This is a genomic window from Stenotrophomonas sp. STEN063 (assembly GCF_056854515.1).
The window spans coordinates 1-48,685 of sequence record NZ_JBXFWF010000031.1 but is presented as its reverse complement, the minus strand read 5'-3'; the positions used below and the strand labels follow the sequence as shown (position 1 = coordinate 48,685).

45 protein-coding genes are annotated in these 48,685 nt (G+C 65.3%); 10 read left to right on the top strand and 35 right to left on the bottom strand.

The features are described from left to right. Positions 1-143: 143 nt before the first annotated feature. Positions 144-443 carry an ArsR/SmtB family transcription factor gene (locus AC1VWL_RS10320; protein WP_482986611.1) on the bottom strand — a complete coding sequence of 100 codons (300 nt, stop codon included), beginning with the start codon at positions 441-443 and terminating at the stop codon, positions 144-146. A 111-nt stretch (positions 444-554) separates the two neighbouring features. On the opposite strand from AC1VWL_RS10320, the gene AC1VWL_RS10315 reads away from it, so the two are divergent. The 3 genes from AC1VWL_RS10315 to AC1VWL_RS10305 are packed head-to-tail and all read left to right on the top strand — an operon-like array spanning position 555 to position 2,325. Next, positions 555-1,445 carry an MBL fold metallo-hydrolase gene (locus AC1VWL_RS10315; protein WP_482986610.1) on the top strand — a complete coding sequence of 297 codons (891 nt, stop codon included), beginning with the start codon at positions 555-557 and terminating at the stop codon, positions 1,443-1,445. Next, positions 1,442-1,855, top strand: coding sequence for a YeeE/YedE family protein (locus AC1VWL_RS10310; protein ID WP_481615276.1), 414 nt, complete (start codon positions 1,442-1,444; stop codon positions 1,853-1,855). The genes AC1VWL_RS10315 and AC1VWL_RS10310 overlap by 4 nt, the downstream gene beginning before the upstream one ends. Continuing rightward, positions 1,852-2,325: a DUF6691 family protein gene (locus tag AC1VWL_RS10305; protein ID WP_482986609.1), complete on the top strand. Its 474-nt coding sequence runs from the start codon at positions 1,852-1,854 to the stop codon at positions 2,323-2,325. Before AC1VWL_RS10310 ends, AC1VWL_RS10305 begins: the two co-directional genes overlap by 4 nt. A 94-nt stretch (positions 2,326-2,419) precedes the next feature. Here the strand turns inward: AC1VWL_RS10305 and AC1VWL_RS10300 are convergent, their stop codons facing one another. Both AC1VWL_RS10300 and AC1VWL_RS10295 read right to left on the bottom strand, forming a co-directional pair. Continuing rightward, complete coding sequence (locus tag AC1VWL_RS10300; RefSeq protein ID WP_296250722.1) at positions 2,420-3,082, bottom strand: response regulator transcription factor; 663 nt, start codon at positions 3,080-3,082, stop codon at positions 2,420-2,422. A gap of 111 nt (positions 3,083-3,193) precedes the next feature. After that, a complete protein-coding gene (locus tag AC1VWL_RS10295; protein WP_482986608.1) occupies positions 3,194-3,991 on the bottom strand; it encodes a 3-hydroxybutyrate dehydrogenase in 798 nt (265 codons plus the stop codon). A 116-nt stretch (positions 3,992-4,107) separates the two neighbouring features. On the opposite strand from AC1VWL_RS10295, the gene AC1VWL_RS10290 reads away from it, so the two are divergent. Together AC1VWL_RS10290 and AC1VWL_RS10285 are read left to right on the top strand one after the other, a co-directional pair. Further along, positions 4,108-5,940, top strand: a complete 1,833-nt coding sequence (locus AC1VWL_RS10290) for a 3-hydroxybutyrate oligomer hydrolase family protein (RefSeq protein WP_482986607.1) — start codon at positions 4,108-4,110, stop codon at positions 5,938-5,940. A 258-nt stretch (positions 5,941-6,198) separates the two neighbouring features. Continuing rightward, complete coding sequence (locus tag AC1VWL_RS10285; RefSeq protein WP_481615273.1) at positions 6,199-6,792, top strand: HutD/Ves family protein; 594 nt, start codon at positions 6,199-6,201, stop codon at positions 6,790-6,792. A gap of 177 nt (positions 6,793-6,969) precedes the next feature. On the opposite strand, the gene AC1VWL_RS10280 is transcribed toward AC1VWL_RS10285, so the two are convergent. The 24 genes from AC1VWL_RS10280 to AC1VWL_RS10165 all read right to left on the bottom strand — a co-directional run bounded on the left by AC1VWL_RS10280 (position 6,970) and on the right by AC1VWL_RS10165 (position 33,059). Then, on the bottom strand, positions 6,970-8,580 hold the full coding sequence (locus AC1VWL_RS10280) for a sulfite reductase subunit alpha (RefSeq protein WP_482986606.1): 1,611 nt from the start codon (positions 8,578-8,580) through the stop codon (positions 6,970-6,972). Next, a complete protein-coding gene (locus tag AC1VWL_RS10275) occupies positions 8,577-9,557 on the bottom strand; it encodes an FAD:protein FMN transferase (protein WP_482986612.1) in 981 nt (326 codons plus the stop codon). The genes AC1VWL_RS10280 and AC1VWL_RS10275 overlap by 4 nt, the downstream gene beginning before the upstream one ends. A gap of 176 nt (positions 9,558-9,733) precedes the next feature. After that, complete coding sequence (locus tag AC1VWL_RS10270; protein ID WP_481615271.1) at positions 9,734-10,540, bottom strand: DUF4198 domain-containing protein; 807 nt, start codon at positions 10,538-10,540, stop codon at positions 9,734-9,736. A gap of 25 nt (positions 10,541-10,565) precedes the next feature. After that, the gene (locus AC1VWL_RS10265) at positions 10,566-11,087 is read right to left on the bottom strand and encodes a DUF2271 domain-containing protein (RefSeq protein WP_282272916.1); all 522 of its coding nucleotides are present in this window, start codon (positions 11,085-11,087) and stop codon (positions 10,566-10,568) included. A 25-nt stretch (positions 11,088-11,112) separates the two neighbouring features. Further along, the gene (locus AC1VWL_RS10260) at positions 11,113-11,757 is read right to left on the bottom strand and encodes a PepSY-associated TM helix domain-containing protein (protein WP_481615269.1); all 645 of its coding nucleotides are present in this window, start codon (positions 11,755-11,757) and stop codon (positions 11,113-11,115) included. Positions 11,758-12,079: 322 nt separating this feature from the next. Next, positions 12,080-14,500: a TonB-dependent receptor domain-containing protein gene (locus tag AC1VWL_RS10255; RefSeq protein WP_481615268.1), complete on the bottom strand. Its 2,421-nt coding sequence runs from the start codon at positions 14,498-14,500 to the stop codon at positions 12,080-12,082. Positions 14,501-14,617: 117 nt separating this feature from the next. Beyond that, the gene (locus tag AC1VWL_RS10250; RefSeq protein WP_482986605.1) at positions 14,618-15,043 is read right to left on the bottom strand and encodes a hypothetical protein; all 426 of its coding nucleotides are present in this window, start codon (positions 15,041-15,043) and stop codon (positions 14,618-14,620) included. 111 nt (positions 15,044-15,154) lie between these two features. Then, positions 15,155-15,868, bottom strand: coding sequence for a tetratricopeptide repeat protein (locus AC1VWL_RS10245; protein ID WP_482986604.1), 714 nt, complete (start codon positions 15,866-15,868; stop codon positions 15,155-15,157). Then, complete coding sequence (locus tag AC1VWL_RS10240; RefSeq protein ID WP_482986603.1) at positions 15,865-16,557, bottom strand: Fe2+-dependent dioxygenase; 693 nt, start codon at positions 16,555-16,557, stop codon at positions 15,865-15,867. The genes AC1VWL_RS10245 and AC1VWL_RS10240 overlap by 4 nt, the downstream gene beginning before the upstream one ends. A gap of 75 nt (positions 16,558-16,632) precedes the next feature. Further along, positions 16,633-18,936, bottom strand: coding sequence for a TonB-dependent receptor (locus tag AC1VWL_RS10235; RefSeq protein ID WP_482986602.1), 2,304 nt, complete (start codon positions 18,934-18,936; stop codon positions 16,633-16,635). Positions 18,937-19,055: 119 nt separating this feature from the next. Then, on the bottom strand, positions 19,056-19,487 hold the full coding sequence (locus tag AC1VWL_RS10230) for a hypothetical protein (protein WP_482986601.1): 432 nt from the start codon (positions 19,485-19,487) through the stop codon (positions 19,056-19,058). Between the two features lie 290 nt (positions 19,488-19,777). Next, positions 19,778-20,110 (bottom strand): non-heme iron oxygenase ferredoxin subunit, encoded by a 333-nt coding sequence (locus tag AC1VWL_RS10225; protein WP_282272227.1) that lies wholly within the window; start codon positions 20,108-20,110, stop codon positions 19,778-19,780. Beyond that, positions 20,107-20,643, bottom strand: a complete 537-nt coding sequence (locus tag AC1VWL_RS10220) for a GNAT family N-acetyltransferase (protein WP_482986600.1) — start codon at positions 20,641-20,643, stop codon at positions 20,107-20,109. The genes AC1VWL_RS10225 and AC1VWL_RS10220 overlap by 4 nt, the downstream gene beginning before the upstream one ends. A 345-nt stretch (positions 20,644-20,988) precedes the next feature. Next, positions 20,989-22,116: a TonB family protein gene (locus tag AC1VWL_RS10215; protein ID WP_482986599.1), complete on the bottom strand. Its 1,128-nt coding sequence runs from the start codon at positions 22,114-22,116 to the stop codon at positions 20,989-20,991. A gap of 1 nt (position 22,117) precedes the next feature. Further along, positions 22,118-22,711 (bottom strand): biliverdin-producing heme oxygenase, encoded by a 594-nt coding sequence (locus tag AC1VWL_RS10210; RefSeq protein WP_482986598.1) that lies wholly within the window; start codon positions 22,709-22,711, stop codon positions 22,118-22,120. A 10-nt stretch (positions 22,712-22,721) separates the two neighbouring features. Beyond that, positions 22,722-25,424 carry a TonB-dependent receptor gene (locus AC1VWL_RS10205; RefSeq protein ID WP_482986597.1) on the bottom strand — a complete coding sequence of 901 codons (2,703 nt, stop codon included), beginning with the start codon at positions 25,422-25,424 and terminating at the stop codon, positions 22,722-22,724. A gap of 70 nt (positions 25,425-25,494) precedes the next feature. After that, the gene (locus AC1VWL_RS10200; RefSeq protein WP_482986596.1) at positions 25,495-26,442 is read right to left on the bottom strand and encodes a FecR family protein; all 948 of its coding nucleotides are present in this window, start codon (positions 26,440-26,442) and stop codon (positions 25,495-25,497) included. After that, positions 26,439-26,957: a sigma-70 family RNA polymerase sigma factor gene (locus AC1VWL_RS10195; protein ID WP_481614964.1), complete on the bottom strand. Its 519-nt coding sequence runs from the start codon at positions 26,955-26,957 to the stop codon at positions 26,439-26,441. Before AC1VWL_RS10195 ends, AC1VWL_RS10200 begins: the two co-directional genes overlap by 4 nt. A 437-nt stretch (positions 26,958-27,394) precedes the next feature. Then, a complete protein-coding gene (locus tag AC1VWL_RS10190; protein WP_482986595.1) occupies positions 27,395-28,651 on the bottom strand; it encodes a cysteine desulfurase in 1,257 nt (418 codons plus the stop codon). Further along, complete coding sequence (gene sufD, locus AC1VWL_RS10185; RefSeq protein ID WP_481614962.1) at positions 28,648-29,910, bottom strand: Fe-S cluster assembly protein SufD; 1,263 nt, start codon at positions 29,908-29,910, stop codon at positions 28,648-28,650. Before sufD ends, AC1VWL_RS10190 begins: the two co-directional genes overlap by 4 nt. Next, positions 29,910-30,674: a Fe-S cluster assembly ATPase SufC gene (sufC, locus tag AC1VWL_RS10180; protein ID WP_282271346.1), complete on the bottom strand. Its 765-nt coding sequence runs from the start codon at positions 30,672-30,674 to the stop codon at positions 29,910-29,912. The genes sufD and sufC overlap by 1 nt, the downstream gene beginning before the upstream one ends. Before the next feature lie 36 nt (positions 30,675-30,710). After that, on the bottom strand, positions 30,711-31,121 hold the full coding sequence (locus AC1VWL_RS10175; protein WP_482986594.1) for a lysozyme inhibitor LprI family protein: 411 nt from the start codon (positions 31,119-31,121) through the stop codon (positions 30,711-30,713). Then, a complete protein-coding gene (sufB, locus tag AC1VWL_RS10170; protein ID WP_282271342.1) occupies positions 31,118-32,593 on the bottom strand; it encodes a Fe-S cluster assembly protein SufB in 1,476 nt (491 codons plus the stop codon). Before sufB ends, AC1VWL_RS10175 begins: the two co-directional genes overlap by 4 nt. Positions 32,594-32,612: 19 nt before the next feature. Then, positions 32,613-33,059, bottom strand: coding sequence for an SUF system Fe-S cluster assembly regulator (locus AC1VWL_RS10165; protein ID WP_057627263.1), 447 nt, complete (start codon positions 33,057-33,059; stop codon positions 32,613-32,615). Positions 33,060-33,390: 331 nt separating this feature from the next. Between AC1VWL_RS10165 and AC1VWL_RS10160 the strand changes: the two genes are divergently transcribed. Continuing rightward, on the top strand, positions 33,391-33,858 hold the full coding sequence (locus AC1VWL_RS10160) for an SET domain-containing protein (protein ID WP_282272704.1): 468 nt from the start codon (positions 33,391-33,393) through the stop codon (positions 33,856-33,858). A gap of 211 nt (positions 33,859-34,069) precedes the next feature. Here AC1VWL_RS10160 and AC1VWL_RS10155 read toward each other — a convergent pair whose 3' ends face one another. From AC1VWL_RS10155 to AC1VWL_RS10145, 3 genes are all read right to left on the bottom strand, one after another. Continuing rightward, entirely contained in the window at positions 34,070-34,654 is a 585-nt protein-coding gene (locus AC1VWL_RS10155) for a YceB family lipoprotein (protein WP_282272706.1), read from the bottom strand. 246 nt (positions 34,655-34,900) lie between these two features. Then, on the bottom strand, positions 34,901-35,284 hold the full coding sequence (locus tag AC1VWL_RS10150) for a DUF3861 family protein (RefSeq protein WP_481614959.1): 384 nt from the start codon (positions 35,282-35,284) through the stop codon (positions 34,901-34,903). Between the two features lie 138 nt (positions 35,285-35,422). After that, positions 35,423-35,833 carry an HU family DNA-binding protein gene (locus AC1VWL_RS10145; protein ID WP_282272710.1) on the bottom strand — a complete coding sequence of 137 codons (411 nt, stop codon included), beginning with the start codon at positions 35,831-35,833 and terminating at the stop codon, positions 35,423-35,425. Positions 35,834-36,135: 302 nt separating this feature from the next. Here AC1VWL_RS10145 and AC1VWL_RS10140 point away from each other — a divergent pair, with 302 nt between their 5' ends. The 3 genes from AC1VWL_RS10140 (at position 36,136) to AC1VWL_RS10130 (ending at position 39,214) form a co-directional block, all read left to right on the top strand. After that, positions 36,136-36,570: an OsmC family protein gene (locus AC1VWL_RS10140; protein ID WP_282272712.1), complete on the top strand. Its 435-nt coding sequence runs from the start codon at positions 36,136-36,138 to the stop codon at positions 36,568-36,570. 118 nt (positions 36,571-36,688) lie between these two features. Next, on the top strand, positions 36,689-37,432 hold the full coding sequence (locus tag AC1VWL_RS10135; RefSeq protein WP_482986593.1) for a glycine zipper 2TM domain-containing protein: 744 nt from the start codon (positions 36,689-36,691) through the stop codon (positions 37,430-37,432). Between the two features lie 99 nt (positions 37,433-37,531). After that, a complete protein-coding gene (locus AC1VWL_RS10130; RefSeq protein ID WP_482986592.1) occupies positions 37,532-39,214 on the top strand; it encodes an amidohydrolase in 1,683 nt (560 codons plus the stop codon). Positions 39,215-39,600: 386 nt separating this feature from the next. On the opposite strand, the gene AC1VWL_RS10125 is transcribed toward AC1VWL_RS10130, so the two are convergent. Both AC1VWL_RS10125 and AC1VWL_RS10120 read right to left on the bottom strand, forming a co-directional pair. Beyond that, positions 39,601-41,262, bottom strand: a complete 1,662-nt coding sequence (locus tag AC1VWL_RS10125) for a fatty acid--CoA ligase (RefSeq protein ID WP_482986591.1) — start codon at positions 41,260-41,262, stop codon at positions 39,601-39,603. 24 nt (positions 41,263-41,286) lie between these two features. After that, on the bottom strand, positions 41,287-43,128 hold the full coding sequence (locus AC1VWL_RS10120; RefSeq protein ID WP_482986590.1) for a 3-hydroxybutyrate oligomer hydrolase family protein: 1,842 nt from the start codon (positions 43,126-43,128) through the stop codon (positions 41,287-41,289). Positions 43,129-43,217: 89 nt separating this feature from the next. Between AC1VWL_RS10120 and AC1VWL_RS10115 the strand changes: the two genes are divergently transcribed. Next, entirely contained in the window at positions 43,218-43,892 is a 675-nt protein-coding gene (locus AC1VWL_RS10115) for a response regulator transcription factor (RefSeq protein WP_296251694.1), read from the top strand. A gap of 51 nt (positions 43,893-43,943) precedes the next feature. Here AC1VWL_RS10115 and AC1VWL_RS10110 read toward each other — a convergent pair whose 3' ends face one another. The 3 genes from AC1VWL_RS10110 to AC1VWL_RS10100 form a co-directional block, all read right to left on the bottom strand. Continuing rightward, positions 43,944-47,285, bottom strand: a complete 3,342-nt coding sequence (locus AC1VWL_RS10110; RefSeq protein ID WP_482986589.1) for a hybrid sensor histidine kinase/response regulator — start codon at positions 47,283-47,285, stop codon at positions 43,944-43,946. 70 nt (positions 47,286-47,355) lie between these two features. Continuing rightward, the gene (locus AC1VWL_RS10105) at positions 47,356-47,841 is read right to left on the bottom strand and encodes a MaoC family dehydratase (RefSeq protein ID WP_482986588.1); all 486 of its coding nucleotides are present in this window, start codon (positions 47,839-47,841) and stop codon (positions 47,356-47,358) included. Further along, positions 47,838-48,685: alpha/beta fold hydrolase (locus tag AC1VWL_RS10100; protein WP_482986587.1), on the bottom strand; the 848-nt coding region annotated here is incomplete at its 5' end. The genes AC1VWL_RS10105 and AC1VWL_RS10100, both read right to left, overlap by 4 nt.

Below are 48,685 nucleotides of genomic sequence, written 5' to 3'. Positions count from 1 at the left end.
CGGGGGCGGGGGGGCCGTTAATGGGCACCGTTTTTGGGGGGGGTGTTTGGCCCCGGGCCCCGCGCCGCCCCCCGGGGGTTTCCGCCTGGGCCCCCGGGGGGGGCGGCGCTTACCCGGGCTACGGCGTTCGGCGAATTGGGTGGTCAGGAACTCCGGATCTCGGTATTTCCGCAATACGCCGCATGCAATGCCTGCATCACGCCCAGCGCCGGGCTGTCAGCCAGCGTGTAGTAAATGGTCTGGGCTTCACGGCGGGTACTGACCAGTGCCGCTTCACGCATCACCGCCAGGTGCTGTGACAGTGCGGACATCGACAGGCCAACCTGCGCCTGCAATTCGCCCACCGAGGCTTCACCTTCCACCAGGCGGCACAGCACGCGCAGGCGGGCCGGATGGGCCAGCGACTTCAGCAGCTGCGCTGCCTGCTCTGCGTGCAGCTGCATCTGCTCCATATCCATGTCTGAAGCGCGCATCATGAGCGTTGAGGTTCGGGCTTGTACTTTGGAAGGTACTAGCCTAATTTAGAAAAAGCTAAATTAAAAGCGAGGCACCCCATGAGCCAGCCGCAGCCTTCATCAACCCTGGTCGAACCGTTCTACGACAAGGACACTGGTACCTTCAGTTACGTGGCCTATGACCAGGTCGGCGGCATGGCCGTCATCATCGATCCGGTGCTGGATTACGAGCCCGCCGGTGCACGCATCAGCACCGCTTCGGCCGATGCGCTGCTGGAGTTCGTGCGCGGCAAGCTGCTGACGGTGGCGTGGATACTGGAAACCCATGCGCATGCCGATCATCTCAGTGCTGCCGGCTATCTTGCTGATCAGCTGCAGGCGCCGGTGGCCATCGGTCGCGGCATCGTGCAGGTGCAGCAGCACTTCAAGACGGTGTTTGGCCTGGGCGATGAGTTCATCGCCGACGGCAGCCAGTTCGACCGGCTGTTCGACGACGGCGATACCTTCAACGTTGGAGCCTTGGGCGCGCGGGTGATCGCTACGCCGGGGCATACCGATGACAGCCTGACCTATGTGATCGGTGATGCCGCGTTCGTCGGCGACACGGTGTTTGCAAGCGACACCGGTACCGCGCGCTGTGACTTTCCCGGCGGCGACGCGCATCGCCTGTATGCATCGATCCAGCGCATCCTGTCGTTGCCTGCCGATACCCGCATCTGCCTGTGCCACGACTATCCGGGCAACCGGCGCGAGGCACAGGCGCAGACCTCGATCGATGAGCAACGCCAGAACAACGTGCATCTGAAGGGCGGCACCGACGAGGCAGCGTTCGTGCAGATGCGCCAGCAGCGTGATGCGACCCTGCCGGTGCCGAAGCTGATCCTGCCCGCGCTGCAGGTGAACATCCGTGGTGGTCGCCTGCCGGAAGCGGATGCCCATGGTGTGCGCTATCTGCGCTTGCCGTTGGATCAGATCGGAAAGCCGCAATGAACAGCTGGATGATGGCGCTGGCCGGTGGCGTGCTGATTGGTATCGCTGCCACCTTGCTGCTGTGGCTGACCGGGCGTATCGCCGGCATCAGCGGCATTCTTGGTGGTGTGTTGATGCCGCGCAGCGGCGAGCTGGCTTGGCGCGTGGCTTTCCTGGTTGGCCTGATCGGCGCCGGCGCCGCGTATCTGTGGCTGGTACCGGGTGCGTATTCGCCGCGACAGGGATTCTCGCCGTTGTTGTTGGTAGTGGCCGGCGTGTTGGTGGGTTTCGGTACGCGCATGGGCAACGGCTGTACCAGCGGCCACGGTGTCTGCGGTCTGGGACGCTTGTCGATGCGTTCGTTTGCCGCGGTGTTGACCTTCATGGCAACTGCGATAGCAACTACCTACGTCGTGAGGCACCTGGCATGAGTACGTCACGCATCAGCTTGGCTGCCTTGGTTTCCGGAGCGCTGTTCGGGCTGGGGCTGGCAATGTCGGGCATGACCGATCCGCAGCGCATCCTGGGTTTTCTGGATGTGTTTGGTGACTTCAATCCGGCGCTGCTGTTTGTGCTGGGCGGCGCGGTTGGGACGACGATGCTGTTGTTCCGTTTTGTGCTGCGACGTCCGGCGCCGGTGTTTGCCGAACGTTTCCAGATATCGGATCTGCGCAGCATTGATCGGCCGTTGCTGATCGGTGCGGGTTTGTTTGGTATTGGCTGGGGATTGGCTGGCTATTGCCCGGGCCCGGCGCTGGTTGGCCTGGGTGTGTTGTCACCGGAGGCGTTATGGTTTGTGCCGGCGATGGTGGTGGGCATGTTGCTGCACAAGCTGACCAACAGAAGCAATGTGGGAGCGGTGTCAGCCGCGAAGCTGACATCGGTTCCGACGTCGGAATAATTGCAATCAGGAATGCGTGGGGTTGATCCGGCCGCGGGCGGCCAGTTCGATAGCTTCGCGGCTACGCCGCTCCCACAAGAATCAGAAGCCTTGACTACAGCGCCTGCCGCGCCGGGTCGCTCAATTCCAGCTCACGCAACACCACGCTGGCCTGGGTGCGATTGCGCACCCCCAGCCGCTCGAAGATGGCGGAGAGATGGGCCTTGACCGTGCGCTCCTGCACATCAAGGCGGTCGGCGATCTGCTTGTTGAGCAGGCCTTCGGCGACCAGCGCCAATACGCGGAACTGCTGCGGTGACAGGCTTGCCAGCCGCGCTGCCAGTTCGCTGTCATGCGTGGACGATTGCGCGCGCGAAACCGAGGCGCGCAGCGCGGCCGGCAACCATTGCTCGCAGGCCATCACGCAGCGGATCGCTTCGCGCAGCTCGTTCAAGCCAGAACTCTTGGGCAGGTAGCCCGCAGCGCCATGATCAAGCGCACGCCGTACGACGCGCGGATCGTCGTTTGCCGAGACCACGATCACCGCCACGCCAGGATGCTGGGCACGGATCGCCGCCAGACCTGCCAGACCATGATTGCCCGGCATATGCAGGTCGAGCAGGATCAGGTCGGTATCCGGCGCGGCATCCAGTGCGGCCAACACGCCTTCCAGTGACTCGGCTTCACGCACCGATAGATCGCTGACCGCCTCGCTGGCAGCCTGCCGCAGGGCGGCACGGAACAGGGGATGGTCATCGGCAATCAACAGGCTGGGCATGGCAGTGCTAACTGGCTGGAAGGAAGCGGGTGCCGGCTGCTCGGCAGCGTGCACCCGGGGCAGTATGCCGTGGATTTCAGCCATTGCCCGCTTCCTCCTGCATTTCCAGACTTACTGTGCGGTCCAGCCGCCGTCCATCGGCATCGCCGCGCCGGTCAGGTTGTGCGCCTCACGGCGGCACAGCCACACCACCATCGCGCCGATGTCTTCCGGCAGCGACATACGCAGGCTGGGCTGCTTTTCTTCCAGCAGGGCGCGCACGCCGTCGTCGCGGCTGCCGCCATTGCGGTGGGCCTGGATCTGCGGCTCGATCAACGGGGTTTCCACCCAGCCCGGGCACACGCAGTTGACGGTGACGCCACCGCTGTCACGGCTGCCGGCAGCGGCATATTCCAACGCTGCGACCTTGCTCAGGCCGACGATGCCGAACTTGCTGGCCACATAAGGAGCCTTGTTTTTGGAGGCGACCAGGCCGTGCACCGAGGCGATGTTGACCACCCGGCCATAGCCGCGCTCGGCCATGCCAGGCAGCGCCTGCTGCATGGTGTGGAAGGCGGCGCTGAGGTTGATAGCGATGATGTCGTCCCACTTCTGTGGCGGCTGTTCGGCCAGCGGTGCGGCGTGCTGGATGCCGGCGCAGTTCACCAGGATGTCGATGTTGCCCCAGGCCTGCACGGCTTCGAGCATGTGCGCGATCTGGTCGGGCTTGCGCAGGTCGGCATCGAAGTGCTGCGACTCGCTGCCTGCATCGGTGACGCTCTGCAGCGCCGCCTCGATCTGCTCGGCGCTGCCGAGGCCATTGATGGCCACGCGCGCGCCGGCGCTGGCCAGGGCCTGGGCGATGGCCAGGCCGATGCCGGAGGTACTGCCGGTCACCAGTGCGGTGCGGCCTTGCAGGAAGCGGTCCATGGGGAACTCCGATTGTTGCTTTGGGGGATAGTAGGAAACCTAGCAGCCGTGGCGCTAAAAGCGTGTGGTACTTAAGTACGATGAGCCGGGTACTGCGGCTCTGCTAGGGTGCGTCCATGAGCCAATCCTTACTGCGCGCCGCCTGCGGCCTATTCGTCGGACTGAGCCTGGCCTCCTGTGCCAGCGGCCCAGCATCCAAGTCCGTGGAGCCTTCCATGTTCAGCAACGAACTCCGCAGCGAACACCGCGGCAGTGACGACTTGCTTACCGCCGGGCTCGGCCTGGCCGGCCTGCGCAGCATGGCGCCGCCGGCATTCACCGACGCCAGTGCGCCGACCGTCGATGACCTGCGCCGCCGGGCGATGTGGGGCAGTTGGCGCGGTATTGCCGACCTCGCTCCCGGCGGTGGCTACGGCGAATTGTTCGGCAGCCTGCAGAGCGTGCCCGGCCGGGAGTATTCGGCATTCGCGCGCCTGCCCGGTGCCAAGCAGCCGCACCGCGTGCTGGCGCAGATTCCGGACAACTTCGATACCGGCAAGCGCTGCGTGCTGGTCGCACCGGCGTCGGGCTCGCGCGGTATCTATGGCGCCGTGTCGGTCGCCGCTGCCTGGGGCCTGCCCAAGGGCTGTGCCGTGGTCTATACCGACAAGGGCGCGGGCAGCGATTATTACGATCTGAACGCGCAGGTGGGCGTGCGTGCCAATGGCACGGTCGGTGCCTTGGGTGAAGTGAGTGACCTTGCCTTCGTGCCGGACGCGCCGATCAACGCCTCGGGCGTGGCGTTCAAGCATGCGCACTCCAAGGACAACCCGGAGGCCGATTGGGGCCGCCACGTAAAGCAGGCCGCCGAGTTCGCATTGCTGGCGTTGGCAGAAGCCTATCCGCAGGCTGCGCCTTTCACGTTTGAGAACACCCGCATCATCGCCGTCGGCATTTCCAACGGTGGCGGCGCGGTGCTGCGTGCGGCCGAGCTGGAGGGCGACTGGCTGGATGCCGTGGTGGCCGGTGAACCCAGCATCTATTCCAGCGGCCCGGGCGCACGTGCGCTGTACGACTACAGCACCGAAGCGGCGCTGCTGATGCCGTGCGCGCAGCTGCACATGAGCAACCTGCCGCAGCCGCCGCTGACGGCTGCGTTGCAGGCCGGCGCGGCTGTGCGCTGCGCGACGCTGGCGGCGGAAGGTTTCATCAGCGGCGCGACCCCGGCTGCGCAGGCCAAATCGGCTTACGACCTGATGCTGAGCAAGGGCTGGACCGACGCATCGCTGCGTGCGGGTGCCTTGTCCACCGGCTTCGATCTGTGGCGTGCGATCGCCGCGACCTATGCCTCGGCTTACGGCCGTTATGGCGTGGGCGAGCACCCCTGCGGTTTCAACTTTGCGGCACAGAACCCGGACTTCTCGCCGCGCGCCGCGACCGCCGTCGAACGTGCGGCGTGGATCTCTGATGGCAGCGGTATTCCGCCGGGCGCAGGTGTTGGCCTGCTCGACAGCAAGGTCGCCTTGCCGGACCTGACCTACGTCGGCCTGAAGTGCCTGCGCGGTCTGTGGGACGGCCAGGGCGAAGACGCCAAGCGTGTGCAGGCGGGTATCCAGGCTACCCATGCTGATTTGCCGCGCAAGGGCCTGCCGGTGATGGTGGTGCATGGCGCTGACGATGGTCTGATTCCGCCGGCTTTCAGCAGTGCGCCGTATGCGGCTGCAGCGAAGGCTGCCGGGCGCGAGGTGAGCTATTGGAAGGTGCAGAACGTACAGCATTTCGATGGTTTCCTCGGCCTGCCGGATTACGGTTCGCGTTACCTGCCGTTGTTGCCGTACGTGTACGAAGCGCTGGATCGGGTGCAGGCGCGTCTGGACAAGGGCACGGCATTGCCGGCCGATGCCGTGATCGCGACCACCCCACGTGCGGGCAAGCCGCTGACGGCAGAGAACCTGGCGATGCCGAAGTAAGTGCTTCTACTCCCTCCCTTTTGCGCAGCAAAGGGGAGGTTGGGGAGGGGTTGCTTTGAGCCCCCTCCATTTGCCGAAGGCAAGGGGAGGGTTGGGGAGGGGTGCTTTACGCCCCCTCCCTTTTGCGTAGCAAAGGGGAGGGCTGGGGAGGGGTTGTTGTTGCTCTGCGCTGTTGGCTCTGTGGCTTCGCGGCTCACGCCGCTCCCACAAAAGAAGCAGCCATCCGCGCGCTGATGGCATCATTGCCGGATGCACACATTGAACTCTCCTTCCCGCGTCATCCCGTCCGCCCTCTACCAGCGCGAGCGCTGGCGCAATGGTCTGGGCTGGACGCGCGAGATCCTGCGTCTGCCGGAGCAGGGTGATTGGCAGCTGCGTTTGTCGATCGCCGAGATCGAACAGGACGCGGCCTTCTCCGCCTTCCCCGGTGTCGAACGTGAGCTGGTGCTGCTGCAGGGCGAAGGCCTGCGCCTGCGCTTTGCCGATGGCCGTTGCGAAACCCTGCTGCCGCCGTATCAGCGCCTGCGCTTCGCTGGCGAGGCGGAGTTAGTGGGTGAACTGGTCGATGGCGTGACCCAGGATTTCAACCTGATGTGGCGGCGTGAGGCGCTGCAGGCCGAGCTGCTGCACCGGCCGCTGGTCGGCAACATGCTGTTCTTCACCGAGCCGCAGGCCGCGTGGGCGATCCATCTATTGGCTGGGCAGGCCGAATTCGAAGGTGGCGTGCTGCCGGCAATGTCGGCCGGCGATACCGCCTGGTTGGGGGCGGGCGAGCGGCAGCGCTACACGCTCAATGGCGGCGGTGAGTTGCTGGCGATTAAGGTGGCCCCGGCTGTTGTAGGAGCGGCGTAAGCCGCGAAGTCAAAGAACCAGCGGTGCAAGGCTGCACCTGTAGTGCCGAGCCATGCTCGGCATGGGCATTAGCGGTAGAGCCTCTGCCGAGCATGGCTCGGCACTACGGTTGGGATCGCTTGTAGTGCCTCTGCCGAGCATGGCTCGGCACTACAGGTGGGGCTTTATGGCCGACGGTCAGTACACGTCGCGGCGGTAGCGGCCGGCTATGCGCAAAGCTTGATGCGCATCTTCGCCAATCGTGTCGATGATGACCTTGTCGACCGCCGGGGCCATGCCTTGCAGGCTGCCGCAGACCAGAATGGTGGCGCCGTCATCCAGCCATTGCCCTAGCACGTCGCTATGCGCGGCCAGTGCGTCCTGCACGTAATGGAAGTCGCCGTCATCGCGACTGAACACTGTATCCAGTCGTTCGATTCCGCCCTCGCGCTGCCATTGCTGCAGCTCTTCACCGAAATGGAAATCGTGGGCCGCATTGCGTTCGCCGAACAGCAGCCAGTTGCGTCGTGCGCCGGCATCGATGCGTGCTCGCAGATGCGCACGCAGGCCGGCGATACCGGTGCCGTTGCCGATCAGGATCAGTGGTGCGTCATTGCCCGGCGGATGGAAGTTGCTGTTGCTGCGCAGGCGCAGATCAATGCTGTCGCCGATAGCGGTGTAATCGCAGAGCCAGCCACTGGCCAGACCGGGTGTCCCGTCCGGGCGCAGTTGCCGGCGTAGCATCAGCTGCAGGCTGCCTTCGCCTGGCATCGAGGCAATCGAGTATTCGCGGTGCGGCAGTGGCTTGAGGCTGGCGGCAAGTGCATTGGCGTCGCGGCTATCGGCGCTGTCGGGCAGATAGGAGCGGGCCAGGACGTCCCCCAGCGTGCGGCCGTCAGCCAGCACGGTGGAAGCATCGAAACGGTTTGCCTGCAGCCACTGCAGCACCGCAGCGGCGGACTGACGTGGGCCGATTTCGGCGATGTCGCCGGCCTGCCAGGTCGGCAGCTTTCCATCCGCGGGCTGCAGCTGCAGGTGGAAGACCTTGCCGCCAACGCTGTCGGGATTCAGCACGTCGCGCCTGCGCAGCAGCCAGGATTGATAGGCCGGTGCACTCCAGTCTGTTGCGTTGGCGGCCTCGCCACCCAGCTGGCCCAGCAGCTGCTGCCAATGGCGCAGCGCATCGGCATCGGCGTTGTCCACCTCCACCGTATCGAACAGCGGCTGTGCGCCATGCGTGCGCAGCCACTCGTCGAGTTGATGGCCGAATGCGCAGTAGTGCTCATAGGTCTTGTCGCCCAGCGCCAGCACGGCGTATTGCAGCTGCGGAAGCTTCAAGGGCTGCGGCATTACCCGGCTGAGGAAGGCGAGAGCGTGGTCCGGCGGATCACCTTCACCGGTGGTGGCGGCGATGAACAAGGCCTGGCGGCTGCCGGCGAGCAGGGATGCATCGACCTGGTCGATGCCGCGCAGTCTGGTCTTGTGGCCGGCGCCGCGCAGGTGCGCGGCGGTGCGCTGTGCCAGCTGCTGGGCGAAGCCGGTCTGGCTGGCCCACACCACCAGGATCGGTGGTTCCTTGCTGTCGCCGCTGTCGTCGTCGCGCTGGCGGGTACACCACCACAGCGCGAAGCAGGCCGCTGCGTAGATGGTCAAAGCCGCCACTGCCACCCACCATTGCGATGCCAGTGGAGCAGCCGGCCACCAGCGCTCGCCAAGATGCAGGCGCAGCAGCATCAGGGCGATAAGCAGCAGACCCAGGCCAACGGCGAGATTGCCGAGCAGTGCACGCGTGGAACGGTTGGGATTCATTGCGTGCTGGCGTCCAGGTAACGCTGGAAGGCGGGGGTCATGGTTTCCACGAGCCCAGTATCGGCGCGGGTGATGAAACGTGCAGCCAGATCATGTTGGTTGGCGAAGGCCAGGCCTTCATCGGCGCCCATCACGGTGAGTGCGGTGGCCCAGGCATCGGCCTGCATGGCGTCGCGGGCGATCACGGTGACCGCTGCAGCGGCCCTGCTGACCGGCGCGTGGCTGCGCGGATCGAGCGTGTGGCTATAGGACACGCCATCGCTTTCGAACTGGTGCCAGCGGTCGCCGGAGGTGGCAACCGCCAGATCATCGAGCGCCAGCACGCGTGGCGGATACTCGGCGCCGGCGTCTTCTTCCGGTGCGGATTCGACCAGCACGCGCCAGGGTTGGCCGTCGGGCTTCAAACCGTAGCCATGCAGTTCGCCGCCGACTTCGACCAGCGCGGCGCTGATGCCGATACGGCGCAGCCAAGCGCTGACCAGATCCACGCCGTAGCCCTTGGCGATGGCTGACAGGTCCAGCTGCAGGCCGCCGGGTTGCAGCGCGCTCTGTGTCTGCGGATCCAACTGCAGTTTGTTCCAGCCGCAGCGAGCGGCGACCTCGGCCAGCTGCGCGGGATCGGGTACAACCTGCGCGCCCGCGTCGGCGCCAAAGCCCCACAGCGCGACCAAGGGGCCGATGCTGGGATCGAAGGCGCCAGCACTGCGCTCGGCGATATCGCGCGCGGTGCTGAGCACGGTCCAGAAATCATCGGGCAGTGCATGCCAGCTGTTGGCGGCGGCGCGGTTGTAGCGGCTGATGTCCGAATCCGATTCCCATGTACTCATCTGCGCGACCACGCGGTCGAGCTCGGCTTGTATGCCGGCATGCAGCGGATGCAGATCACGGCTACGTGCAGCCACCAGCTTGACGCTCCAGCTGGTGCCCATGGTGTGGCCGCCAAGGGCGGCGATGTCGGAGTTGGAGGACATCGGTATCGGAAACTGTCTGGGTGCAGTTGGTCCCTTCTCCCGCAGGCGGGAGAAGGTGCCCCGAAGGGGCGGATGAGGGGAGCTTTCGCTTTTGTGGGTCTGCCGCGGCTTCAGGAGCCCGGCTTCGGCCTTGCCCTCACCCCAACCCCTTTCCCGCACGCGGGAGAGGGGCTTTTAGAGCCTTACTGCGGCAGCACTTCCAGCGTGCCCACGTAGCTCAGGCGGCGGACGGCGGCCTGCGGGATCGAGGTCTTGTTGTCCTCGGTGCCGGTTTCCAGCCAGTACATGCCAGCCTGCGGCCAGGTCACCGAGAACTCGCCGTTGGCGTCGGTGGTGACCTTGATCTCTTCCTGGGCGTTGCGATAACGGGTGCCGCCACGGGTGATCTCGACTTCCAGGCCAGCGTGCGGCTTGCCATCGACCAGCAGCTTGAACTTGGCCTGCTCGCCTGCGAACAGGTCGTTCGGGTGGCCCAGGGCGATCAGTTCCATGCCCTTGCCGGTCGGCGCCAGCGCGGTGTTGTTCGGCTTGCCGTTGGTGACGAAGGTTTCGATGCGGCCGGCGGTCTCGGAGACCTTCAGGTCCTTGGCGTCCTTCGGCACTTCGGTGGCGAAGGTGGCAGCGTTACCGCGCCAGCGCTTGGGCTTGCCGTCTTCCTGCCAGTTGGCCGACAGGCCGGCATTGACGGTGGCCAGGCGGTAGGTGCCCTGCTGGGTCAGTTCGACGTCGAAGACGCTGCGGTACTTGCCGGTGGCGGCATTCTGCGGCTGCACGGTGCTGCCGTCCGGTGCGGTGATCACCAGGTTGTCCAGGCGCAGCGGCACATGGTTGAAGTAGAACAGGTCGTTGGACACGGCGGCGTCCACGGTGATCCACGGGTTGGTACCGGCAATCACGGTCTGCGACGGCTGCAGCCAGGCCTTGTGGGCGGCAGCGGAGAAGGGCAGCACGGCGGCGATGGTGGCAGCAAGCAGGAGGGAACGCTTCATCGGTTGGCTCCGTTGGTAATGGGGATCAGGGCTTGACGGCAAGGGTGACGGCGCCGAGTTCGGAGGTGCCCTGGGCACTGCCGTTCTGCGCGGCACGGGCCGGCCAGGTGAAGGGAATCTTGACCAGTTCGCGGCCACCGACTTCGCGCGCGGCTTCCACCACCAGCGAGTACTGGCCGGCGGGAAGGGCGCGCAGCTGCGGCTGGCGGTCGCTGAAGCTGAGCTGGTGCTTGCCGACCGGGCGGGTCGGGCCGGTGACGCCATCGACCGGCACCTGCAGGGTGCGGCCGCTCTTGCGCCACCACTGGCGCAGGTCCGGCAACCACTTGGTGCCATGGCCTTCGGCGGTGTCCCGGAGCTGGTACCAGACCGACAGGTTGGCGGCGACCTGCTGGTCGGCACCTTCGATCCACACCGCGACATAGGGGCGGTGGTATTCGGCCACGTTGAGCTTGGGCACTTCGACGTTGACGTCGAGGCTGGCGGCGTAGGCGGCAGGAGCGGTGGCGATCAGGCCACTCAGGGCGATGGTCAGGGTGACGCGCATGGTGCGACTCCGGAGAGAAAGACGGTCAATGGATGAGGAGCAGGGCGATCAGCAGCGGGATCAGCAGGCCCAGGCCGACCAGCGGCCAGGTCATGCGCCGCTGCCGCGCATGCAGGTGCAACAGGAACAGGCCGGTGATGCAGAACACCAGGCAGGCCACCGCGAACACGTCGAGGAACCAGCCCCAGCCGGGGCCCGCATTGCGGCCCTTGTGCAGGTCATTGAAGTAGGAAACCCAGCCGCGGCGAGTCTTCTCGAACTCCACCGCGCCGGTTTCGCGGTCGATGCTCAGCCAGGCATCACTGCCGGGGCCGGGCATGGACAGATAGATTTCTTCCGGCGACCACTCGGCTTCGCGGCTGCCGATGGACACATCCAGACGATTGGACAACCAATCCGCCACGCGCTCAGGCAGTGGCGCATTGCCGTCTTCGCGATCACCCAGGGCCTTGAGCACCGGTGCGGGCAGTTCCAGTTGCTGGTTCTGCACCTGCGGCTTGGCTTCGATCTTGGACGCGTGGTTCAGGGTGATGCCGGTCAGGGAGAACAACAGCATGCCGATCAGGCAGACCGCCGAGCTGATCCAGTGCCACTGATGCAGGGTGCGCAACCAGAAACCACGGCTGGCCTGTTGTTGCACGGTGGTGGCGGTGCTGCGGTCTGCGGACACGGGAATCGGGATTATGAAAGGACGACGATTAGAGCACTAATGAGAATGATTCGCAATTTGTGCGATGCTTCGCCCCCTCCCTTTGCCGTAGGCAAGGGGAGGGCCGGGGAGGGGCAGCTTTTGATCTGGCTGTTGCCATGGTTATGGCCCCAAGCCTGAAGCTGGGAGCAAGATCAAAGGCTACCCCTCCCCAGCCCTCCCCTTCACTTCGTGAAAGGGAGGGGGTGGTGCTGCTTGTGCTGGTAACGCTTGAGGATGTGCGGCGTTGACACTGGGAATCCCTCCCCTGCGCTGCGTGCGCACAAGGGAGGGAGTACAGCGCTTAGAAGCTCAGGTTCACGCTCAGCCAGAAGCTGCGCGCCTTGTCCTTGTTGTTGAAGTTGTCTTCGAACAGAACCTCGTTGGTGGCGTCACCGTAGATGCCGCTGCCGTCCAGATCATTGAAGCGGGTCTGGTAGGTGGTGAAGTCGCGGTCCAGCAGGTTGTTGATGCGGGCGTTGATCTTCATCCACTGGGTGGCCTGGAACGAGGCGCCCAGATGGAACACGGTGTAGTCCTTGAAGTACAGCTCTTCGCCGGTCACCGCGCTGACGCCGCTGAAGCGCTTGGAGCGCGCTTCACCCGTCAGGAACAGGTTGAAGCGGTCGCTGACCTGCCAGTCGAAGGTGGCATTGGCCATGTGCTTGGCACTGTTGCCCAACGGCAGGCCCTTCTGTGCGCCGCTCTTCTGTTCGCTGTCGGTATAGGTGTAGTTGGCGCGCAGGCCGAAGCGCTCGCTGATCTCCCAGCGGCCAGCCACTTCCGCACCCTGGATCACCACTTCGTCGATGTTCACCGTCTTGCTGCTGGTGGCATAACCCAGATCGGCGTACTCGCCGGTGCTGGTGCAGGCCAGGGTCAGACCGGCGCCGCAGGGCTGCGAGGAGATCTTGTCGTCGAACTTGTTGTGGAACAGGGTGGCGTTGAAGTTGTGGCCATCCGGGTGTTGCCAGTACACCGCCAGTTCGGTGCTGGTGCTGGTCTCGGGCTTCAGGTCGGGGTTGCCGAACATCGGCGAGGTGCCCTGGCCGCCAAAGCCGGTGACGCCGTCATACAGCTGGGTGGTCTTGGGGGTCTTGAAGCCGGTGCTGACACCGCCCTTGACCGTCCACTGCGGGTTGACGGTGTACACGCCGTACAGGCGCGGGCTCAGGTGGTCGCCGAATACTTCATGGTCGTCGAAACGCAGGCCATAGGTGATCGCCAGCGGCTCGATCACGGTCCAGGTGTCCTCGGCGAACAGCGAGTACATATTGTGTTCCTGCTTGCGGCCCGGATCGCCGGCTTCGGTGCCGAACACGCCGTCGGTCAGTTCGCCACGGATCACCTGGGTGCCGAACACCGCAACGTGTTCGCCGGCAGCCTGGAACGGCATGTCGACCTTGGCGTCCAAGGTGTACTGCGCGCTCTCCAGTACGCGCTTGGGGCGCGGCAGGAAGGTGGAGGCGGCCAGCGCACGGCGGTCGGCAAGGCTCATGCCGGCGTAGGTACCGGTGCCATCGATCATCTGCAGCAGGTGCTCGCGCTCGGCAACGGTGAACGGCATGGTGCGGCCGTCGTTGTTGGTGGCCACATGCGCCAGCGAGACGAAGCTGTTGCCGAAGCCCCACTTGCCTTCGTGGGTCAGCGCCCAGGCATCGCGGGTGAATTCCTGGCTCGCGCTATAGCCAACGCGCGGATCGGCACGTCGTGCCCAGGTGCCACCACTGGCGCTGCAACGGGCGGCAGTGGTGCCCACACCGTTGCGGCAGAAGTTGCTGCTGCGCCAGATGCTGCTGATGCTGTCGACCGTGCCGACGGGGTATTCCTCTTCGCCGTTGTCGTTGATCTTGATCGAGTTGTCGTACTCCTGGCGCGAGGTGTCGTAGTCCAGGGTGATGGTCTGCGCCTCGGTCGGGGTCCATGCCAGGGTGATGCCGCCGGCCTTGTTGGTGTTGTCCACGGTCTTGCCGCCAGCGCCAAAGCCAAGTGCACGGTTGTGCTGGTTGCCGGCCGGGTCGGTCACCGAGGAGTAGGTCGGGTTGGAGGCGTCGCGGTCATACCAGCTGGCGCGCGCGCTGAGGTTGAGCGTGCCCGGCAGCAGCGGGCCGGTGACGAACAGGTCGACGGTGCGGTCATCGCCGAACTCGTCGTTGGTCTCGAAGCTGCGCGCCAGGGTGGCCGAGCCGTGCCAGCTGTCCAGGGTGCGCTTGGTGATGACGTTGATCACGCCGCCCATCGCATCGGCGCCGTACAGCGTGGAAGCAGGACCACGGATCACTTCGATGCGCTCGATCGCATCCAGCGGCGGGATGTGGTTGAACTGGTTGCCGCCGAAGTTGTTCGGGTAGATGTCGCCATGGTTGTTCTGGCGGCGGCCGTTGATCAGGATCAGCGTGTAGTCCGAGCCCATGCCACGCATGGAGATGCTGCCCTGGCCGGTCTTGTCGCGGGTTTCACCCACGTCCACGCCTTCCAGGTCGCGCACGGCATCGAGCAGGGTGATGTACGGGCGCTTGGCCAGTTCTTCCTGGGTGATGACCGAGATGCTGGCCGGGGCATCGGTGATCTTCTGCTCGAAACCGCTGGCGGTGACGACGACCTTGTCCAGTGTGGTTGGCGCGCCGCTGCCGTTGGCATGGGCGCTGGCGCTGATGGCGCCGAGCACGGCGAGGCTGAGCAGGTGGCGGGAAACGGACACACGGTGACGCTGGCGCAGGGCCATGGGAATACCTCGATCAAGGAATGCAGGTTGCAGCCGCCACCACCGCAGGCGCGCACGCGTGCAGGGGCGAGCTGGGAAGAAGGGAGGGGTGAAGCGAAAACGACTACGCGCGGAGCGTCAGCTCAACGGTGGCGCCTGCCCGCGTTGCTGGCGCGGGCTGGCCAGCGCATGGGCAATGACCGGCGCGGATGCAGGGATGACCGTGCGGATGGAGCTGAAGTCGTCCGCGGCAGACAGCAGCTGCTGGACACTTGGCAGGGGCAGGGGCAGGGGCAGGGCGGCGCGCGGTGCGCGCAGCTGTGCGACCCGGCGCAGTTTGGCCGGGCTTTCTTCTTCCAGGTGGCGGTCGCCGCCCTGACGTTCTTCGGCCGGCGCCGAGGCATGACCGTTCTGGGCCAGGCCGAGCCGGGACAGCTGGGTACCGCTCTGGCACAGGGCAGCCAGCAGCGACAACAGCAACAGCATGCCCAAGGCCAGCGGACGCAGGCTGACAGCGCCGGAAACGGCGTTGTGCTGTGCGTGCTGGCGCTGTGGTTGCTGCATTCGTATCCCCGGATTGCGGACGCGGCGACAGGGGCCGGCGTTCGCGGTGCGGCATTGTAGATACGATTCGTTAACTTTTGCAAATGAGAATTGCTATCAACATGACGAATGTCAATCGTCTGCTTCCAGCAGTGCGCGGATCACCGCATGTGGTGAACTGGCAAGCTGTGGCCGGATCTGCTGCAGGAACGAAGGGCTGCCGTGTGCCAAGGCCTTGCCCAGCCACATGGCTGCTTCATCAACCTGGCCGGCGGCGAGCAGCAGGGAAGCGTGGCTGGCTTGTCCACGAAAATCTCCCGCCTCTGCAGAGCGCAGATACCACGCCGGGGCGGCCGTCGGGTTGGCCGTGACGCCGCGGCCTTCTTCCAGGCAGCGCCCGACCAGATTCATTGATTTTGCGTGGCCAGCGTAGGCTGCACGCAGGTACAGCGCATATGCACCGGTTTCATCCTTGGCTACACCGCGGCCGGTAGCCAGCAGGTTGGCCAGGTTGTACATGCCCCAGTCCAGGCCGTTGTCGGCCGCTTTGCGATACCAGACCGCCGCCAGTTCGTGATTCACCGCAGTGCCTTGGCCCAACTCATGGCAGCGTCCGAGCATGTTCATGGCCAACGGCAAGCCACCATTGGCGGCGCGCTCGAACCATGCCTTGCCGGTGCTGACGTCTATGGGCTGGCCGCGGCCTTCCATGCATGCCTGGCCCAACAGGAACTGGGCAACGGCATCGCCGGCCTGCGCGCGCTGCTGCAGCGTCTGCAATGCAGCGTCGGGGTCGTCGGCCAGTTGCTGCAGCAATGCCTGGATGTCGAGGTCGTGGTCGCTCACGCCTCGGCCCATTGCCGCAGCAGGTTGTGGTAAACGCCGGTCAGGCTGACCAGCGAGGGGTGCTGCGGGTGATCGTGGGTGAGCTGCCGCACCGAGTTATCCAGTTCCCACAGCAGGCGCCGATGGCCGTCATCGCGGATCATGCTCTGAATCCAGAAGAACGATGCCACGCGCGCACCGCGCGTCACCGGCGTGACCTGGTGCAGGCTGGTGCCGGGATACAGCACCATGTGCCCCGCGGGCAGCTTCACCCGTTGGTTGCCATAGGTGTCTTCGATGACCAGCTCGCCACCGTCGTACTCGTCCGGGTCGGCCAGGAACAACGTTGCCGACAGATCGGTACGTACCGGCTGCGGATCATTGGGGCGCGTTGTGTGGTCGTAGCGGATGGCATTGTCGACGTGGAAGCCGAAGGTCTGGCCCTGCTGATAGCAATTGAACAGCGGCGGGTAGACCCGCCTCGGCAAGGCTGCCGCAAAAAAAGTGTCGTTGCGTCCCAGCGCATCGAGAATCATCGAGCCCAGCGCACGTGCGGCAGGGTCCGATTCGGGTAATTGCAGGTTCTGCTTGGCCTGTGCCGATTGATAACCGGCGGTGGCCTTGCCGTCTGCCCAGCCCGCCTCCTGCAGGCGCTGGCGGGCCAGTGCCACCTGTTCGCGCGTGAGTACGTCGGGGATGTGCAACAGCATGATGTTCCCTTGTGGAGACGCCCCCGGCAGGTGCCGGGGGCGGGTGGATCCAGAACTGACGACCAGGTGTCTACATCAGAACTTGAAGTTGAAGGTCAGCGTTGCGGCGCGGCCCGGTGCGATCGCCGCGTAGTGCGAAGCATACGCCTTGGTGAAGTACACCTTGTCGGTCAGGTTCTGCACGTTCAACTGCAGGCTGTAGGTGTCATTGAAGGCGTAGCTGGCCATCGCGTCCCAACGGGTATACGAAGGAATCCACTTGGTGTTGTTGACGTTGCCGTAGACCTTGTCGACGTAGTTGGCACCGGCACCAACGGTCAGGCCGTGCACGAAGCTCGGCGACCAGGTGGTCCAGATACTGGCGCTGTGCTTGGCGGTGTTCGGGAACACGTTGCCGTTGAACGGCGACGGCACGTAGGCACCGTTGACCAGGGTGAAACCGTTGTCTTCAACCACGGCATCCAGGTAGGTGTAACCACCAAATACCTGCAGTCCTTCAACGATGGTGCCACTGACACCGATTTCGGCGCCCTTGACCTTCTTGCGGCCGGCGTTTTCGGTGGTGCCGGCATCGCTGGTGACGCGGGCGTTGTTCATCTCGGTCTGGAAGATGGAGCCGGTCAGCGACAGGCGCTGGTCCAGCAGGTCCCACTTGGTACCCAGCTCGATGTTGCGGCTGCGCTGCGGTTCCAGGTTCTTGATGGTTGCGCTGATACCGTCGGCGCCATCGCCGGCGTCCATGCCAACCGGCGTGGACGAGGTGCCCCACGACAGGTAGATGCTGCCGTTTTCAGCCGGCTTGAACACCAGGCCGGCCTGGCCATTCCAGAACGACTGGGCGTTGCGCAGGTCGCTGGTGCCAGCTGCGATGGCGGCCGGGGTCGGGGTGATCAGGCGTGCATCGTAGTCGTCAAAGCGTACGCCCACGTTCAACAGCCATTGCGGGGTGAACTCCATGGTGTCGAACAGGTAGGCAGAGCGCGTGCGGTTGGTCTGGCGCACGTCGACTGCAGGGTTGCTGCGGGTGACGGTGTGCGTTGCCGACCACGGATCGTGCGGGTTCGGGTTGGCGAAGTCGGTGCAGTTGTAGCCGGTGGCAGCGCCGGTGGTGGCGCAGACCTGGTTGCCGGTGATCGGGTTGTTGGTGCCGCCGGTGGTCTGGCCGTTGGGGCGGACCACGTCACCGATCAGATAGCTGCCGCGACGGGTCTTCTCTTCGGAGTACTCGATGCCGCCGTTGATGTTGTGCTTGATCGAGCCCGTGCTGAACTCGCCGGTCAGGCTGGTCTGGTTGATGAAGCTTTCAGTACGGGCAGCGCGGCTGTTGGTACGGCGCCACAAGGTGCCGTACAGGTTCGGGTTGCCCTTGCTGTCGTCCGGCTGGGTCCACAGGTAATCATTGGTGGTACGGCCGAAGCGGGCCACGTTGCGCAGGGTGAACGCGCCGAACTCATGCGACAGGTTGGCCGTGGTGATGTCGGCCTTGGTTTCCTGGAAATCGCGGTCCACCAGGCCGTAGAAGTTGTTGCGGTCCGGCACGATCGGGCTGCCATCGCCGTTCTTGGGGACGTTTACGCCGCTGGTGAACGGGTTGTTGTATGGGAAGCCGCCGGCATCGGGCAGGTCATCGGTTTCCATGTGGTAGTGGCCCAGGGTGAACTGGGTCAGGCCGTTCAGGCCCCACGCGATGGACGGTGCAATACCCCAGCGGCTGACGTTGACTTCGTCGCGGCCGGCGATGTCGCTGTCGTGCTTCATCAGGTTCACGCGGGCGGCGATGCCGTCACCGATCACTGCATTGGCGTCCACCGTGGCGCGCTGGTAGCTGTCGGTACCCAGGCCTACCGAGCCCTGCACGAAATCGCGTAGCTTCGGGGTCTTGCTGACCAGGCTGACGCTGCCGCCGGCCGAACCGCGGCCGCTATAAGCCGAGCTCGGTCCCTTGAGCACTTCGATCTGCTCGATCGCAAACACTTCGCGGGTCTGGCTGCCGACGTCGCGCAGGCCGTCCACGTAGATGTCCGACGCCGAGTCGAAGCCACGGATGAACGGACGGTCGCCGGTCGGGTTGCCGCCTTCGCCGGCACCAAAGGTGATGCCCGGGACAGTGCGCAGCGCGTCCAGCAGAGTGGTGGCGGCGGTTTGCTCGATCACCTGCTGCGAGATCACCGAGACCGACTTGGGGGTGTCCAGCAGCGGTGCGGTGAACTTGGAGGACTGCAGGCGCGCCCGTTCGGCGTGTACGTCAACCGCGTCCAGTTCGGTGGCTTTGCGCTGGTCAGTGGCTGCGTCGGCAGCGGTGTCGGGGGCGGCGTGGGCGGCAAGCGGTGCAATGGCGAGCAGCAGGGCAGAAGTGAGCGGGGTACGCACAGGGGTCATGGTTGGACTCGTAGGCAAACAAAGAGAACGCACCGGCAGATCCAGCCGATGCAAGGGGAGACACAGAAAGGAGACAGGACCGGCGCAGCGCAGGCGCGACGGCAGGGTGGAGCGATGGCTCAGGCGCGCGGCGGGGCGTGGCCGGGATTGAGCAGCAGATAGGGCGCCAACGGATAGCGTTGGGCGCGTTCAACCGCGTGCTGCAGCAGCGTGTCGCTGGCGGCAGTCATGAAGACGCGGCTGGGGGTAAACGGAGCCTGTGGAACCGGACTGGACAGCATGGCTGCCGAGCGTGGCCGGGTCAGGCGGGAGGACTCGCCGCCGGTTTCGCTGATGGCGGCCATTTCCAGCGGATGCTGCGGATGACCGGGTTCAGGTGAAGCCAGAACCTGGTCGAACGCTTCCACTGCCAGCGGGACGGTGACCACCGCCCTGGTCTGAAACGCTATGGCCCAGACCAGCAACATGCCAAACACCAGCATCAGCCAAGGCAGGCGCTGCCGCACGGTGGCGACAGTCAGCAGTTGAGCCTTGGCGGATGGGGAGGACATGGGGAAAAGCGCGGACCGTTAATTTCGCGTTATCGCGACAGATGCGCATCTTATTGAGAATTGTTTGCGTTTTCAATTCTGAGGTGCTGGGTATACCTCAGCTATCTTCCGGGTACGGTTCGGCCGCGATGGATGAATTGGCTGCTCAAAGCAGCGCCCCGACATCCTCCAAGTTGGACCAAGCCTATTCAGGCTGGGGCTGCTCTGGAGCGGGGGCCAGATACCGCGGTTTGTCCCGGCTTCTGGGAAAGGACGCGCTCGCGTCTCTCTTGCCCCCGTTGATGACCAGCTCAGTCGCGGTCGTCGCGCGACCAGATGCCGCCATGTTCGCGCTTGACCGGGAACTTGGGCACCGCCGTATAGGCCGGTGCGCACAGGGCGCGGCCGTCGCGGATGTCGAAACGGGCGCCATGCAGGATGCACTCGATGCTGCCTTCATCCGGATCCAGGGTGCCGGAGGACAGTTCGAACTCCTCATGCGTGCACTGGTCTTCCAGCGCATACAGCTCACCGTCCAGGTTGAACACCACAATCGGCGAGCCGGTGACTTCGTCGAAGCCGGTCTTCAGTTCGCCCGGCAGCAGTTCCTCGCTGGCACAGATGAAGGTCCAGGTCTCGCTCATGCGGCAACACCCAGCGGCTTTTCAAGGATCTCGAACTGCAGGTCGTCACGCTTGGGGATGCCGAAACGCTCATCGCCATACGGGAACGGCTTCTTGATGCCGGTGCGCACGTAGCCACGGCGTTCGTAGAAGGCGATCAGCTCATCGCGGCAATCGATCACCGTCATCTGCATGGTCGGCAGCTGCCACTGCTCGGCGGCGTGCTGTTCGGCACGCTGCATCAACTGCTTGCCGATGCCGCCGCCCTGGGCGCGGGGGCTGACCGAGAACATGCCGAAATAGCCGTGGCCGTTTTCATCGGCGATATGGCAGCAGGCCTGCAGCTGGCCGTCTTGTTCGACGACCAGGATGACGCTGCGCGGGCGGTCGAGATCGGCCTGGATACCGGCGGCGTCGATGCGCTGGCCATCCAGCAGGTCGGCTTCGGTGGTCCAGCCAACGCGGGAGGCGTCGCCACGGTAGGCGGAGGTGACCAGGTCGATCAGGGCCGGGATATCGGCGGCGGTAGCGGGGCGGAAAGTCAGCGCGTTCATGGGCTGCATTCTAGCGCCGGGAGCTGGAACGGACGATGGGAGGAGTCCTGTGCTGTGCTCCCTCCCTTTGCCACAGGCAAGGGGAGGGTTGGGGAGGGGTTGGCTCTTCGCAAGTTGATGCAGCAGAGGCGTCACTTGCGTAGAGCCGAGCCATGCTCGGCTGGGGTTCTACCGGTGAAGCCCTTGCCGAGCATGGCTCGGCACTACAGGTGAAGTGTTTGCCGGGCTTTGCTCCCTCCCTTTGCCGCAGGCAAGGGGAGGGTTGGGGAGGGGTAGCGCTTTTGCTGTTGGACTTTCAGCTTCGCGGCTTACGCCGCTCCTACAAGTGCGTCGTTTGCCTTGCCCTCAACGCATGAAGAACTCGACCGGGAACGACAGTTCCAGCGGCGCCTTGCGTGCTTCCGGCACCGCCGGCAATGGCGCTGCACGGCGGAAGGTATCCAATGCGGCCTGATCGAGCATTGCCGAACCGGAGGTCTGCTCCAACGCCAACGACAGCACCGAGCCATCACGGGCGAGGCTGACCCGGATGTGGGCGACGCCTTGTTCGCGGCGCGCGCGGGCGGCATTGGGATAGCGGCGATGCCGTTCCAGCTTGGCCATGACCCGGCCTTCCCAGCTGTCCTTGCCGGGATTGGCCACGCTGGGGCCGGTGGGCAGCGGTGGCGTGACCGGGGCGGCTGCGATCGAGGCCTCCTGCTGCTGCGGGGCCAGCGCCTGCTGCACCGGTTGTGGTGGTGCGGGTGGTGGAACCACCCAGTTGGCGTTGGCGCGTGGTGGCGACGGCGGCAGCGGGCGCGGCGGTTCCGGCTTCTGTTTCTCCGCCGAGGCCGCAGCGGAAGGTGTTGGTGCAACGATTTCTTCCAGCGGCTGCTCCGGTGCACGTGGCGGCAACATCACCAGTTGCGTGCGCTCGGCCGGCTCCATCAATGGAGGATCGATTGATGGTGCGCGACTCCACAGCAACAGCGCGAACATTCCAATGTGCAGCAACACGGTCACGGTTGCGGCGACGGAGCGGATGCCGCGCTCTTCGAACTGCGGGGATGGGACCGCTGCCACGCCGCGCGGCAGCGGCCGGGTCAGCAGATACAACGCGCAGCCGCCCATGCCGATCGCAACCGCCAGCCACAGCAGCAGCGACGGGTGCGCGAAATACCAGAACATGGCAAAGCCCAGCGCCATGCCGCCGCAGGCAAACGCCTTGGCGCGCTTGGACATCGCGCCCTGCTCACGCCACAGCCGCAATGGTGGGCCGAACTGCGGGTGCTGCAACAGCCAGCGTTCGAAGCGCGGGGAAGAGCGACCAAAACAGGCGGCCGCCAGAATCATGAAAATGGTGGTGGGCATCACCGGCAGCAGTGCGCCGATGATGCCCAGGGCCACCATCACCATGCCCAGCAACAGATAGCCCACGCGCACGGCGCGGTTGCGCCGTGGCGGGGCTGGAGCGGTGCTCAGCGTTGCTTCCATCTCAGGCGGCAAAGGCCTGTTCGACGTAGCCATGCACGCGCTGGAACGCCGCGGTGGCACCGGCCACCATGCGCTGCTCCTGCTCGGCATCCAGCGCGTTGCCATCCAGTGCTTCGGTGAAGCGCCGCCAATGGCGCGCGCGGCCGTCCGGATGTCCAGCCAGGTGACGCGCGCCGTGGTTGGCATCCAGGCCGATCTTCGCTGCCAGCTTGAACAGGATGGCAGCGCCGAGGTTGGAGCCTTCGACCACGTACAGCCAACCCAGCGCGGTGGCCGGGTCGATGTCGCTGCTCAAGGCGGCATTGTCATCGGCGGGCAGGGCTTCACCCAGGTCGAGCAGATCCTGCTGCAGTTCCTGCAGACGCTGGCGTTCGGCCAGGTCCGGCAACAGGCCCTGCAGTGCCGGCAGCGAATACAGCACCGCCAGGTCACGGTGGAAGCGGTACTGCACGCGCAGGAAGCGCCGGTAGTTTTCCAGCGAGGCGAACGGTTGGCCCCGCATTATGCGTTGGTCCAGCCGCTCGTGGGTACCGTGGGTGGCGGCCTTCAAGCGTTGGCTGCGGCTGAGTTCCAGCAGTATTGGGGAAGCGGACATATGCGGTTCCTCAGAAGTTGACGGTGAAGCCCATGCGCACGGTGCGGCCGGGTGAGGCCATCAGGCCCAGCGTCATCGCGTCCATGTAGTAACGGTCGGTGAGGTTGTCCACGCTCAGGTCGAGCGCGACGTGCTCGTTGATGCGGTAGTTGGCGAACAGGTCGACCAGTACGTAGGAACCCCAATCGACCACCGGGATGATGCTGCTGGCGCGTGGCAGGGTCGGGCGGTTGCCGGTGTAGCTGACCCGGCCACCGGCGGTCAGGCGCTGGTCCAGCTGATGCGTGCCCAGCGTCAGCGCACCGGAGGCGCGCGGCGGGACGTGGTTGCTGGCATAGCTGTCGGTGACGCCGCCCGGATGGCAGGGCTCTGACTTGGTCGGATAGGCGCGGTCGCTGTGGCAGAAGTTGGTGTAGGTGTAATAGCTGCCGGACAGCTCACTGAAGAAGCGCGGCGTGCGGTACTCGGCGGTGATCTCGTAGCCCTTGAAGTCGGCGTTGTCGATATTCTCGATTACCGGTGACGACACCCAACCCTCCAATTGCACGGTGGTGCGGGTCAGGTAATCCTTCACGTGGTTGTCGAAGTAGGCCAGCTTCAGGCGAGCCTGGTCGCCTTCGGCGAACAGCCCATCGCGCAGCAGGTTGATGCCGTACTCGCGGTTCTTGGCGTGTTCCGGGCGCAGGTCCATTGCGAACGTGGTGGGCACCGGGCCGGAGCTGGTTTCGAACAGGCCGGGCATGCGCAGTGCTTCGGCGTAACGGGCATAGACCTGCACGCCCTCGAACGGGGTGAAGGTGATCGCCGCGATCGGTGCATTGCCGCTGGCCTTGTTCTGCAGGTGGACATCGGTATAGGTGATGGGGCGACTCTGCGATGGCACGCGGGTGATCTCGCGGTCATAGCTCTTGTAGCGGGTGTGGCGGATGGCAGCGTCGAACTTCAGCCAATCGGTGGGCACCCACTCGGCGCTGGCGAACAGGCTGCTTTCCTCGCGCTTGGCGTTGTTGCTGCTGAAGCTCTGCGAGGCGCTGATCGGATGCACGTCTTCCTTGCCGTGGGTAAAGCCGTACTGCAGTGCGACGTCGCCCCAGGCGGTGATGAAGCGCGAGGTATTGGTGGCGTCGATACCCCAGCGCTCGGCCTGGCGATACGTGGTTTCGATATAGGTGTATTCCGGCGGCAGCGCCGGGAACGAGTAGACGTTGCGGATGGTGTTGTCCAAGGCGGTACGCCAGGCATTGGCTTTGAAGTCGATCAGCTCGTTGCCCGGCTGCCAGCGGTAACGCGCAGTCCAGGTATCGGCATCGACATCGCTGAGCGCCGATTGCAGCGCGCCTTCACCACGCAGGATGGCCGACGGCATCAGCTCGCCGTAGCGGCTCTGGTATTTCATGCGGCCCAGTTCCAGCGCCTGGTCGGGGCTGGGCTTCCAGGTGCCCTTGAGCAGCCAGGACTGGTTGTCCACCGAGGTGTTGAGCACTTCTTCGCCGGCACGGAAGCGGTTCAGGCCCTCGAAGCTGACGGTGGTGTACTCGACCCAACGGCCACGGCTGTCCGTGGTGCGCGAGGTCGCATAGTGCGGCTCGGGCGCGCCCGGACCGTTCTCGCCGGCGAAATAGTTGCCGGTCTTGCGTCGCGCGAAGGCGCCCAGCACTTCGAACTCGCCCCAGCGTTTGGCCGCGGCGATGCTGCCGCTGCCGCCGGTCGGGGTGCCGGTGGAAGGGCGGTCCATGCCGGTCTCATCGGCAAATTCGCTGGGCAGCTGCTGCACCGTGCAGGTGCGGCCGCCACCGCAGGCGGTCAGGAAACGGCCGCCATTGCGCAGGCCGCCGGTGGTGAAGGCCGGTGGCGGCGATGTGGAGTTGTCGCTGAAACCGCCCTTCAGGCGGATGCCCCAATCCTTGTCGCCAGTGATGATGTCCTCGGCGTTCAAGGTGCGCATGCTGACCACGCCGCCGATCGCGCCGACGCCTTCGGCACCGCCGGTCGGGCCCTTCTGGATGTCGATGCCGCCAATCATGTCCGGGTCGATATAGCTGCGCCCGGCCACGCCGGCATAGCCGCGGTAGACGGTGACCTGCTGCTGGCTGCCGTCGATCAGCACCGGCACGCGGTTGAAGCCCTGCATGCCGCGGATGTTCAGATCGAGCGCACCGGAATTGCGGTTGTCGCCGTTGATGACGCCGGCCACGCTCTTGAAGATGTCACCGGCCTGGGTGCCGCGCGAACGCTCGATCTGCTGCAGCGACAGGTGCGCGCCGGACTGCGCGGAGGTGTAAGGCGTGTCGGCCGAATTGCGGCTGTCATCGCCCAGCTGGGTTCGGTTTCCCTGGTCACCCTGCACCCGCAACGTGCCGATGCGTTCCACGCCGTTGGCCGGCGCGCGCTGTACGGTCAGCGCGCCGCTGGCGGTGGTGACCAGCTGCAGGCCGCTGCCCTGCAGCGCCTGGGCGGCGGCCTGTTCGACCGAGTACTGGCCATGCACGGCCTTGGCCTGCTTGCCCTGCAGCAGGGCGGGGTCCACCGACAGGGTGCGGCCGGCGCTGGCGGCGATGCGGTTGAGGCTGGTGCCAAGTGGGCCGGCGGCGATCTGGTAGTCGAGTACTGCCGCATCGGCGGCTGCGGCTTGCGCGTGGGCCAGCGGAACGGCACAGGCCAGCGACAGGGCCAGGGCAAGGCAGGAAGGGCGAAGCAGGGGGGAGGCGGACATCGATACGGCTTCCGAAAGAGGGTTTCGGATAGGGATGTGTATCGAAGGCGAGAAACCGGACACGCTCACGCTATTTTTTTTCGATCAGGGTGACCGGGCCGTAGGAACGGATCAGCAGGGGCAGGGTTTCGGCCAGGGCGGCGAGCGTGCGATCGCTGTCATCCAGCGCGAACACGCCTTGCACGCGCAACGCGGCGGCCTCTGGCGACACCCGTAGGAAGCCGCTGCGGTAAGCGCGCAGGCGCTCGACCAGATCGAGCAGTGGCGCATTGTCGAGGCTGACCCGGCCGTGCAGCCAGTCGGTCAGTTGCAGCGGATTGCTGCCGAGTGCGGTGATGCCGCTGGCATCGATGCGTGCGCTTTCCCCGGCCAGCAGGCGCTGGCTGTGGCCGCGCTCGTCCTCGATCAGTACGTGATCGCTGAGTGCGGCAACCTGGGTGGATGTCTCGTAGCGCTCCACCATGAACCTGCCGCGCAACAGGCTGAGTCTTGCGTGCAGGCTGTGCAGCAACACGGGGCGTGGATCGGCCGCGATGTCCAGCAATGCGCGCCCACGCCGTAGCCACAGTTGGCGCTGGTTGGCGCCAAAATCCAGGTCCATCGCGCTGCGTGCATCCAGCGTGAGGGTGCTGCCGTCATCCAGTGCAAAGCGGCGGCGTTGCCCGGTTGCGGTGCGCAGGTCGGCGCTGAGTTCGCGCAGCGGGAACTTGCGGTCGGCCAGCAACGCGGCGCCGCCAGCGGTGAGTGCAAAGGCCGCCAGCGAGCGCAGTGCGACACGCCGCGACGGGCGCAGCAGCAGTTCGCGCGCCTGTTGATCCTGGCCGGGGTGACGCTGGGCAACCTCGCGCAGGCGTTGGAAGCGCCCCTGGATCTCCTGCAACTGCTGCCAGGCCTGGCGATGTTCGGCCGAGGCGTCGAGCCAGCGCTGCAGCTGCTGTTCGCTGTCCGCACCGGCACTGCCGGATTGCAGCAGCACCATCCAGTCGATGGCAGCGTCCATCGCCGCTTGCCCGCTCATGGAGCCAGATCCGTGTGCTGCAGGTCCTGCAGGCAGCAGCTCCAGGCCTGGCGCAGGTAGCGACCGACCGTGCGTACCGATACGCCAAGCTGTTGTGCGATCTGCTCGTGGCCCATGCCATCGAGCTGGCTGTAGAGGAAGGCGGCGCGCGCCGGTGCCGGCAGCGACTGCATGCTGCGATCGACCAGCAGCACGGTTTCCAGCAGTAGTGCACGTTCCTCGGGCGAGGGCGAAAACGCTTCAGGACTGTGCCGCAACTGCTCCAGCCAGGCCTGTTCCAGATCACGGCGCCGACGCAGATGGAACAGCAGGCGCTTGGCAATGGTGGTCAGGAACGCGCGCGGTTCGTCGATGCTGGTCAGTGGCGTGCGCGAGGCTGCAACCTGGCTGAAGGTCTCGGCGGTGAGGTCTTCGGCATCCCAGCGGCAACGCAACTGCCGGCACAGCCGTGCCAGTAACCAGTGGTGGTGGTCGCGGAACAGGGCGGCGAGGAGGGAGGACGACGCGGGGCTCATCGTTTGTGCAAATGCGAATTGTTCGCATTATGGCATGTGTGACGGGCGCTGTGCAGCGGGGAGGTTCTGGTGGGTTGTGGGAACGGCGTAAGCCGCGAGGCTGGCAGATTGTCAGATCGCGGTATCGACGCGTGCTTCGCGGCTTACGGCGCTGCCACAGCCAGAACGAATGCAGTGCCGAGGATGCCGCCGAAGCCAGCAATGCGCTCCCTCCCTTTGCCGAAGGCAAGGGGAGGGCTGGGGAGGGGTAAAGCTTTGTGCTGTTGGATTGTGAGCTTCACGGCTCACGCCGTTCCCACAATCAGCCAGCACTGCGTCTCAACCCCTCTCCCGTTTACGGGAGAGGGGTTGGGGTGAGGGCGCTTTCGCTGTTTGAATCCTGGTCTGTAGTGCTATCGGCTTCGCGGCTTACGCCGCTCCTACAACAGCCGGATTTCTCAGCCCAGCAGGCTACGCACTTTCTTCAACGCCGCCATGAAGGACTCGATCTCGTCATGCGTGTTGTAGAACGCCAGCGAGGCGCGGCAGGTGGCGGCTACGCCGTAGTACTGCAGCAGCGGGTGCGCGCAGTGCTGGCCGGAGCGCACGGCGACGCCTTGCAGGTCTAGCAGGGTCGCCAGGTCGTGCGCATGCGCGCCTTCGATCTGGAACGACACCACCGCCGCCTTGTTCGGCGCAGTGCCGAAGATGCGCAGGCCTTCAACGCGCTGCAGTTCTTCGGTGAAGTGGGCCAGCAATTCCTGTTCGCGGGCTTCGATGTGTTCGCGACCCAGCGCTTCCAGGTAATCCACCGCCACGCCCAGGCCGATGAAACCGGCGATGTTCGGCGTGCCGGCTTCGAACTTGTGCGGGGCATCGTTGAACACGGTGCCGTCGAAGCTGACTTCCTTGATCATCTCGCCGCCGCCAAGGAAGGGCGGCATGTCCTGCAGATGTTCGCGGCGTGCCCATAGCGCGCCAGTGCCGGTCGGGCCGCACATCTTGTGGCCGGTCACCACGTAGAAATCGCAGCCGATGGCGGCAACGTCCACGCTCAGGTGCGGTGCGGCCTGCGAGCCGTCGATCACGGTGACGATGCCGCGCTTGCGCGCCTCGCGGCAGATCTCGCGCACGGGATTGATGGTGCCCAGCACATTGGACACATGGGTGAGCGCCAGCAGCTTCACTTCCGGGGTCATCGCTGCATGCAGCGCGTCCAGGTCGAGGCTGCCATCGGGCGTGATCTCGGCCACGCGGATGGTGGCGCCGGTACGCTGGGCGACCAGCTGCCACGGCACGATGTTGGCGTGGTGCTCCATGCGCGAGACCAGGATCACATCGCCAGCCTTCAAGCGCGGCAGCGCCCACGAATAGGCAACCAGGTTGATCGCGAAGGTGGTGCCGCTGCACAGCACCAGCTCATCGCTGCGCACGTTGAGGAAGCGCGCCAGCTTGGTGCGTGCGCCTTCGTAGGCATCAGTAGCTTCGGTGCCGAGCGCATGCACCGCGCGGCTGACATTGGCGTTGTAGCGGCGGTAGAACTCGTCCACCGCGCCGATCACCGACAGCGGCTTCTGCGCGGTGTTGGCATTGTCGAAATACACCAGCGGCTTGCCGTTTACTTCGCGCATCAGCAGCGGGAAATCGGCGCGCACGCGCTCCCAATCGGGGGCGGTAACTGAAGTGTGGATCGGACGCGGGGAACTGAGATTCATGCCATGCCTGCCTGTTGCAGTGCCTGGTCCAGGTGGCGGGCCAGCTTTTCGGTAAGGACGCCTTCCACCGCGGACAGCGGCTCGTGGCAGAACGCAGCGCTGAGCATCGCGCGCGCGGTTTCCGCCGGCAGGCCGCGCGAGCGCAGGTAGAACAACGCGTTTGCGTCGAGCTGGCCGACGGTTGCACCGTGCGCCGCCTTGACCTCTTCGGCATCGATCACCAGCGTCGGCTGGGTATCGATCTCGGCATCGGCCGACAGCAGCAGGTTCTTGTTGGACAGGTTGGCATCGGTGCCATCGGCGCCTTCGCGGATGCCGATGCCACCATGGAACACCACGCGGCTGCGGTTGGCCGCGACGCCGCGCCAGACCAGCTCGGCGCTGGTGTCCTTGGCGATGTGCTCAATGCCCAGGCGGGTGTCGATATGGCGACGACCGGTACCCAGCAGCACGCCATTGGCGGTCAGCTTGGCGTTGTCGCCTTCCAGGCGCACGTTGAGCTCATGGCGGCTCAGCGCAGCACCCAGCTCCAGGTCGATGCGGCGGTATTCCGCATCGCGTGCCAATACCGCGTCGGTGCGCAGCAGCGAGGTGGCACGTGCACTGTCGGCCTGCACGCGGGCATGTGACAGCACCGCATCCTGGGCGATGTGGACGTGGACCAGGGTGTTGTCCAGGTGTGCGCTGTCGCCAGCCTGCAGGTGGTGCTCGACCAGACCGAATACGGCGCCACGGCGCAGCTCGATCAGGTGACGGTGATGCCAGGCGTGGTCGCTGGAATCCGCCGCGCTGACAAATACCAGATGCAGCGGCGTTTCGCTGACGATGCCGTCGGCGACCTGCACCAGCACGCCTTCATCGGCGAGTGCGGCATTGAGCTGGGCGAACACTTCCTCGGCGCGCTCGAAGCGACGCCCGAGGAAACGCAGCGCTTCGGGTTCTTCGGCCTGCACGGCAGACAAGGTGCGCACCTGCACACCGGCATCCAGCGACGACAGATCGCTCAACGCAGCGCTGTGGCGACCGTTGACGAAGACCAGGCGCGGCGACGGGATGTCGGCCAGCAGCGCGGCATCGATGTCCGGGGCCTGCAGTGGCGCGGCGGTGAAGCTGCGGCGCTCCAGCTGGCGCAGCGAGGTGTACTTCCAGGCTTCGTTGCGGGCGGCGGGCAGGCCGGTTTTCAGTGCGGCTTCAAGCAGCTCGGCGCGCTCCTTGCTGCCGCAGAAGGTGCCGGCCAGTGAATCGAGCAGGGCATTCATTACTTGGCGGCCTCGCGGACCACGCGGTCCTTCAGGAAGTCATAACCGTGGGCTTCCAGCTCCAGCGCCAGTTCCGGGCCGCCGGTCTTGACGATGCGGCCGTCGGCCAGCACGTGCACCACGTCCGGCTTGATGTAGTCGAGCAGGCGTTGGTAGTGGGTGATGACCAGGAACGAGCGCTCCGGCGAACGCAGTGCGTTGACGCCATCGGCCACGCTCTTCAGCGCATCGATGTCCAGGCCGGAGTCGGTTTCGTCGAGGATCGCGAGCTTCGGTTCGAGCACGGCCAGCTGGAAGATCTCGTTGCGCTTCTTCTCGCCACCGGAGAAACCTTCGTTGACGCCACGGTGCAGCAGCTCGTCCTTCAGATGCAGCACGGCCAGCTTCTGCCGGACCAGCTTGAGGAACTGCATCGAGTCCAGTTCTTCCTCGCCACGTGCCTTGCGCTGCGCATTGAGCGCGGCACGCAGGAAGTAGGTGTTGTTGACGCCGGGGATTTCCACCGGGTACTGGAAGGCCAGGAACAGGCCGGCGGCGGCGCGTGCTTCCGGTTCCAGCTCCAGCAGATCGCCATCTTCGAACTGCACGCTGCCAGCGGTGACGTCGTAGCCGTCGCGGCCGGACAGGACATTGCCGAGGGTGGACTTGCCGGCGCCGTTCGGGCCCATGATGGCGTGCACTTCGCCCGGCTTCACTTCCAGCGACAGGCCCTTGAGGATTTCCTTGTCGCCGATGCTTGCGTGGAGGTTTTCGATCTTCAGCATGAGGGTGCGTTCTTCAATATGTAGGGTGCGGGGCGATCAGAGCTCGCCTTCGGCGCGATCGAGGAAGGTGGTGCGCAGCCACTGGGTGCGCTTGCGGGTCAGTTCGGCCTTGTTGGCCGAGTACAGCATCGGGTACATCGAGCCGTACAGAACACGCGGATTCTCGTCCTTGCCCACCGGATAGCGCGCTTCGATATCAGCGTCGCGCAGCGGGATCCACAGGCGCTGGGCTGCGCGCAGCTTGTCGATGGCGACCTGCTGGCCCTGCAGTTTCTGCATTACCTGCCGGTACACGGCGTTGAGCTCGGCGTCGGCGGCGGTGGCTTCGGCCGCCGCACACTCGTTGAGCTCGAACTGGGTGCGGGCGTCATCGCAGGCCTTGCCCGGCGCCGCGGCGTAGGCTGCGAACGGCAGCACGGCCAGCAGTAGCAGCGACAGGCGGCTCATCCGACCGATCCTTCCAGCGAGACTTCCAGCAGCTTCTTGGCTTCCACCGCGAACTCCATCGGCAGTTCCTTGAAGACTTGCTTGCAGAAGCCGTCGACGATCATCGACACCGCGTTTTCCTGGTCGATGCCGCGGGCGCGGCAATAGAACAGCTGGTCGTCGGAGATCTTGGAGGTGGTGGCTTCGTGCTCGACGGTGGCGCTGGGGTTCTTCACCTCGATATAGGGGAAGGTGTGGGCGCCACACTTCTTGCCGATCAGCAGCGAGTCGCACTGGGTGTAGTTGCGCGCGCCTTCGGCGCCACGGTCAACCCGCACCAGGCCGCGGTAGGTGTTCTGGCCACGGCCGGCGCTGATGCCCTTGGAGATGATCTTGCTCTTGGTGCGCTTGCCTACGTGGATCATCTTGGTGCCGGTATCGGCCTGCTGGCGATGGTGGGTCAGCGCGACCGAGTGGAATTCACCGACCGAGTCGTCGCCCAGCAGCACGCAGGACGGGTACTTCCAGGTGATGGCCGAGCCGGTTTCCACCTGGGTCCAGGTCACCTTGGAGCGCGCGCCACGGCATTCGGCACGCTTGGTGACGAAGTTGTAGATGCCGCCGACGCCGTTCTCGTCGCCCGGGTACCAGTTCTGCACGGTCGAATACTTGATCTCGGCATCTTCCAGCGCCACCAGCTCGACCACCGCGGCGTGCAGCTGGTTCTCATCGCGCATCGGCGCGGTGCAGCCTTCCAGGTAGGAGACGTAGGCCTTGTCTTCGCAGATGATCAAGGTGCGCTCGAACTGCCCGGTATTGCTGGCGTTGATGCGGAAATAGGTGCTCAGCTCCATCGGGCAGCGCACGCCGGCCGGGATGAAGACAAAGCTGCCGTCGGAGAACACCGCCGAGTTCAGCGCGGCGAAATAGTTGTCGCCCACCGGCACCACCGAGCCCAGGTACTTGCGCACCAGCTCCGGGTATTCGCGGATGGCTTCGGAAATGGAGCAGAACACCACGCCCTTTTCGGCCAGTTCCTTGCGGAAGGTGGTGCCGACCGAGACCGAGTCGAACACCGCATCCACTGCCACACCGGCCAGTTTTGCGCGCTCGTGCAGCGGCACGCCGAGCTTTTCGTAGGTGTCCAGCAGTTCCTTGGGCACTTCGTCCAGCGACTGGTACTTCGGGCCCTTGGGCGCGGAGAAGTAGCTCAGCGCCTGCAGGTCGATCGGGCCGATCTGCAGCTTCGCCCAATCCGGCTGGCGCATGGTCAGGAAGTGGCGGTAGGCGTCCAGGCGCCATTGCGTCATCCACTCGGGCTCGTCCTTCTTGGCCGAGAGGGCGCGGATGACGTCCTCGTCCAGGCCCGGCGGGAACGATTCGGACTCGATCAGGGTGACGAAGCCGGCGTCGTACTTGCGCCCCAGCTGTTCGTGGATCTCACGGTTTGGACTGTCGACGGTGTCGACCTTTTCGATGATCTCGGTGGCCATCAGGGCTGCCTACGGTTGTTCAGGAGACGACGTCGGCGCTGATGCGTCGACGGTCGGCAAGCGGTAAGGGGTGCAGCATCTGCGCGAGGGTGACGCCGCGCAGGGCATCGGAAACCACGTCATTGATCAGCCGCCAGTTCGAGCGCACACCGCACTGCCCGGCAAGGCCGCACTGGCTCTGCTCCTGGCTGCATTCGGTGATGGCCAGCGGACCTTCCATTGCTTCCAGGATCTCGATCAGGGTGATCTCGGAGGCCGGGCGGGTCAGCCGGTAACCGCCATGCACGCCGCGCAGGCCTTCGACCAGGCCGGCCTGGGCCAGTGGCTTGAGCAGCTTGCTGACGGTGGGCGGCTCCAGTCCGGCGGCTTCAGCCAGATCGGTCGCGCTCAGCACTTCGGCCGGCCGTGCGGCGAGCACGGTCAGGACAACGGTGGCGTAATCGGTGAGCTTGGTGACGCGGAGCATTGCGGGAGCGGGGGGTATCAATGTGGACCAAAATTGTACTCTTTCTGGTCCGGGGGGCCAAGTTTTGCCGTTCAGCTGGCAGAAACCCCCAGCCAAACAGGGGACTGCAGCTGTTTCCTCTCCCCTCGTGGGAGAGGATGCCGAAGGCAGGAGAGGGGGGCGGCGCAGCCGCTGCTTCGTGCTTTCGGTTTGCCGGGAAGCAACAGCAGGCCAGAGACCACGCAGCGCCACACTCTTGCCAATCCCCAATCCCCAATCCCCAATCCCAGCCCTTGGGTTGTCCAGCCCGATGGGCGAGAATCACCGCCTCACTCAAGTTCCGGCCATGTACATGCCCAAGAAGATCCAGGCACGCAAATCCTCCATCCACGGCAATGGCGTGTTCGCCGTGGCCGATCTCAAGAAGGGCGAGCGCGTCATCGAGTACAAGGGCAAGCACCGTACCCATGCCGAAGTGGATGCGGATGATGCCGGCGATGTGGAATCCGGCCACACCTTCCTGTTCACCCTGAACGACGATTACGTCATCGATGCCAACTACAAGGGCAACGACGCACGCTGGATCAACCACAGCTGCGATCCCAACTGCGAGGCGATGATCGAAGAGGCCGAAGGTGATGACCGCACCGCCGACAAGGTGTTCATCGAAGCCATCCGCGATATCAAGCCGGGCGAAGAGCTGACCTACAACTACGGCATCACCCTGGCCGAGCGCCACACCCCGCGTCTGAAGAAGATCTGGGAATGCCGTTGCGGCTCGCCCAAGTGCACCGGCACGATGCTGCAGCCGAAGCGCTGAAAGGCGCCCGCTGCTCTTGTGGGAGCGGCGTAAGCCGCGAAGCTGGTGTCAGCTCAGGTGCTGCCAATGAAAGTCGAAACGGCTCTGTTGGGGAAAGGCCCGGCTTCGAGGCTGGTACATCGCCGGCTTCGCGGCTTACGCCGCTCCCACCAGCAGATCAAAATGAAAGAGGCCGCAATCGCGGCCTCTTTCGTTTCTACAGCTGTCCGTGTCAGTTGCCCAGTAAGCCCTGCGGCACGAAGCTGCCCAGGTTCTGGTTGAAGTCCACGGCGATGCGGCCGTTCTGGATGCCCACCGACTTCACCTGCAGTACGCCCATCACCTTGGCGATGGCTGGGTCGATCTTGTAGATCGGCTCGCGGCGGGCGTAGTCGGCCAACCAGCTGTTGAGCAGGCTGCGGGTGCTTGAATCCAGCTCGCCGCCACCGGCGCTGGGGCGGAAGCCATCAACGGTGGGCTGGTCCAGATGGAAGCCCTGGGTCTGTGCGTCGTAGCGCAGGCCGCTGCTGATCTGTACATCGCCCACCGGCATCGACGAACCACCCGCGGCCATGGCCAGGTTGAAGCCCAGATCCAGGCGACTGCCCTGCGGCAAGGTCAGCCGCGGCTGGCTGACGGTCAGTGCCAGCAGGCCGCCAAGCGCCTTCTGCGTGCGCGGGAAGCTGCCGTCCAGGTACTGCTGCACGTCGGCGGCACCCACAGTCAATTGCTTGCCGTTGACCTGCGGTGCGGCATGGGCACTGCCGGCGATGGCGATCAAGGCGATGCAGGGGAGGAGCAGGGAACGCAGGTTCATCGGGCGCACTCGGTGATGGCGACAGGTTGGAATAGCAAGATAACCGGATCGGGTGAACGGTCAATTAGCAGGCCGGATTCAATCGCGCGCACGTACCGCCGGTTGATCTCCCTGTCATTGAGACCAATGAGCGGGCTGCTGCGATGTCAGCGCGCGGAGCACTGCTGTGCGGTCCCGTTGATCAGCCGGACGCCGCTTCGGCGAGGATGCTGGGGGCTGCTGGGCGCAAGGTTTACGGCCAGCGACTTATTCCAGCGGCCTCTGCAGCTGCTTGAGCTTGTGCAGCAACTGGCCGAGCTCCGGCTGCAGGGCGCTCAACAGGCTGTCGGGCTTGCCTGCCGATTCGGCCAGTGTTTCCAGCAGGCCGGTGACAACCACGACGCCGGCATCCTCATTGCAGGACAGTCGACGTTGGCCTTGCGCGGATTCCAGCTGGCGCATCCAGTTGTATTGGCTGCGCTGTTCGAACTCGATCGAGCAGCGGCCGCTGCACTGCTGGCCGTCAGTCTCGATCGGAGTGACGGAGATTCGGTAGCGATGCTTGCTGATGGACATGGTGGACTGCGTGGGGAAGCGGTGGGAGTGGCCACCATAGGCCGGTGCTGGCGCAGGTACGAGGCGTTGGACCATGACGCTGTGTTCCAGCGTTTTCCCGATGCCACCGGCAGAACGCTGCGGGCCATGGGAACGTTTTCCACCACACCAAAAGCCCCAAAAAAAAAACGGGACGGCAGGGCCGTCCCGTTTCTTCGCCAAGGGGCGCGCTGATTACAGCGCAGCGTCCTTGAGCTTCTTGAGCGGACGCACCTTGAGCTTGGTGGTGGCCGGCTTGGCAGCAAACCACTGCTCTTCCTTGGTGAACGGGTTGATGCCCTTGCGCTTCGGCTTGGCAGCAACGCTCACGGTGGAGATCTTCAGCAGGCCCGGCAGGGTGAAGGAGCCAGCGCCCTTCTTGTTGACCGAGGCGGCGACGGCGCCTTCAAGGGCGGCGAACACAGCGCGCACGTCCTTGGCAGCAACCGAGGTGGCTTCAGCGATGTGGGCGACCAGACCGGACTTGGTCAGTGCTTCCTTGATCGGCTTCGGTGCGGCCGGCTTGGCGGCAGCCTTGGTTGCAGCCTTCGTGGCTACTTTCTTCACTGCCTTCTTCGGGGCAGCCTTTTTAGCGGTCTTTGCCATGATTTCCTGTTCCGTGAACGGTTGGTTGTTGGTCGTGCCGACCCCGTCGGCAAGCGAAATGTAGGGCATGAATTGCGTGACGCCAATAGGTAATCGAAGAAAAAGCCCATAAAAATTGCTTCCGGGCGTATTTGGACAACAAATCAGTGCCACAAGGCACGCAAAAACAGGGCAGGGCTGCGATCATCCACGGTGTTGCCCCTGGTCTTCGGGCACGCCGTTGCGCCCACAGCTGCACCGCACAAACTGCTAACGCGACGTGGGCTAGGCTGGCGGCGTCATCCACCACGAGGAGTTCGACCATGGGTATTTCGCGTCATGCCACCGCACGCTGGGAAGGTGATCTGAAGACTGGGCAGGGCCGCTTGAGCACGCCGCAGAGCGGCTTGATGGAGAACACCCGCTACGCCTTCAACAGCCGCTTCGGTGATGAGAAGGGCACCAACCCCGAGGAGTTGATCGCTGCCGCGCATGCAGGCTGCTTCACCATGGCGCTGTCGGCCAAGCTCAGCGAGGCCGGCTTCCCACCGACCTCATTGGACACCCGTGCCGATGTCGACCTGTCGATGGAGGGCGGCCCGCAGCTGTCGCAGATCCGGCTGAAGGTAAAGGCGGTGGTGCCGGGCCTGGACGAGACCCGGTTCCGCGCAATTGCCGATGACGCCAAGCAGAACTGTCCGGTGTCCAAGGCGCTGAGTGCGGTGCCGATCAGCCTGGATACCGAGTTTTCGGCCTGACCTGGCGCTGGCCCGGCGAGCGTTCAGCGCTGGCCGGGCCGGTTCAGGGTCGTTTCACCCGTCGCGCCTGAGCATCGCTCATCCCTTGTTCCTCATTCCTGCCGGAGTGGTTGCTGCCATGAGTCGCTCGCTAGCTGTTGCCGCTGTCCTTGTTGCCGGTGGTCTGGTCGCCTTCCATGCGTCCGCACAGCGCTACGACGACGGTCAATACCGCCCCAACGCTTCTTACGATGATGGCCAGTACCGGCCGGACCCGCGCCATGACGATGGCCGGTATCGCAGCGGGAGCAGCGACACCAATGGCCCGGTGTACGACTACGCGCGGGTGGTGCGGGTGGATCCGGTCATCGTCAACGGCGATCAGGGGCGCAATGAGCGCTGCTATCAGCGCAACGATGGCGGTTATGTGGATAACAACAATGGTTATCAGGCCGGTGGCTACGGCAACAACAGCTACGGCAACAACGGCTATCGGAATGATGGCTACGACCAGCGTGGCTACGACAACGGCCAGTACCGGCAGGGCAACGAAAGCGGTCGCCAGTGGGCGACGGTGATCGGTGGCCTGGCCGGTGCGGTGATCGGCAGCCGCATCGGTGGTGGCGATGGCCGCTACCTGGGCACCGCGGTCGGCACCATTGCCGGCGGCGCTGCCGGTCGCGCGATCTACGAAGCCAGCAACCGGCCGACCTACCAGCGCGGTGACGTGCGGGTCTGTGAGCCCAGTGGCTATGGCAGCGAGAGCGAGCGGGTGGATGGCTACGACGTCACCTACGAATACGCTGGCCGGCAATACCGCACCCATCGCGACTACCACCCCGGCGAACAGATCCGCGTCCGCGTCGATGTAAGCGCCGACTGAGCGCAGCGGGCGTTTCTGCCCGGCTGAGGTGCAGGGCACGGTTTGTCAGGCTGGGCCGATGACGGCATAGTCCACGCATTCCGTTGTGGAGCGTGCCTGATGCGTCGTCTTGCCTGTGTCGCCCTGTTGCTTCCCTGTCTGCATGCGCTCCCGGCCCAGGCCGAGGTCAAGCTGCTGGTCGCCGATACCATCCGCACCGGCGACCCGGCACAGCCGGTGGTCGGTGCCATCGCCTGGGAAAGTGACAGCGGCAAGGTACTGGACGTGGGCAGTGCCGATGCACTGCTGCAGTTGTACCCGCAGGCACCGCGCATCGACGTGGGCGACGCGACCGTGGTGCCGGGCCTGATCGATGCCCATGCGCACATCATGGGCCTGGGCAATACCCTGATGCAGGCCGATCTCACCGGCGCACGCAATCGCGGCGAAGTACTGGAGCGGTTGCAGGCCTTCGAGAAAACCCTGGCGCCCGGCGAGTGGTTGCTGGGGCGTGGTTGGGACCAGAACCGTTGGGACAATACCGATTTCCCCACCGCCGCCGATCTGGATGCGGCGTTCCCGCAGCGGCCGGTCTATCTGGAGCGTATCGACGGCCATGCCGGCTGGGTCAACAGCGCCGCCATCCACCTTGCCGAGAAAGCTGGGAAATCGCTATCCGGAGACTGGCAGCCGGAGGGCGGGCGCATCCTGCGCGATGCTGCTGGCAAGCCGAGTGGCGTGCTGGTCGATGGTGCGGCGTCGCTGGTCTATTCGCAGATTCCGGCACTGGATGACGCTTCGCGTGAAAAGCGCCTGCAGGCTGCGCTGCAGGCGGCGGTCAGCAATGGTCTGACCGGTGTGCATGACATGGGCGTGTCGCGCGAGGATCTGGCGCTGATGAAGCGTCTGGCTGACCAGGGCAAGCTGCCGTTGCGCATCGACGCCTATGCCGATGGCAACAACGAAGCGCTGGAGGACCTGTGCAAGACCGGCCTGTACGCCCATCCCGGCGGTCGCCTGCAGATGCGCGGGGTCAAGCTGTACATGGATGGCGCGTTGGGCAGCCGCGGTGCGGCCCTGCTGACCGCTTACAGCGACGACCCGCATAACCACGGCCTGCTGATGACCTCGCCGGAGGAGTTCGAAGTCGCCGTGCGCAAGGCCGACGGCTGCAAGGTGCAGGTCGCTACCCATGCGATCGGTGATCGCGGCAACCGCATCGTGCTGGATACCTACGAGAAGGTGCTGGGCACCCACAAGGACGCCGATCACCGCTGGCGCATCGAACACTCGCAGGTTGTGTCGCTGCAGGACATCCCGCGTTTCGCCAAGCTCGGGGTGATCGCCTCGATGCAGCCGACCCACGCCACCTCGGACATGGGCTGGGCCGAGCAGCGTGTCGGGCCGGAACGCATCCTCGGTGCCTATGCCTGGCAGCGCTTCCTGCACAGCGGCGCGCGTCTGGCCCTGGGCTCTGATTTCCCGGTGGAGCAGGTTGACCCGCGTCTGGGCCTGTACGCAGCGGTGACCCGTCAGGACCGCGACGGCCAGCCGCCAGGTGGCTGGCAGCCCGAGCAGCGCCTGAGCGCCGCCGAAGCGCTGCGCGGCTTCACCAGCGACGCGGCATGGGCTGGCCATGATGAAGCCCGGGTAGGCAAGCTGCAGCCCGGCTTGCGTGCCGACTTCGTGGTGCTGGATCGTGACCCGTTGAAAGTCGCTGCCGACCAGCTTGATGACCTGAAGGTGTTGTCGACCTGGGTTGATGGTGAGCCGGTTTACAAGGCGGCTACGCCGGAGAGCTGAAGCCCTTGTGGCTTCGGTAGTGCTTTCCACTTGATCGTTGAGTCACCCGGAAACCGATGCCAAACCCTTGGCATCGGTTTTCCTCTTTTTGTGGGAGCGGTGTAAGCCGCGAAGCTCGCTGCCCATGCGATTGCGGGGATGTTGATCGCTTCATTGCTGCGAGCTTCGCGGCTTACGCCGCTCCCACAAGATATCCGTCGTGGAAAGGCTGACAGAAGCCGCGCTTCTGGCTTCGGCCCGCGAAGTGCTGGCGTGCTGCTTCTTTGTAGGAGCGGCGTCAGCCGCGAAGCTCGCGATCCATGCGATTGCGGGCTTGTTGGTAACTTCATTGCTGCCAGCTTCGCGGCTTACGCCGCTCCTACAAAACCACTGTCGCGAGCTCGACTTCAGCTGCCAGCAGCATTCGCTGACAGGTCATGCAGGCTGCGCAGCTTCTTCTTGTTGATCTTGCCGACGCTGGTGCGCTCTATCGAATCGACGAAGCTGACGCGGTCGGGGATCGCGTAGCGGGAGATGTCGCCGGCGCGGCTGCGGGCGGCGACCAGCTCGATGATCTCGGCTTCGCTAACAGTGCTGCCCGCGTGCTTGACCACCAACGGCAGTGGCCGCTCGCCCCACTTGGCATCGGCAATGCCGATCACCGCGACCTCGTTGACCGCCGGATGCATGGCGATGATGTCCTCCAGCGCGAGTGAGGAGATCCATTCACCGCCGGTCTTGATCACGTCCTTGATGCGGTCGGTGACACGCAGGTAGCCGCCGCTGTCGATGTTGCCGATGTCGCCGGTGTGCAGGTAGCCGCCGGCCCACAAGGCTTCCGAGGCCTCTGGATTGTGCAGATAGCCTTGGGTAAGCCATGGCGCGCGTACCACCACTTCGCCGGTGGCGACGCCGTCGTGGGCAACTTCGTTCATGTCTTCATCGACGATGCGCAACTCCACCAGCGGTACCGGAATACCGGCCTTGGTACGCAGCGACAGCTCCTCATCGGTGCCAGTCAGGGCATCCACATCGATCTGGGCGAGGGTGAGCAGCGGGCAGGTTTCGGACATGCCGTAGCCGCCGAAGATGTCGATGCCGCGCGCCAAGGCCTGCTGCGCCAAGGCACGCGGCAGTGCGGCGCCGCCGATGATGACTTTCCAGCCGTGCAGATCGGTATCTGCCGCAGTGGGGTGGCCCAGCAGCATATGCAGGATGGTTGGTACGCAATGCGAGAACGTCACTTTCTCGCGCGCGATCAGATCCAGCAGTTTGCCCGGCAGGTAGCGGCCCGGATACACCTGCTTGATGCCCAGCAGCGTGGCCACGTACGGCATGCCCCAGGCGTGCACATGGAACATCGGGGTGATCGGCATGTAGACATCGTCGCGGTGCAGCCGGCCCTGCTTGGGTGCACTGCCCAGTGCCGCCATCGCTGCCAGCGAATGCAGGACAAGCTGGCGATGGCTGAAGAACACGCCCTTGGGCAGACCGGTGGTGCCGGTCGTATAGAACATAGTGGCGCGGGTGTTCTCGTCGAAGTCCGGGAAGTCGCGGACCGGCTCGGCGCCGCGCAGGCCTGCTTCGTACTCGGTGGCGAAGCCGGCGGGCAGCGGGCCTGCTTCATCGTCCAGCAACACCCGCGTGCGCAGGTCCGGCAGTTGCTCTTCAATGCTCTCCAGCACCGGCAGGAACTCGCGGTTGGCCAGGATGACCCGCGCGCTGCTGTGATTCAGCGTATAAGCGATCTGCTCCGGGGCCAGGCGGATGTTCACCGTCATCAGCACCGCGCCGATCATCGGCACCGCGAAGTAGCTTTCCAGGTAGCGGTTGCTGTCCCAGTCCATCACTGCCACGGTGTCGCCGGGCTTCACGCCCAGTGACGTCAGCAGGCCAGCCAGTTGGCCGATACGCGCCTGCAGCGTGCGGTAGTCGAAGCGGACCCTGTCGCCGTAGACGATTTCCTGATCGGGATTGATCGCCAGCGGTGTGTGCAGCAGCTGCTTGATCAGCAGCGGATAGGCGTAGGCGCTGGATTCGGCGGAATTTGCGTCGGCTGCGAATGACATCTGTATATCCTGGTTGGCAGCGGGTCAGCGGCCGGAAGTTGCGGGAATGGTCAGCTGCGAGCGCTGCAACGGTGCCTCCGCGCGCGGCGTTGGCTGGATCAAGGCATCCTGCGGCAGGGCGTGTGCTGGATTCTCAAGGTGATCCCACACCTGATCCATTGCCGCAAACATGTAGGGAAGCAGCGGCACATAGCGCTTGCGGTAATCCGGGAAGGCCAGCAGCGAGTCGAAGTGCTGGCCGTTGCTTACCCGCCAATAGGCGATCTGCGCACCAGCCTTGCGTGCGAGCGGTACATAGCGGTCACTGGTCATGCTGATCGGCACCAATCCGTCGTCGGTACCGTGGATGACCACGATTGGCAGGCTGCGACGCGGCGCCTTGGCGGCAGCATCGGCGATGCCGGCGCGTACGCGCTTGGCATCGGCGCTGTCATCCAGGCCGAGTGCACGCAGACAGTTCAAGCCACGCAGCGGATCCTCCGCCGATTGGGCGGCATTGCCGTCCACCAGCACCACGCCACTGCCGGGCGGAATACCGCTGCCTTCGCTCCACCAGCTAGCGCGCAGCTCGGCGGTCGCAGCAACGGGTTTGCCGTCCGCACCGACAGCAGAGTAGCTGTAGGCGCAGGGATGTTCGCCCGCGCCGTAGCGGCCATATGCCGATGCATAGGTCACCGCGATTGCGCGCCACAGGTCGAAGCCGGTCGAGAACGCACCGGCGCGTAGCGCGCCATCGCTGAGCCCGGCGTCGGCGAGTTGCTGGCGTGCCGACTGTGCTTGTGCGGCGGTGTCATCGCCTTGCACCAGTCCGGCCGATTTCAGGATGGCACAGCGTTGCGTCCATGCCGGTGCTGCCTGTGCCTGCATCGGCGGCTGCGGCAGATCATCCAGCGCAAGCAGCGCGCAGGGCATCAGCAGCGCGGATTGGGTGACGAAGTCGTAGAGCGGCGGCGCGCCAGCCACCGAGACATTCGGCTCGCCCGCGACCATCGCATCGAACCAGTCGCCCTCGATCTCCGCTGCGCGCAGCACCGCGCCGCCACCGTTGGAGACACCTGCGCCCAGCGTGCGGGTATTTGCGGGGGTGAACGGTGCCGATTGCGGGTAGGCACGGTCCAGCGCCTGCAAGCCGAACTGCAGTGCCTGCAGCAGATGCCGGCCCCAGTCGGCTTCCGGGTTGTCACCGGAATGGGCGTGCTTGAAGGCGATGCCATGCGCCGCTTTGCTATCGGTTGGAGCGAAGGCAAGTGCGCCCTGCGTCGCAGGCGTGCCGTCGGCCTGGAAGCCGCTGCTGGCGTCCAGGTCGTAATAGTCGCTGCCGGTGCCTTTGTCGGTATAGGCGACGGCGCAGCCGTGGGCCAGGCCCCAGCTGCCGGCGACCGAGATCGCGCCGTAGATGCCGCGCGAGCCAGAGGAGGCTGCGGCTACCAGGCAGCGGCGTGCCGGGTCGAAGCTATCGGGAATCTGCACCAGTACCCGATGCGGCTGACGGGCGCCGGGGATGCGCGCATAGGCCGAAAACTCCCGGCCCGGCGCTGCCTGCAGATTGCCGTAGACATCGCCGAAGCCGCCGCCAGGGGTGAGGTCGGCGATGCCGCGCCAGCTGCTCCAGATTGCGCGGCGGCGTGCTTCCACTGCGGTCGGCTGGGCCGGATTGGCGAATGCCGGCGCGGCAGCGGCGCGCAGGCCATCGAGGCCCAACCCTGCGGTCAGCAGATCATCGCCGCCGCGGTGCTCGGTTTCGCGCCATTGCTCGAACACGGGTGCGGCAGCGGCAGGGCCAGGCGTGGCGGCCTGGGCGACGGAAACGCAGCCCAACAGCGGCAGCGCGGCGCAAAGCAGGGTAACGGGGCGGGGGATCTTCATTGCCCCACACTAGCAAGCCAATGTTTACATGCCAGCGTACCTAGGTACCCGTGCCCGGCCCAGGCTTAATTTGCTAACCTCGCCAGGACATGCCGACCCTGCTTATCGCCGATGATCACCCCTTGTTCCGCGCAGCCTTGCATCGCGCGGCCGAAGAGGCGGTTGATGACCTGCAGATCAGCGAGGCCGATTCGCTGGACAGCGTGCTGGAGGCGATCGAGAGCCAGCAGATCGACCTGATGCTGCTGGACCTGCACATGCCGGGCAACCACGGTCTTGCTGGTCTGGCGACGATCCGTGCCCTGCAACCGGGGCTGGCGATCATCATCGTCTCGGCCAATGAAGAGCCGCATGTGATCCGCCGCGCCATCGACCTTGGAGCTGCCGGTTACCTGCCCAAGAGCTCGGGGCTGGTGGACCTGCAGCAGGCCTTGCAGACCGTGCTCGATGGTGAACGCTGGATACCGGCGATGCTGCGCGAAACCGTTGCCCGGGTTGCACCTTTCAGCAAGGATGCGGACCTCGCAGCGCGCCTGGCCAGCCTGTCCGCGCACCAGTACAAGGTACTGAGCCTGGTCGCCGAAGGGCTGCTCAACAAGCAGATCGCCGATCGCCTTGGCGTGCAGCTGCGCACGATCAAGGCGCATATGACCCGCATCATGGGCCGGCTCGGCGTGCGCAACCGCGCACAGGCGATCCGTGTACTGCACGAGATGGGGCTGAACGATCCATCGCGGCAGATCGAAGAGACGCAGGACGCCTGATCCGCGATATGGCGCTGGCCGATCAGCGGATCCGGCGGTGTCTGCTTCGGGTCACGTTGCTGCGGTGCTGCGCGTAGCCAGCAGATGGTTGATCGCCCAGCGCAGCGCCAGTGGCTTGAACGGTTTGTTCAACAGTGACAGCCCAACTTCGCGTACTGCCTCGCGGGTATCGCTGCCGGTATCGGCGCTGAGGATGACTGTCGGCCGCTGCCTGCGCGCGCCGTCCAGACGCTTCCACAGCTGGACGCCGGTGTCACCGTCGTCGAGGTGATAGTCGAACAACCACAGGTCCGCCTCCTGTGCGGATGCACCGATCTCGCTGGTATCGCTGTACGCGCTTACCTCGCAGCCCCACGACAGTAGCAGCTGCCGCATCGCCTGCAGCGCGTCCGCATCGTTGTCGACCACCAGCACGCGGGTGCCCTTGATGGTGCTGGTGCCGCCCGAGGGCGCGTCATTGCGTGTGGCCGGCGGCGGGCTTGCGCGTGTCACCGTGATGGAGAACGCCGAACCGCGGTTGACCACGCTGTGCAGGCCCAGCGGTGCATGCAGCAGGCCGGCGATGCGGTGCGCAATCGCCAGTCCGAGCCCCAGTCCTTGGCCATTGCTGCGATCACCGCGATGGAATTCCTCGAACACGACGCTCTGCTGCTCCGGGGTGATGCCGGGGCCGCTGTCGTGGACGCCGATGGTCAGCGTGTCGCCGTGGCGGCGGACGCCGAGCAGCACGCCGCCGCTACGCGTGTAGCGGATGGCGTTGGCGAGGAAATTCTGCAGCACGCGGCGCAGCAGCAGCGGATCGCTGTGCACCCAGACGCGGCTGCGCACGTAGCGGAACTGCAGGCCGCGCGCGGCTGCCAGCACGGCGAATTCCTGAGCCAAGGGATCAAGTACGGTCGACAAGGCGAACGGCCGTGGATCGGCGACCAGTCCACCCGCTTCCAGTCGCGATATATCCAGCAAGCCCGACAGCAGGTCGTCGGTCGAGTCCAATGCGCCGCGGATCTGACGCAGGAAGCTGTCCAGGAACTCCGATTCGATGTGCTGTGACATCGCATCGGTGAGCAGCTGCGCGGCGTGCAGCGGCTGGATCAGGTCGTGGCCGACCGCGGTCAGGAAGCGCGTCTTGGCCACGTTCGCACGCTCGGCTTCGTGCACGGCCTGTTCCAGGCGCGCGGTGCGGTCCTGCACGCGCAGCTCCAGGGTCTCATTGCTGCGCTTGAGCGCGTCCTCGGCCATGCGGAAGGCGGTGACATCGGTGAAGGTGGCGACGTAGCCGCCGCCGGGCATCGGGTTGCCGCGGATTTCGACGATGGTGTTGTCAGGGAAGATGCGTTCGGACAGATGCGGCGTGCCACGCCGCATATGCGCGATGCGACGGTTCAGCGCCTTGCCGACGTTGTCACCCGGGGCCTCGCCGATCTTCAGTTCGCCCAAGGCCCAAGCAGTGAGATTGGCGACCGGCTGCCCGACCTGCAGCAGTTCGGGCGGAAATTTGAACAGCGCGGCATAGCGGCTGTTCCAGGCCACCAGCTGCAGCTGGGCATCCACCACGCTGATGCCCTGGCTCATGTTTTCCAATGCGGCTTCCAGCAGGCGCTGGTTGAAACGCAGCGCCTGCGTGGCTTCACCGACGGCGCGGGTAACCGCATCCAGCGGCGCAGCGCCGCCATCACGCGCGGCCTCGACCAGCAGCCGTGCCATGCCGGCGCCGACCACGGCGGTCAGCTCGCGCTCGATCGCGGTGACCCGGTCGTCATCCAGCATCTGCCCTGCATGCCCGTCCATCAGCTGCCGTGCGCGTTCCTGGCCGAGGAAGCGGCCGGCGGTCTTGCGCAATGAGGCAGCGGCTACCGCATCGCGTTGCAGCGGCAGCGAAGGACGGATCGCGCGTGATACCAGCGCAACGGTGATGAGGTTGACCGCCAGGCTGGCGCCCATGCTGATGGCGATGTGGCCGGGCTGCATGCGCAGCGAGAACAGCGCCAGCCAATGCAAACCTTCCCTGCCCGCCGCCGGGTCCGGTGCGGGTATCACCATCGGCAGCAATACCAGCCACAGCCAGACCAGCGAGCCCAGCACGATGCCGGCCATGATCGCAGGCGAGGGCGTGCGCGGCCGGTACACCGCCAGCAGCACCGCCGGCGCCAGCTGCGACAGGGCGGTGAATGACATCAGGCCGAAATCGCTGAGCGCCTCGGTGCCGCTCATGGCGCGGCTGTACAGCCACGACATCAGGAATACGGCGAGGATGCCGGCGCGGCGGAATGCCAGCACGCGCGGGCGCAGGTCGGCGCCGGCATCGTTGCCGCCGCTGTTCATCCCGCCCAGCAGGTGCGAGCCAAAGCCATGGTTGCCGAGCATGATCGACAGGGTCAGGCCGGACAGGATCATCATGCCGGTGGCCGCGCTCAGGCTGCCCAGGTAGGCGAGCAGCGCCAGCACGTGGTGACCGCGTTCCTGCGGCAAGGCCAGTACGTAGAGGTCCGGCGATACCGACGCCGGCAGTTGCGCGGCACCGGACAAGGCCATCGGCACCGACGGCAGGCCGATCAACAGCAGGTAAAGCGGGAACAGCCAACGCGCGGTCTTCAGGTCCGAGGACTGGCGCAGCTCGACCACGCCGACATGGAACTGATGGGGCAGGGTGAACGCTGCCATCGCGCCCAGCGCGACCATGGTCAGGAAGTCGGGGATCACCGCCGGCGGTGGCAGGTGCGCCATCTTTTCAAGCAATGGCGTGCCGGCGCGATGCACCGAGATTGCCGCATACAGGCCAATCGCCAGCAGCGCCGCCAACTTCAGCAGCGACTCCAGCCCCAGCGCGACCACGATGCCGCGGTTGTGTTCGGTGGCCGAGGCCTTGCGCGCGCCGAACAGCATGGTGAATGCCGCCATCGTCAGCGCGAACCAGAACGACATGTCCAGCTGCCAGCCGTTGGCGGCGAACTGGTCACCGAGCAGTGCACTGAGTCCCTGGCTCACCGCCTTAAGCTGCAGCGCGATATAGGGAATGATGCCGAACAGTGCGACCAGGGTGATGGTCACACCAAGGCCCTGGTCGGTGCGCAGCCGTGCAACCACCAGGTCGGCGATGGTGGCGCTGTTGTGCTGTTTGGCCAACCTGCCCAGGCGCGCGAGGAAGGGCAGGCCGAAGGCGAAGATCAGCGCCATGCCGATCAAGGTGGGCGGGATCGGGAAGCCCCATTGCACGCCCTGCGAAGCAGCGCCGTAATACGTCCACGCGGTGCAGTGCACGGCCAGTGACAGCGCATAGATGGCTGGCCAGATCCTGCCGAGGCGGTGACCCTGGCGCTCGCCCCACAGGGCAACGCCGAACAGCAGCACGGTCCACGCGATGCAGGCGAACAGGACGATGGAGGGCGTCAACATCGCTCCAGTGTAGAGAGAACCGTGGCCGGCGTGCTGGATGCCGGCCGGTCGCTTGCCATGCAGGGGCGCGTCAGGGCGCGATCACGATCAATGACAGCTGCTCGGCGGCAAGTGCCACCTCGCCGCCGGGCTGCAGTTCCACGCTCTTGTGCTGGGTCAGCAGCCATTGCCCAGGCTGGCGTGGCTCCAGTGAGACCAGGCGTGAGCGCACCCGGATATCGGCGCCGCTGGGCACCGGCGCCAGAAAGCGCACCTTGTTCAAACCGTAGTTCAGTACGTGGGCGATGCCGGGAAAGCCGACCAGCGCTGCAACGTCCTCCTCGACGGTGAGCGAGAGCAGCAGGAAGCCATGTGCGATGGTCGTCCCGCCCGGCAAACCTGCCTGCGCACGGGCCGGATCGACGTGGATCCAGTTGTGGTCACCAGTGGCCTCGGCGAAGGCATCGATGCGCGCCTGCGCGATGTGGGTGGGCTTGCCAAGGCGTTCGGCTGCGGCCCACTGCTGCAGTGCTTGCAGGGCTTCCGGTAGCTCCGGTGTCATCTCATCAGCGCTCATGGCAGGCGTCCAAGCAGGGCCAGGATCGCATCACGCGCCTCGGGCTCGGACAAGGTCGGTGCGTGACCAACATCCGGCACGACGACCAGGCTGGCGTTTGGCGACGTAGCCGCCATCTGCTGGGCAACATCGGCCGGCAGGATATCGGACAGTGCACCACGCACCACCAGCACCGGCACCCGTGAGGTCAGTCCGCGCACCGCGCGCCACAACACCGGCCGCAACAGCCACAGCACCCACGGCCGGGTGGTGCGGATGATGGCCGGGTCATAGTCCAGTTCCAGCAGGCCGTCGTCGCGTTGGCGGAAGCTGCGCGAGGCCATCGCCCGCCAGTCCTCGGCGGTGAAACGCGGGAAAGACGCTTTGCCGATGGATTCGGCGTAGGCAGCTGCCTGGTCCAGATCCATCGGTGGCAGCGGCTTGCCGGCATACTTGCCGATCCGCGCCAGGGCTTCGCGTGGCACCTTGGGGCCGGCGTCGTTGAGCACCGCCGCTGCGATCAGCTCTGGTGCGCGCGAGGCGAGAGTGATGGTGACCAGCACACCCAGCGAGGTGCCGATGAACACCGCCTTGGCGATGTTCTGCGAACGCAGCAGCGCCACCATGTCGTCGGCGTAGGTGCGCGGGTTGTAGCTGCTTGGGTCGGGCGCACGTGGCGAACCCGCACGGCCACGCAGGTCGACCGCAAGCACGCGCCAGCCGACCGCGGTCAGCGTTTCGGCCAGTGCGTCGAAGTCAGCGGCATTGCGAGTCAGGCCGGGAATGCGGACCACCGTGCCGGCGGGGGGTCGCCCCGCGCCCGGGGGCAGGGAGCGGGCGGCCCGGCGGCGGGCCTGGGTTCGTG

Bases quoted from the DNA above. Each gene is read 5' to 3' on its own strand.
- AC1VWL_RS10145 (WP_282272710.1), bottom strand. From the start codon at position 35,833: ATGGCAAAGACCGCTAAAAAGGCTGCCCCGAAGAAGGCAGTGAAGAAA.
- AC1VWL_RS10160 (WP_282272704.1), top strand. From the start codon at position 33,391: ATGCCCAAGAAGATCCAGGCACGCAAATCCTCCATCCACGGCAATGGC.
- AC1VWL_RS10200 (WP_482986596.1), bottom strand. From the start codon at position 26,442: ATGAGCGGGCAAGCGGCGATGGACGCTGCCATCGACTGGATGGTGCTG.
- AC1VWL_RS10130 (WP_482986592.1), top strand. From the start codon at position 37,532: ATGCGTCGTCTTGCCTGTGTCGCCCTGTTGCTTCCCTGTCTGCATGCG.
- AC1VWL_RS10300 (WP_296250722.1), bottom strand. From the start codon at position 3,082: ATGCCCAGCCTGTTGATTGCCGATGACCATCCCCTGTTCCGTGCCGCC.
- AC1VWL_RS10135 (WP_482986593.1), top strand. From the start codon at position 36,689: ATGAGTCGCTCGCTAGCTGTTGCCGCTGTCCTTGTTGCCGGTGGTCTG.
- AC1VWL_RS10120 (WP_482986590.1), bottom strand. From the start codon at position 43,128: ATGAAGATCCCCCGCCCCGTTACCCTGCTTTGCGCCGCGCTGCCGCTG.
- AC1VWL_RS10235 (WP_482986602.1), bottom strand. From the start codon at position 18,936: ATGACCCCTGTGCGTACCCCGCTCACTTCTGCCCTGCTGCTCGCCATT.
- AC1VWL_RS10305 (WP_482986609.1), top strand. From the start codon at position 1,852: ATGAGTACGTCACGCATCAGCTTGGCTGCCTTGGTTTCCGGAGCGCTG.
- AC1VWL_RS10320 (WP_482986611.1), bottom strand. From the start codon at position 443: ATGCAGCTGCACGCAGAGCAGGCAGCGCAGCTGCTGAAGTCGCTGGCC.
- AC1VWL_RS10105 (WP_482986588.1), bottom strand. From the start codon at position 47,841: ATGAGCGCTGATGAGATGACACCGGAGCTACCGGAAGCCCTGCAAGCA.
- AC1VWL_RS10230 (WP_482986601.1), bottom strand. From the start codon at position 19,487: ATGTCCTCCCCATCCGCCAAGGCTCAACTGCTGACTGTCGCCACCGTG.
- AC1VWL_RS10205 (WP_482986597.1), bottom strand. From the start codon at position 25,424: ATGTCCGCCTCCCCCCTGCTTCGCCCTTCCTGCCTTGCCCTGGCCCTG.
- AC1VWL_RS10225 (WP_282272227.1), bottom strand. From the start codon at position 20,110: ATGAGCGAGACCTGGACCTTCATCTGTGCCAGCGAGGAACTGCTGCCG.
- AC1VWL_RS10250 (WP_482986605.1), bottom strand. From the start codon at position 15,043: ATGCAGCAACCACAGCGCCAGCACGCACAGCACAACGCCGTTTCCGGC.
- AC1VWL_RS10255 (WP_481615268.1), bottom strand. From the start codon at position 14,500: ATGGCCCTGCGCCAGCGTCACCGTGTGTCCGTTTCCCGCCACCTGCTC.
- AC1VWL_RS10165 (WP_057627263.1), bottom strand. From the start codon at position 33,059: ATGCTCCGCGTCACCAAGCTCACCGATTACGCCACCGTTGTCCTGACC.
- sufB (WP_282271342.1), bottom strand. From the start codon at position 32,593: ATGGCCACCGAGATCATCGAAAAGGTCGACACCGTCGACAGTCCAAAC.
- AC1VWL_RS10310 (WP_481615276.1), top strand. From the start codon at position 1,442: ATGAACAGCTGGATGATGGCGCTGGCCGGTGGCGTGCTGATTGGTATC.
- AC1VWL_RS10210 (WP_482986598.1), bottom strand. From the start codon at position 22,711: ATGTCCGCTTCCCCAATACTGCTGGAACTCAGCCGCAGCCAACGCTTG.
- sufC (WP_282271346.1), bottom strand. From the start codon at position 30,674: ATGCTGAAGATCGAAAACCTCCACGCAAGCATCGGCGACAAGGAAATC.
- AC1VWL_RS10155 (WP_282272706.1), bottom strand. From the start codon at position 34,654: ATGAACCTGCGTTCCCTGCTCCTCCCCTGCATCGCCTTGATCGCCATC.
- AC1VWL_RS10280 (WP_482986606.1), bottom strand. From the start codon at position 8,580: ATGAATCCCAACCGTTCCACGCGTGCACTGCTCGGCAATCTCGCCGTT.
- AC1VWL_RS10140 (WP_282272712.1), top strand. From the start codon at position 36,136: ATGGGTATTTCGCGTCATGCCACCGCACGCTGGGAAGGTGATCTGAAG.
- AC1VWL_RS10270 (WP_481615271.1), bottom strand. From the start codon at position 10,540: ATGAAGCGTTCCCTCCTGCTTGCTGCCACCATCGCCGCCGTGCTGCCC.
- AC1VWL_RS10220 (WP_482986600.1), bottom strand. From the start codon at position 20,643: ATGAACGCGCTGACTTTCCGCCCCGCTACCGCCGCCGATATCCCGGCC.
- AC1VWL_RS10175 (WP_482986594.1), bottom strand. From the start codon at position 31,121: ATGAGCCGCCTGTCGCTGCTACTGCTGGCCGTGCTGCCGTTCGCAGCC.
- AC1VWL_RS10315 (WP_482986610.1), top strand. From the start codon at position 555: ATGAGCCAGCCGCAGCCTTCATCAACCCTGGTCGAACCGTTCTACGAC.
- sufD (WP_481614962.1), bottom strand. From the start codon at position 29,910: ATGAATGCCCTGCTCGATTCACTGGCCGGCACCTTCTGCGGCAGCAAG.
- AC1VWL_RS10240 (WP_482986603.1), bottom strand. From the start codon at position 16,557: ATGCTGTTGCACATCCCCGACGTACTCACGCGCGAACAGGTGGCACTG.
- AC1VWL_RS10290 (WP_482986607.1), top strand. From the start codon at position 4,108: ATGAGCCAATCCTTACTGCGCGCCGCCTGCGGCCTATTCGTCGGACTG.
- AC1VWL_RS10190 (WP_482986595.1), bottom strand. From the start codon at position 28,651: ATGAATCTCAGTTCCCCGCGTCCGATCCACACTTCAGTTACCGCCCCC.
- AC1VWL_RS10195 (WP_481614964.1), bottom strand. From the start codon at position 26,957: ATGAGCCCCGCGTCGTCCTCCCTCCTCGCCGCCCTGTTCCGCGACCAC.
- AC1VWL_RS10150 (WP_481614959.1), bottom strand. From the start codon at position 35,284: ATGGTCCAACGCCTCGTACCTGCGCCAGCACCGGCCTATGGTGGCCAC.
- AC1VWL_RS10295 (WP_482986608.1), bottom strand. From the start codon at position 3,991: ATGGACCGCTTCCTGCAAGGCCGCACCGCACTGGTGACCGGCAGTACC.
- AC1VWL_RS10110 (WP_482986589.1), bottom strand. From the start codon at position 47,285: ATGTTGACGCCCTCCATCGTCCTGTTCGCCTGCATCGCGTGGACCGTG.
- AC1VWL_RS10265 (WP_282272916.1), bottom strand. From the start codon at position 11,087: ATGCGCGTCACCCTGACCATCGCCCTGAGTGGCCTGATCGCCACCGCT.
- AC1VWL_RS10115 (WP_296251694.1), top strand. From the start codon at position 43,218: ATGCCGACCCTGCTTATCGCCGATGATCACCCCTTGTTCCGCGCAGCC.
- AC1VWL_RS10215 (WP_482986599.1), bottom strand. From the start codon at position 22,116: ATGGAAGCAACGCTGAGCACCGCTCCAGCCCCGCCACGGCGCAACCGC.
- AC1VWL_RS10125 (WP_482986591.1), bottom strand. From the start codon at position 41,262: ATGTCATTCGCAGCCGACGCAAATTCCGCCGAATCCAGCGCCTACGCC.